Here is a 56969-nt window from a genome sequence, read left to right on the forward strand (position 1 = left end):
ATGTGAAGAATTTTAGAAAGCTGCCGACTGCAGAGAAGCGCGAAAAACATCAACTTCGATTGACGCGCCCTACCGCAGTACCGCCTTGCAGGCATTATAGCCTTCAGTTTCCAGCCTACATGGCTCTCCACCACGCGTTCGATGAGACCGCGCACAGTCTCCAGCGCCTCTGTGCGGACCTCTCTGTCTGCGAGGGTCGCGGAAAGCTCGGCGACCTTCTTAGGGTAAAGCTCTGAGAGATTGGGATTGAACCGAACCGGTTCCGGGGCAGGGGCGGCGAGCTCGGAATCGAGCTCTGAGAGGCGTGCCTTCAGTTCTTCCAGCCGGACCTGAAGACCGGGGGGCGGAGGCCTATCGCGTCATAAAGCCCGTCAAGCTTGCGATTGGCGGCAGCGCGTTCTGGACACTTGGCTGTGAAAGTCAGCGAAGGGCAGCAACGAGCCCAATGCCGCCGATTGCTGCGTGTTGCTTGAACTGGCGCCAAGCGCGAAACGGTGACATTGGCCATTGCAGGGCAGGCCCACAAGACACTCTTCCAGCCAACTTAGACACAAAGGGCAGGAAGCCAGCTTTCAGGATTTGTACGGGCAAACCAAAGTTGCGATCCAAGCTAGGCTGCTTGAACGCGGTACTTGTTTGAAATCGCGGATACAGCAGCTTTGGTTTCCGGCGGCAGTTCCGGCTGCTCCAGTTCTGCCAGCATAACCTTGAGGTCGCCCTCAATGCGCTTCAGCAGGTCCTGATCCGCAAGCCCGGTGTTGCTGAGCGGAATGTTCGGGCCGAAGTAGCGGGAATTCCAGACCTGCGTCCGGCAGTTGTCGACGGTGTGCTGATGTGCGAGGAAATTCCCTGTGGGGCCAACCTCGCGGATCAGGTCGACGGCCATCTGATCGGCCGAGATTTCCAGACCTTGCCACATCTTGCGCAGCAACCCCGCAAGGTCGTCGCAGAGCAGCAGGGCATGCAGCGAATAAGTGAGGCCCTGGTCGAGCGAACCCATGTAATCGATCGTGGCGGGGCGGTTGTAGAACATCTGGGTCATGTTCGAGGATATCTCCCAGACTGCATCTTGATTAAAGCGGCGGGCAACGGAACAGCCGCCGATGCCGGTCAGCGAGGGGAAACCCAGCGCGCGGCGCACCTGGCACATCGCCATGTCGCCGACGGATGTCTGGGAAAAACTGCCGATGGCGCCGGTGGCCGGCTCCATGAAATTCACGTCGGAGCTGCCCACGCAGAAACTGCCCTCGGCAGCCAACTGTCCAAGGACGATGGCAGCAAAGTCCGTCATCAGCGCATGGGTGATGCAGCCGGCCAGGGTGATGGGCGACGACGCACCGCCAATCGGCAGGGTGCCGACGCTCACCGGGATACCCGCCCGGGCGGCGGTAATGATCTGGTCCGAATGGATCCGTGCAAGGTTCACCGGTAGAGGTGTGATCAGATGCAGGAAATATGGCTTCTGCCGAAGCGCCTGGTGCGATCCGCGCAGCGCGGCCGCCATCTCGATCACCGCATCCAGAGAGGAAGGGTGTTCGCAAAGGTATTCCAGCGGCTTGGTGGTGTTTTCCATAAGGCAGGCGAATTCATCGATCTCGCCGAACTGGTTCGACTCCTCGACATTCTTCACGGCGATGCAGACGCCGTCGACATTCGGCAGCTTGTCCGCGATCCGGGTGATCAGGGCGAGGTCTTCCCGCGTCGAGGGGCGCGGCTCTCCGGTGTCCTCGTCGTAGACGGCGATGCAGGTCATACCGGGCATGAACCAGGTGTGGTTGCAGTCGATCGTGATGGGGTTTTCGCCGTTCCGGTCCCAGAGTTCGGTCTTGCGGGCCGCGGTTTCCAGCGCGCGGCGGGTCACGGTTTCCGGGATTGTCACAATGCCATCGTCCGACTGGCTGCAGCCGGCGTTGCGCAGCAGGCTGTCGGCCTCGCCGCCCGGCTCGAACACCACGCCGGAGGTGGCCAGCAATTCAACCGCGGTGTCCACGATCTTGTCCACCTGTGCCTGGGTCAACGGCGTGTAGGCTGGCGTGGCCAGAGAGTGCGGGCCCTTGCTGGCAGGAGTGTCAGCGGAAAGGGGAGATCTTCTGCGGCTTCTGGCGCGGCGCATTATGTCCATCCTTTGAGTTTGAGCGGTCGCTCAAACTTGACGCGCATTTCCGGGTTTGTCCAGCCGCCAAAGTGTTCTCGACCGAATTATTTTATTTGAGCGCTTAAATAAACAATGCTACTGATTCTGGTCAGAGGGAAGGAGACCCACATGAAGGACGACGTGCTGTTTCAGGCTGATCCCAGGGCGGGCCGGACCGGATTGCCTGCGTGGAGCTACACCAATCCGGAGCTTCTGGAGGAGGAAAAGGAGCTTCTTTTCCGCCGCCACTGGCAATTGGTTTGCCATGTGAACGATGTGCCGGAGCCCGGCGATTTCATGGCCGCGGATTTCACCGGCGAACGGGCCCTGGTGGTTCGGGGCGCGGACGGCCAGGTGCGCGCCTTTCACAATCTGTGCCGCCATCGCGGCAGCCGGGTCGTGGCCGAGAACAAGGGCCATTGCAAAAACGCCATCATCTGCCCGTTCCACGGCTGGGCCTTCAATCTTGACGGCACTCTGCGCGGGGCGGCGCGGCCTGAAACCCTGCCGGATCTTGACCCGGTGGAATGGGGGCTGAAGCCGGTGGAGATGGACATCTGGCACGGTTTTGTCTTTGTCCGCTTCAAACCGGGTCCGCAGCCCGCGGTGTCCGAGGTGTTGGCGCAGTTCGAAGACGAGGTCGGCCCTTACGGCCTCACGGAGCTTCTGCCGGATGGCAACGGGATCAGCATCACCGAGATTGCAGCCAACTGGAAATGCGTCCGCGACGTGGACAACGAGGGCTACCACGTGCCGCTGGCGCACCCCGGCCTGCATGACCTGTTCGGCGGCAACTATGACGATCAGCCGTTCAGCATGGGTGCGGCGCGGTCCTTTGGCGGCTTCCGCCCCGGCGGCGGGCGGCTGTGGAGCGTGCGCAACTACAAGAAACTGCTGCCCAAGGCCGAGGCGCTGGACGACGAGCATCAGGCAGCCTGGCTTTACCTTGGGGTCTTTCCCAATCTTGTATTCGGGATTTACCCGGATTCGGTGATCTTCTACCATGAATTCCCGGTGGAAAACGGCCGCACCATTCAGCGCGCCGCCTGCTACAAACGCCCGGCAGAAGACCGGCAGATGCGTGTTGCGCGCTACCTCAGCGGCCGGATCGACCGGATCACCTCGAAAGAGGACGAGCAGCTGATCGAATGGTGCTGGGAGGCGGCCTTCTCCAGCGGTTACGATGGCGTGATCCTGTCGGACCTGGAACACGGCGTACGCAGCTACCACGACGAGCTGCGCAAGCTGTTTCCGGTTCTGGAACAGGATGAGCCGGAACCCGGGCAGCTGAAGACCAGGAACGCAGAACTGCTTGCCCAGCGCGGCAAGACATGAATGAAGGGCGCCGCCAAAGCACTGGCGGCGCCCTATTAACGGGGCAGGAGGACCCAGGAATGTTAACAGGAGAGAGGCGCCAAGGCCTCGCTTTGATCAGCCCGACATTGCTCTATTCGCTGCTGATGCTGGCCGCACCCCTGATAATGGTGCTGACGTTCAGCTTCTGGACCCAGAACTATCTGGAGCTCGATACCACTCTCACGCTGGATAACTACCGGGAGGCCTGGAGCAAGCCGATCTACAGCACCTTGATCTTCCGCTCGCTGAAGATCTCGCTGATTGTCACGCTTGTAACCGTGGTTCTGGCCTTTCCGATTGCCTATTACCTGTCCTTCCACGTCAAGCAGCGCAAAGCGCTGTGGCTGTTCCTGATCACGGTTCCGTTCTGGACCAGCTATCTGCTGCGCGTGTTTCTGTGGAAGGTGATCCTGGGCTACAACGGCGTGCTCAACACCGCTCTGAAGGGGTTGGGCATCATTGAAGAGCCGCTGACCTTCCTTCTGTATAACGCCAACGCGGTGGTGCTGACGCTGGCCCATGCCTGGGCGCCGTTTGCGATCCTGCCGATCTTCGTGGCGCTGGAGAAAATCGACCGCTCGCTGCTGGAGGCAGCCGAGGACCTGGGCGACGGGCCGGTGCGGCGGTTCTTCCGGATCACCCTGCCGCTGGCGATGCCGGGCGTGGTCGCCTCCACCCTGATCGTCCTGATCCCGACCGTTGGCGATTTCATTACGCCGAAGCTGGTCGGCGGCACTGACGGGCTGATGATTGCGAACATGATCCAGATCCAGTTCGGCAAGGCGAACAACGCGCCGCTGGGCGCTGCGCTGGCGCTGTCGTCGATGCTGATCGTGGCAAGCATCAGCGCGGTCATCTTTCTGCTTGGCAAACGGTTTGGAGGCAAGGTCCAATGAAATCCGCATTGAAGGCTTTTCCGTCCAAATGGCTGGCGGTATACGCCGTTGCCTACATGGTGTTTCTCTATGCGCCGGTGATCCTGCTGCCGATGTTCGCGTTCAACGATGCCACGGTCATCTCGTTTCCGCTGACCGGGTTCACGGCGAAGTGGTTCGGCGTGCTGTGGCAGACCGAAGCGCTGCATGGCGCGGTGCGGAATTCGCTGGTGGTGGGCCTCTCCTCGGCGGTGCTGAGCACCGTGCTGGGCGCCTGCGCCGCGAGGGCAGCGGCCCGCTACCGGTTTCCGCTCAAGCGCGGCATCATGAGCTTCATTTTGCTGCCGCTGGTGCTGCCGGAGATTATCGTTGCCGTGGCGCTGCTGGTTCTCTTGATGCAGCTGGGCATGCCGCTGTCGCTGGTGACTGTGGTCCTGGGCCATGTGCTGATCTGCACACCCTTTGCGATTGCGATCCTGAGCTCGGCCTTCCAGGGGCTTGATCAAAGCCTTGAGGAAGCCTCCTTTGATCTGGGCGAAACTCGCTGGGGCACCTTCCGGCGCGTGATCCTGCCGTTAGTGATGCCAGGGGTGGTGTCCAGCCTGCTGATCACCTTCACCATCTCGCTGGATGAGTTCATCATCGCCTTCTTCCTGACCGGCACCGAGGTCACCCTGCCGGTCTACATCTGGAGCCAGCTGCGCTTCCCTGGCAAGCTGCCGTCGGTGATGGCGCTGGGGACGATCCTTCTGGTCCTGTCCGTCCTGCTCCTGATCCTGGCCGAGTGGTTCCGCCGCCGGTCGGCCAGGAAACAGGGTATCGAAGCTTCAGCCACCGGAGGATTTGCCTGAAATGACGACCCCGCTCCCCAAGCCTATCATCGATCTGACAGGCATCACCAAGTCATTCGGGACCTTTCAGGCCCTGAAGGGCATCAATGCAACCATCAACGAAGGTGAGTTCTTTTCCCTGCTGGGACCCTCGGGATGCGGCAAGACCACCCTGCTGCGGATGATCGCCGGGTTCGAGTCGCCAACGGACGGCACCATCGTGATCGCAGGCCAGGACATGGCAGGCGTGCCAGCCAACCGCCGCCCCACCAATATGGTGTTCCAGTCCTACGCGATCTTTCCGCACCTCAGCGTCGCCGACAACGTCGGTTACGGCCTGAAGACCCGCAAATTGCCCAAGGCCGAGATCGCCCGCGAGGTGGATCAGGCGCTGCAAATGGTGGATCTCGGCGGCCTGGGGTCCCGCGCCGCGCATGAGCTGTCGGGCGGCCAGAGGCAGCGGGTGGCGCTGGCGCGGGCCCTGGTGATGAAACCCAAGGTGGTGCTGCTGGATGAGCCGCTGTCGGCGCTCGACAAGAAGCTGCGCGACCAGATGCAGGTGGAGCTGCGCCAGCTGCAGCAGCGGCTCGGCATCACCTTCATCCTGGTGACCCACGACCAGGAGGAGGCGCTGACCATGTCGGACCGCATCGCAGTGATGTTCGACGGCCGCATCGCCCAGCTAGCCACGCCGGAGGAGCTGTACAGGCGTCCTGTGGACCGGCGGGTGGCGTCCTTCATCGGGGTGATGAACTTCCTCGACGCCCGCGCCACCGGCAGGATGAACGGCCATCTGGCGCTCGACATTCCGGCGCTAGGCAGCATCGAACTGCCGTCGGCGCAGGTCCCCGAAGGGCTGGAGTTGCGGAACCTGGAGACCATCGGTATCCGCCCGGAGATGCTGACCATCCTGTTCGAAGGCAGCGAGCAGACCGAACACGTTGCCAGGGGCGAGGTAACGGGCACCGCCTACTATGGCGACATGACCTATTACAGCGTGCGCCTGCCCGGCCACAGCGAGGACGTGACCATTTCGATGCGCAATACGGCCGGCCGCTCCATCGTGCCGCCCGGCAGCGAGGTGCCGGTGGGCTGGGGTGCGGACTCCATCGTGCTGTTCCAGTAAGGCCGGCGCTTCGGCCCTTGCCCTATCAACACAGGTGCAAACAACATGAAATCGCCCCGCCAAACGGCGGGGCGTCTTCATGTTGGCAATGAGCGGATTGGCGAGGCTCAGAAACCGGCTTTGATCAGCTCGAACTCGGCGATCATCTTCTCGCGCAGCGCGGAGGGCACCGGGGCCTGCCACAGGGTTTTCGTCTTCAGGTCTTCGCTGACCTCAAGCCCCATTGCGGCCAGCTCCCCTGCGTTCATTTCCGCCATCGCCTTGGCATTGCCGTGGCCATAACCCCAGCTGGATACCAGATAAATGGCAGTCTTCGGCTCCAGCCAGGCGTTGATGAAGTCATAGAACTTGTCTTCGGACCCTGGTGCATCGGCAAGCTTGGCATAGCCGCAGACCCAGCTGGACGCGCCCTCATCGGTGTCGCGCTTGATTGCGATCGGGTGGCCTTCATAGCTCATCGTCGAATAGGTCTCGTTCCAGGCCCAGGCCAGGTAGACCTCTCCGCTTTGCATCAGCTGCGCCAGCGAGGCGCCGTCGGACCAGTAGGTGCGCACGTTCTGATGAACCGCGCGCAGGAAGTCCGAGGCCGCCTGGAACTGCTCTTCCGTGGCATTGGTCCAATCCTTGACACCGGTGGCCAGGAAGCCCAGCGCATAAGCATCGTCCACATTGTCCCCGATCGAGATCCGTCCCTGATGCTTGGGATCCGCGAAGGCCTGCAAAGAGGCGACATCCGCGTCGCTCAGATGATCGGTGTGATAGGTGACCGCCGTGTTGCCCCAGTCTGCCGGAATGAAGTAATTCTGCCCGTCCTTGGTGTAGGCCCTGATATCGCGGAAACTGGGCTCCAGCTCGTCCCAGCGTTCAATCCGTGCGGTGTCGAGCGGCGCCAGCAGCCCTGCCTCGATCCACTTCGGCACCGATTGAGAGCAGGGATGCGCAACATCGGCGCGGAACCCGGAGCGCAGTTTCTGGAAAGCCTCCTCCTCGTCGCCGAAGAAGGCGAAGGTGGGCCCGTCCCCGTGCTCTTCTATATAGGCAGCGAAGAAACCCGGGTCCTCGTATCCGGCCCAGTCGAAAACCGTCAATTCCGCATCAGCGGCCTGGCCTGCCCCTGCTAGAAGCGGCAGAACCATGCCAAGCGCAGTGGCTGTTTTCAAAATTTTCATGAAAGTCTCCCTGTTGCCGCGGCCCTGTTTTCCCGCCTTTCGCCCTCTCCGGCACGGTCCCGGCCGTGGTAGGAAAAGGTTAGGAGGGAAACCGGCTTGACACAAGAAATATTTGAGCGCTCAATCAAATTACAAAGTGAAACCTGCCTATCGAAGGGTAATGACTGATGCGCGACCCCCGCCATGACATCCTGTTCCAGCCGCTGAAAATCGGCCCGGTGGAGACAAAGAACCGGTTCTACCAGGTGCCGCACTGCGCGGGCATGGGCTGGCGGCGGCCGCGGACCGTGGCGGCGATGCGCGGGATGAAGGCAGAAGGCGGCTGGGGTGTCGTGAACACCGAGTTCTGCTCAATCCACCCGACCTCGGACAACGACTATTACCCCTATGCCGCGCTGTGGGATCAGGATGACATCCGCGCCAACCGGCTGATGACGGACGCCGTGCATGAGCATGGCGCGCTGGCCGGGGTGGAGCTGTGGATCGGCGGCGGCATGGTGACCAATTTCGGCACCCGGCTGGCGCCATTGGGCCTGCGCAACCGGCCGCAGACGGATGCCACCGTGCTGCATCCTGGCCAAGCGCGAAAGATCGACCGCGAGGACATCCGCAACATCCGCAAATGGCACCGCGATGCGGCGCTGCGGGCGGTCGAGGCCGGGTTTGACATCGTCTATGTCTACGCCACCCACGGCTACCTGCTGTCGGAATTCCTTGACCCGGTGAACAACACCCGCAGCGATGAATACGGCGGCAGCCTGGAAAACCGGGTGCGGCTGGTGCGCGAGCTGATCGAGGAAACCAAAGAGGCGGTCGGCCACAAATGCGCCGTCGCCACCCGCTTCAGCGTCGGACTGGGGGATGCGGAAAGCTACGACGCCTTTGCGATGCTGGCGGATCTGCCGGACCTTTGGGATCTGGTGGTGCCCGACTATGGCGTCGAGATGGGGGCCAGCCGGTTTGTGAAGGAAGCCTCATTCGCCGACAGCATTGCGCAGGCGAAATCGCTGACCTCAAAGCCCGTTGTTGCGGTGGGCCGCTATACCTCGCCCGACACCATGGCGCAGGTGATCCGCCAGGGCGGACAGGACCTGATCGGCGCGGCGCGGCCGTCCATTGCCGATCCGTTCCTGCCCAAGAAGATCGAAGAGGGGCGCAGCGAGGACATCCGCGAATGCATCGGCTGCAACATCTGCTATGCGCATGACTCGCTGGGGGTGCCGCTGCGCTGCACCCAGAACCCGACCATGGGCGAGGAATGGCGCCAAGGCTGGCACCCCGAGAAAGCCGGGCGCAGCGAAAAGCCGGAAAAGGTGCTGGTCGTCGGCGCCGGCCCCGCCGGGCTGGAGGCTGCCCGGGTGCTGGGCGAACGCGGCCATTCGGTGATGCTGGCAGAGGCCAGCCGGACCCTGGGCGGGCGTGTCACCCGCGAATCCCGCCTGCCGGGGATGAGCGAATGGGCCCGCGTGCGCGACTGGCGCGTCGGGCAGATTGAAAAGCTGCCAAATGTGGAGGTCTACCCGGAAAGCCCGCTGGACGCGGCGGATGTGCTGGATCTCGGCGTTGCCCATGTGATTGCAGCAACCGGGGCGGTCTGGGCATCCGACACCGTCGGCCGCCACTCCGACACCGGGCTGGAGGAGGAAGTGCCCGGCATGATCGTCTCCGCGGAAACTGTGCTTAACAGCGAGCCGCTCGATGCCGATCATGTGGTGATCTATGACGACGACCATTACTACCTTGGTTCGGTGCTGGCGCTGCAACTGCGCAAGGAAGGGCACCGGGTCACCCTGGTGACGCCCGCAGGCCGCCCCTGCGACTGGGGACAGTGGACCACGGAGGTCTACCAGTCGAACGCCGCCCTGATCGAGGCAGGGGTCGCAGTGGTGCCCAACCGGATGCTGATTGCCGCGCAGAAGGGCGAAGCTGTGCTGTCCTGCATGTTCTCGGGCACCCGCAGCACCTTTGCCTGCGATGCCATCATCCCCCTCACTCGCCGCCTGCCGGTTCTGGGGCTATACGACGGGCTGAAGGAGATGGGAGACGGGCTGCAGGAGGCCGGCATCAAATCGATGGCCCGGATCGGCGATGCCGAAGCCCCGCATATCATCGCCGCCGCCGTGCAAAGCGGCTACCGCGCGGCGATGGACCTGGGCCAGAATATCGATATCGCCAAGAAATACGGGCGGCGCGAGCATACCGTGTAAGGGGGAAGCCCTCAAAAGATACCGGTTTCGCGGCAGTGTCCGCGGCACCGCACACTCTCCAAAACTGACAGTGAGAGGATCGGCGCACCGCTTGTTCAGTGGTGTGCGATAGCGGCCGCATGCCCGGAGGCATGATAGTGCAGGCGCAAAAAGGGCGGGCACCGGAACCCCTTGGCGCCCGCCAGTTCGGGAAGGGTGACGGGAGCCTGTGCCACCCCCTCCAGCCTCACGCTGCCAGCTGTGCCTCCACCTGCTGGATGGCACGCTCCAAGATGCCGAACATCTCGTCGATCTGGTCCAAAGTGATGATGAGCGGCGGCGAAAACACCGCCATGTTGATCAGCGGGCGCACGATCAGGCCCATCTCCTCGCAGGCGGCATCGATCATCGAACCGAGCCTGCGCTCGGCCTCCAGATCCCCGGCCTGGCACTCGATGCAGCCCAAAAGCCCTTCGCCACGGGCGTCGCCGACGATATCGAACCTCATCAGATCGCGCAGGCGCGCCTGGAAATGCGGAGTGACGGCGCGGACATGCTCTAGAATGCCTTCGCGCTCGATGATCTCGATGTTTTTCAGCGCCGCGACGCAGGACACCGGATGGCCCGAATAGGTATAGCCGTTGGTGTAGGAGGAGGGCGTCCCCAGATGGCTCATCTGCTCCATCACCCGGTCGGAGATGATGCAGGCGCCAAGCGGCAGATAGCCGGAGGTCAGCCCCTTGGCGCAGGTGATCATGTCGGGCTGGATGCCAAAGACCTCCTCGGAGGCGAACCAGTGGCCGAGGCGGCCGAAGCCGGTCACCACCTCGTCGGAGATATAGAGAATGTCATTGGCGCGGCACAGCTCCCAGGTGCGCTTGTGGTAGCCGGGCGCGGGCACGATAACCCCGCCAGAGGACAGGATCGGCTCAGCGATGAAGGCACCGATATTCTCCGCGCCGATCTCTGCAATAGCGTGTTCCAGATCCGCGACCTTGGCATCGCACCAGTCCGCGACGCTCATGCCTGCGGGGCGGCGGTAGGGGTTCACGTCGGGCAGGAAATGCACCAGCCGGGTCTCGAAATCGAAATGGCTCTTGTCGCGTTCCTTGCCGGTCACCGAATGCGCCAGATAGGTGGAGCCGTGATAGCCCTTCTCGCGGGCAATGATCTTCTTCTTCTGCGGCTGGCCGCGGCGGTTGTTCATGTACTGCATGGTGCGCAGCGCGGTATCCACCGCGGTAGAGCCGCCGGTGGTGAAAAAGACATTGTTCAGGTCCCCCGGCGCCACTTCGGCGATCTTCTTGGCCAGCACTGCCGAGGGCTCGGTGGTGTTGGTAAAGGGGGAGGTATAGGGCAGCTTCATCACCTGCGCGGCGATGGCATCGGCCATTTCCCGGCGGCCATATCCGATCTGGGTGCACCACATGCCGCCCGGCCCGTCGATGTAGCGCTTGCCGGCAGCGTCCCGCAGATGGATGCCGTCGGCGCTCTCCATCAGCATGTTGTCGTAGCCGCGCCAGTCGTCCATTGCCATCCAGGGGTGCAGCTGATGGGTGCGGTCCCATTCATGCAGGGTGTCAGGGCTTGGCTCGTTGGCAAAACTGTTCGGTTTCATCTTGGTCATGGGGCACCTGTTAGGGCTCAGAACGGGCGCGGCGGGGTCGCCCGCGCGCGGCTGTTGATAAAGAAGGGTTTGTCTTCAACGGTGACCGGCACCAGCCGCTTGTTCCATTGGCCTTCCTCGTTGACGTAGATTTCGGCCCACAGGTCATCGGTGATGCCGTCGCCGAAGGGCGCCTTGAACTCGGCCAATGCGATGTTGCGCTTGGTGGTGGGGGACCAGACGCCAGAGGTCACATGCCCCACTTCCCTCTTTTTCTTGTGATAAATCAGCGCGCCGTCCGCCGGTTTGAAGCCGCCGATCTCGATTTTGCGCAGGTGGTAGCGCAGGCCGTTCTTTTGCTGGTCCAGCAGCGCCCGGCGGCCGTTGAAATGGCCCTTGGTGAAATCGACCATCTTGCCGAACCCTAGTTCCAGCGGGCTACGGCCGCGGCCCAGCCGCATGGCGGTGTGCACCGGCTGGAAGTCGAAGCCCGCGGCGATGAACCCGGCCTCGATCCGGCAGATGTTGAGTGCGTCAAACCCGATCGCCTTCAGCCCCCAGGGGCCGCCTGCCGCCCAAAGCCGATCCCACAGCTCCAGCGCCTTGCCGTTCGGCACCCACAGCTCATAACCCAGATCGCCGGTGAAGCCAGTGCGTGAAACCCACAGATCCGGCTCGATCTCGCGCCAGTCAAAGGGCTTCATCTCCGCGACAGCCTCCAGGCCCGCGTCCTGCAGCAATGAGAACGACGTGGGGCCTTGCAGCGACAGCGCCGCGATCTCATCGCTCTCGTCTGTGATTTCCGCGTCAAAGCCCCAGGCGGTGTCCAGCAGCCAAGTGTACATCGGTTCCTGGCAGCACAGGCGGAAATCCGTCTCCGAGAAGCGGAACAGGGTGCCGTCGTCGATCACCATACCCTCTTCGTCGCACCACAGGGCATAGCCGACCCGCCCGTCACGCAGCTTGGCGGCGTCGCGGGTCACCAGCCGGTTCACCACCCGCAGCGCGTCCGGCCCGGTGAGGCGGTATTTGTGCATCGGCGAAATGTCGAACAGGGTGGCCTGATTGCGGATCGCGAAATACTCGAACTCCACCGTGTCCAGCATCCCGGGCGATACATAACCGGCCCAATTGGTCCAGCTCTTGGCAGTGCTGAGCGCTTGCAGCCGCGGCTGGAACGGGGTTTCGATCAGGCCGATGGGTACATGTTTGGTCATCAGAGAACCCCGTCTTTCAGCAGTTGCAGCGCGCTGTTGCGGCCGGCCAGCCCGGTCACGTCGCCACCCGGATGGGCCCCTGCGCCGCAGAGGTAATAGCCCTCTGGGCCAAAGCGGTAATGCGCCATGCCGTTGGCAGGCCGCACTGTCAGGATCTGGTCGACACCTATCTCCGCATGGTGCCAGTGGCCGCCCGGCGCACCGGTCCGCGCCTCGATGCAGGCGGGGCTGAGCACTTGGCGTTCCGTGACCAGCGCACTGATGCCCGGCGCATATTTCTCCAGCGTTGCAAGTGTGGCAGCTGCCAGCCGTTCACGGGCGGCCGCATCCCAGCCGCCCTCCAGCCCGTAGGGAACGGAGCCGACCACAGCCGACAGCACGTGCCGCCCGCCGCCCGCCACTTCTGGATCTGTCAGGCTTGGTATGACGGCCTCGATCACCGGGTTTGCGGGCATTTCCCCGTATTTCGTCGGGTTGAAGGCGCGCTCCACATAGGAGGTGCTGGGCGCGATCAGTAACCGGCCGGCCATCAATTCGGGGCTAAGGCCAGGGAACACGGGCGCGGCGTTCAGAACCAGGTTCACCTTGGCGGCTGTGCCCTTGCAGCGCTGGTTGCGCATCCGGCGCACCGCTTCAACGTCGTAATGCTCTGCACCCGCCAGCATCATCGCGGCCATCGGACCGGTGTTGCTCAGAACCGCCTTGCCAGAGATCTCGGTGCCGTCCTCCAGCACCACGCCTGCAGCGCGATCGTTCTCGGTCAAGACCCGGGCCACGCTGGCACCAGTGCGGATTTCCGCCCCGGCGGCGCGGGCCGCTGCCTCAAACGCTGCCGCAACCGCGCCCATGCCGCCCATCGGCAGCTGCGCGCCGCCGCCCTGCCCCAGCCGGTACATCAGCGTGAAAACGGTCCCGGGCGAGCGCGGCCCGGCAAAGGCGCCGCGCACCGCATCCGCCGCCAGCGCGCCCGCCAGCGGGCCGTCCTCGAGGTCGTCCAGGATCAGGTCATAGGCGTTGGACAGCAGCACGCGGAGAAACTCGCGCATGTCCTTCTTGCCCATCCGCTTCAGATCCAGCCCCAGCTTGGCCAGCCCGGCAAGCTCCGTCAGCGTGCCCAGGCTGGCCAGACCGCCCTCAAGCGAGGGCGGGGATTTGGTTGAAAGCTGCCCCAGCAGCCCGGCAAACAGCGTCAGGCGGCGCATCATTTCGTCAAAGGCTGCGGCCTCCGGGTGCGGCCGGCCGTCTGCCAGCTCCGCCCTGCCGCTGCGAATCACAGCGTGGTAGCCGTCCTCCGACAGCGAGACCGCTGGCAGTTCGCGCACCTCCAGCGGCGCGCGGGGAGAGCCAAGGCCCAGTTCCTTCTTCACCTTGGGGTGCAGGTTATACAGCAGATGCGCGATTTCCGGCGCCTTGATGCCGCCGGCCAGCGTGGTGTTGCGGGCCATGCCGCCGGCGGTTGCGTTCCTTTCGATCACGCAGACCGACTTGCCTTTGCGCGCCAAGGTTGCTGCCGCGGCCAGCCCGTTGTGGCCCGCGCCGATGACAATTGCGTCGTAGGTGGGTGTGGTCATCTTCCGCTCCTCAGGCCGCGTAGCCGGTCATGTTGCCGCTGCGGCCGATGTTGCGCAGGATTTCGCGGGCCGCATTGGCCCCCGGCGCCGCCATCACCCCGCCGCCCGGATGCGCGGAGGAGCCGACGATATACATGCCGTCAATCGGGGTGTCGTATTGCGCATATCCCGGCACCGGGCGGTTGAAGAGCAGCTGGTCGAAAGTCAGCTCGCCCTGGAAGATGTTGCCCTCGGTCAGGCCCACCTCCTGCTCGATGTCCCAGGGAGTGCGGATCTCTGCGTGCACGGTCTTGCTGCGGATGTCGGGGCAGGCTTGCTCCAGCTTGTCAAAGACGCAATCGGCAAAGGCGCCGCGGGTCTGGCCGTTCCAGTTGGTGCCCGCGCGCACGCCGCCCACCTCCAGGTCATAAGGCGCATACTGTACGAAGACGGTCATCATGTGCTTGCCCGGCGGTGCCATGGTCGGATCGATCTGGCTGGGGATCAGCATGTCGAAGTACGGGTTCTGCGACCAGCGCCCCTCCTTCCAGTCGTCGTAGGCGCGTTCCAGCTCGTTCAGGCTTTCGGCGCAATGCAGATCGCCGCGCAGGAAGGGCGCGCCCTTGGGGGCGGCGGGGAACTCGGGCAGGGCATCCAGTGCGATGTTCAGCTTGCCCGAGGAGCCGCGGATCTTGAACCGCTTGACTGCCTTCACGAAATCGCCGGGCAGATGCTGCTGGCCGGTATGCTGCAGGAAGGTGCGTTTCACATCCATGTTGGAGGCGACGATGGGCGCGTGGTATTCGTCGCCGTTGTCCAGTGCCACGCCGGTCACTTTGCCATTGTCCACCAGGAAGCGGTCGACGCCGGAGCCGGTGACGATGGTGCCGCCTGCCTCCTCGAAACAGGCCCCCAGCGCGTTGGAAATCGCGCCCATGCCGCCGCGGGCAAAGCCCCAGGCCCCGATCGCGCCGTCCACGTCGCCCATGTAGTGATGCAGCAGCACATAGGCCGTGCCCGGTGAATAGACCCCCAGCCCGGTGCCGATGATCCCGGCCCCGGCAATATGCGCCTTGATCAGGTCATTTTCGAAATGCTCGTCCAGGAAATCGCCGATCGACATCGACCAGAACCGCAGCGTTTCACCCAGCTCCTTCTTGCCCAGCCCGTGCGCCTGTCTGATCAGGAACAACAACTCACCGATGTCGCGCGGCTTCAGCGAGGTCGGATCCGGCGCATTGCGCAGCAGGAACGGCCGGATGAAGCGGCACTGGCGGATCACTGTCTGGCTGAACCGGTCGTAGGCATCCGCATCATGGGCGCTGTGGCGGGAGATTTCCCGGCGCAGCGCGTCATGGTCGGACATATAGGCAAAGTAATCGCCGTCGCGGCTGAAGCTGGCGCCGCCTTCGTAGGGGATCACCTGCAGCCCGTATTTCGGCAGCTCCAGATCGCGCACGATCTCGCGGCGCAGCAGCGAACAGACATAGGAGCAGTTGGAGTAGGTCCAGCCCTCATGCAGCGACCGGCTGACTGCGGCGCCGCCGATCCAATCGTTCTTTTCCACCACAAGCACCTTCAGCCCGGCTTTGGCCAGGTAACAGGCGGCTGTCAGGCCGTTATGCCCTGCCCCCGCCACGATGGCGTCATATCTGTCGTGCTGCCCCATGAATCTCTCCTGGTCCGGCTGTTGCTGACGGGAGCCTAGTGGAGATGATTTTTGCGGTAAAGTTTTTTTGAGCGCTCAAATAAAAATAATCGGGCTGACAGGCGCAGCGAATTGTGGAACAAGGAAGAAAATTGAATTCTGGATTTCTCATGGTGGCATCGCAGGGCAGCGGCAGGAAGCCGCGCAAGGAACGCAAGGAAAACGCCGACATGCGGCGGCGGCAGATTCTGGATGCAACGCTGAAATCCATTGTTGCCAACGGCTTGGCCAAGACGACGCTGGCCACCGTGGCCAATGAGGCCGGGCTGTCCCAGGGCGTTGCGGTTTTCTACTTCAAGTCCAAGACCGGCATTCTGACCGAGGCGCTGCGGGATCAGTACCAGACCTACGAGGCCCACTGGCAGGCGGCGCTGGACAAGGCACCCGAGGATCCCGCAGCCCGGCTTCGCACGATCATCGAGGCAGATTTCAGCCCCAAGGTCTGCAACCCCAGCGCCCTTGCTATCTGGTTCGCCTTCTTCGGAGAGCAGAATTTCGTCCCGCAATATGCCGAGATCACCGGTGAGTTTGAGGAGAAGAGGTCTCAGATGCTTGCCGAGATCTGCCACAAGCTAATACTGGAGGATCCCGTGAAGGCGGACAGGGCCGGCGGGTGGATCGACTCTCTGACTGACGGATATTGGCAGAAGCTGCATTTGTTCCCGCACATATACAGCCGGGAAGGAGCGCTGGAGCAGACGCTGAACTTCCTTCAAACACTGTTCCCCAGCCATGCGGAGGCTTTCCAGGCAAAGGCTGGCAGTTAAGCCAATCAGCAGCCTGACAGGCGTTCTCCACCACAACGAATTCCCGCAAATATGCATGGAGTTCAGCAAAATGCCTGCGTTGGACCGCTCGAGTTTCTCCCTCTCGAGGTGCATTTGCCCCGGTGCTGGTTCTGAACACCTGATTTTGGCATGCCTCAAGGCCTGCATGAGGCTGTTGCAAACTTCTGTTTCCGTGTTCATCGGGATCCCCGCACACAAAATACGCAGTGTGCCACTATTGCGGCAGCATGCAGGGAAGGGGCGCATTGTCCGCTTAGCGTCAGTTCGTGCCTGGCGCAGCGCAAGGCGAGTTCGTCGCGAATCGCGCTCGTAGTGCGCCACTAGGGGAAAGTAGTGGGGAACGGTATCGCACAGGTTGCCTTGTCTAGAAATTCTGTCCAGATTGGTCGCGTGAGGCCAATTCTTGAGTAAGAAAGCGATGTCCGAATCCGAAAATGCGCCGGTTCGCAAGATCGGGTACGCCCGTGTCTCGACAGCAGACCAAGACCCGGGCATGCAGACCCAAGCGCTCAAGGACTACGGCGAGACGTTCTCGGCATATTGGTTCGGACCATCCAACTAGGGTCAGGACCCATTGATTTCAGGCTTTCAGCATGATTCACAGGCCGAAAATCGAGCGGTGACATGTCTAATCTCTTCTGGCTGACCGACGCGCAGATGGCCCGTTTGGAACCCTTTTTCCCGAAATCCCACGGCAAGCCGCGCGTTGATGGCCGGCGCGTCCTGAGTGGAATTATCTTTATCAATCGCAACGGCTTGCGGTGGCGGGATGCGCCCAAAGAGTACGGCCCGCACAAGACCCTGTACAATCGCTGGAAGCGGTGGAGCGATAAAGGGGTCTTTGCGCGGATCATGGCAGCCAGCGCGCTGACCACGGACCGAAGCATGTACCCGAAAGACCTCAACCGAAAGCCGCAGCAAAAAGCAGGAAGGGCTAGAATAGAACCGGCGGAACCGCTTTGGCGGATCAATTTGCCTGCCTAAAACCGCTTGACTGGGACGGCCTCGTTACCGAAGTCCTGACCCTAGGGAAGCGCGATCTGTCCGCTTGGTCGCTAACAGTGTCAATGAGATTGAGAAGGTTGACCTAAGAGGTGCGGGTTTCTTTCCATATGTTTACGCATCAGCGCGTTTCGATCATGTGTTCTCCAAACTCGACGAGATGAATTGCCGGTAGTGCCACCGAGCCTTATAGGCGCGGGCGCGTGGGAAGCGGCTAACTAGAGTCTGAAAAGGGAGCGCTCGCCGACGCATCGCAAGCGCAATGAGGAGCGAGTTTTTCCCACACCTAGTCACCTATTTAATAAGGCACTTGTTCGGTAAAGGCCAAATCCTGCTCCCGCAACCAACGTTTCCGGCCAAGCCCTCGCCACCAGCGGGGGATTTTTCGATTCAGGCTGGCCGTGGGAGAACGGATACGGCGAAAGCCTCAACGCCCGGTTCTGCCCCTCTCGGCAGCATGCTTTGCATGCGCCTGCCGGGCAATGGATGAACTGCTCAACGGTGAATTCTTCTACAGCCTGCACGAGGCTCAGATCCTGATCGAACAATGGATGAAGCACTGCAACACAAAGAGATAACGCAGCGCCTTGCGCTATCGCCCGCCAGCTCCGGAAACAGTCGTCCTGAAGGACCAGAGGCCGGTCATACTCTGCCAATCAAACCGGACCACTCAGGTGGGGCTGATCACATGGTTTATTGAGAAACAAAGTGGAGTAATGTCCTCAATCATGCTACACTCTTTATAGTGTGATTTTATGAGTGAGGGGACCCATGACAATTGATCGTGAAGGCAGAGCCTCAGAAGTCGAAGAGAGCCTCGATGATGCGGAACGCAGAGAAGTGCTTGCTTCTCTTGCCAAGTACACTGCGACCGTAGCCGGGGCATCCACTGTTGTTCTGTCGGCATCTGCATCGGTTTCTCAAGCCAGTGTGAGCGGCTCAGGCGGCAGGCCAAGACCGCCACGGCCGCCAAGACCTCCGAGGCCCCAGAGGCCGCCGAGACCGCCGAGGCCCAGGAGACCATAGAGGTGGCTATGGTGATGATTGGCAAAGCCCGCCACGCGCAGAGGGCTTAGCAATTTTTTTCAGAGCATGTGACGCAGTTGATCGATACCCGCGACGTCAAGAGTGTGCAAAATCTTGACCGAGACCTGAAGATGCTGCGAAGTCCGGCGCGCTTGGTTGAGAGCGCCGGATTGGGGCGCAGGTTCGTATTATTCGCACCTGCGTCCGGGGCAATTGTCCTTACAGACCGGTTGGGGATCGAGCTCCTATCTGGGGTTGTGGCTTGCGAGGATGCGAAGACAATAGCATCCCGGCTTTCAAACATGTCTGCGGCGTCAGAGCCATTCGGTAGCCAGGAGGCATCTGAAATCGCATCAGCAATCTTGGCCAGCTGGAGAGATGCCGGGCTGTTTGCGAAAGAACAATTGCCCTTTCCTGACGCCGTGACCGACCATGGCGGCGAGGCGCTCAATAAACGGGGGTATGTCTCGGAATTCGGACGGCTCCTGATTGAGAGCGACGATCTGAGGCTCGCCGAACAGTTGGATGAAATACTTGGGCAGTACGCATGTGAAGATATTGGTGCCGGGCAGGAATGGGCTAAGGCCGGGCGGGAATGGGTTAAGGCACGGTGCGTGTACTGCGAAGGCGGCGGACGGGGTGTTTTTCTGGGAGATACGCCGCTCTGGGGACGATCAACACGGGATGAGGCGCGGTATTTTCTGATCCGGGAAGCTGCTGAGACGTTATGCGGAGACGGTCAGGTGGGCGCTGTCCTGCATGGGGCGGCGGTGCTTGGCAGCTCCGGTGCATTGCTTATTGTTGGGGACAGCGGCCGCGGCAAGTCGACACTCGCACAAGGGCTGGTCGAAGCCGGGTGCGGTTTCCTTGCCGACGATCACTTGCCTTTGCATTTGGATGGCCGCCACTTGCTTGCCTTTCCTGCCGGCAGTGCCGTCAAGCATGGCGCGCGCGAGTTGAGCGAGGTCAGAAGGCTGGCCGTCCGCCACGGCAAGCTCGCGAGTTCTCGAAACAGAGTGAACTATCTTACTCTTCCCCCCGCTGCAGCTGTTGGAGCACGCGTTCCCATAAAAGCGATTGTGCTGCCCGAGTTCAGAGCGGGAAGCGATCTCGCAGTCGAAAAGATAGACCCGGAACAGGCCTTCACTGACTGCGTTGTCACTGGCGCCAGGCCATCGCGGAGAAACACGCAAATCACCCCCTTGGCCGTAATGTGTGATACCTTTCCCGCATACCGGCTCATCTTTGGAGAGTCTCAGCAGTCCGTTTCGGCCTGCTTGGACTTGCTGAGCTCTTGCAACTCTTAGAAGAATGCCCATCGGCGCCGATGCGCGCGCTGCTTGGGCTTGTGGCAACGGCAATCTCTGCAGAGCCCCCGCGTGGGTTGGCGGAAATGCTTGCGGAAACCAGTCCGGAAGACCTCGCTCGGGTGGCCCAGCTGAACCAGGTCCACACTATGATCGCTCCGGTGCTGAAGGCGCATCCGGAAGCTGCCGGCGCCTTGCCGCGGGACCTGTTAATTTTCTTTGAGACGATGCATCGGGCGAATAACGCGCGTCTGGCATCTGGCATCGCCCAATTGACTGAAATTGGCCTTGCGTTAAGAGAAATTGAGGTTCCTGCTGTCGTCCTTAAGGGCGGGGCTGACATGCTGGATGCATTGCACGAAGATCAGTCAATCCGCTTTGTAGGTGATCTGGATATTCTTGTGCCCATCAGCCGCGCTTTGGAGGTCGAAAAGTGCCTATACGACATTGGGGCGACGGCACCTTTTGAGCGTCTGGGTACGAAACCAGAGCTTAACTGGAGAGGGCGGCGGATCCCGGAGCATCACCTGCCAAAACTCACACGTTCGGACTGGCACTTTCCGGTCGAGCTGCACACAAGAACCGGCCCCGGCCTGACAGATCGCATGCTGGCCGCCGAGAGCGTGATTTCCCGGCGAGTTCCTGCCAGGGTTCCCGGGCTCTCTTATCCAAACTGGGAGGATCGTGCCTGCCACCTTGTGGTCCATGCAGGCCGTCACTCAGGGCAGGTCTCTTTGCGTGCATGGGTTGATTGGGTGGCTATGCGGAAGCACTGCGCCTTGTCTGAGGTGCGGTCGCGTTTAGAAGCCCATGACCTTCATGAAGCCTATGCCGAGTTTGAGCATCTGGCTGACTTCTTGGAGAATGCTTTGGTGATCTCAAATAACTCCTCTGAGAAATATTCCTTCGTAAGCTCTGCGTTGAAAGTCCTGTGCGCAGAAAGCAGACCCAGCTATTTCGATTTGCTGCGGCAGGTTTTCCGCCGGGCAAGAATGCTTGCCGAGTCGAAAGATTACCGCAGATACATTGCAAGAAATTTGCTCGATCCAAGGTGGTGGGCTCGCGTTTGGTCTTCGCATATTGGGTCAAGATGGCGTTCCCACTAACCGCGCCGGGTTGATGCGCGGCCGGGATCAGAGTTTGATTTTGTTCCAATGGCGTTTGAAGGCGCCCAATTGGCGCCCTAGGTGCCACATTCCTGGCGCTCTGTGCTCCGGTGCCTAGGCCGGATGGAGGAAGATTCTTCCGCAGGCCTCATAACCCGATTTGAAGCAGCCTCCAGCGGCGGTCGAGATCACGCTTTTCCTCACCGCTGCGGGGGTTGACGAAATAGAGCCTGCTGCGGAGTTCCTGCGGCATGGCAATCGCGGGGAGATCATATTTGGAACCGCTGATCGTTTGGTGTGATGACGGAACACTGTTTGTGGCGTTGGTGTAGACGGTCGCCTGGGCCATCATGTCAGGCCGCAGCACGTAATCGATAAGCCGGTTAGCAGCGGCGGTATCTCCGGCATCGCTGGGGATGACAAACAGGTCGGCCCAAAGATTGGCGCCTTCTTTGGGGATGACGTAGTGGTACCTGTCGCTATCCTCTTCCAACAGCGGCGCCAGCCCGTCAGTGCTCCAGGTAATTGCAAGGCAGATTTCTTCGTCCAGCAGCGCATCATACTGATCAGAATCGAATGAGCGGACATAGGGTGCGATCGAAGACAGGACGCCGAACGCGGCCTCCAGATCCTGCGCTGAGTGTGATTGCGGGTCCAGCCCAAGGTAGGCAAGCGCTGCCGCCACAACTTCCTCTACCGAATTTACAATCGTGATGCCGCAATCTGCGAGCTCGCGGGCATTGGCGGGATCAAACACCAGCGCCCAGCTGTCAAGCGGTGCATCCGGCAGGCGTTCCAGAACCGCGCTCCGGTCGAACACGATCCCCGTCGTGCCCCAGAGGTAAGGCACGGCGTACCCCTTGGCTTGCGGAGCGGATGCCAGAAACATCTCCATAAGCTCGTCGTCAATAGCGGCGGCGTTCGGAATACTGGCCAGGCTGATTTCCTGGAGCGCTCCGGCCTCAACCAAACGGCCGACAGTTTCCGAGGCTGCCACCGCCAGGTCGTAACCGGTGCCGCGGGCAATCAGGCGCGCCTCTGCCTCGTCGGCTTCGCCATAAGTGTCCAGAATGATCCTGGTGCCTGTGGCTTCCTGAAAACTCTCGACGGTCTCAGGGGCGATGTAGCCGCTCCAGTTGTAGAGCCAGACGTCCTCTGGGTCTGCTGCGGCCGGGGCTGTCATTGCGGCGGCGGCCAAAGCCGCGGCAAAGCGAGTCATCAGGCGCATTTTGTGTCCTCTTGATTGGCGGTTCCAGCTGCTTCTGGCCAGAGCCGAGTCAGAGCGGCGGCGAGCGCCGCTTTGTTGACAGGTTTTGCAAGGTAGTCGTTCATGCCCGCGGACAGGCCCTCGGAGCGTTGTTCGCTCATCGCGTTGGCGGACAGGCCAATGACCGGAACCGGCGGCAGGCTTTGCGCCTTCTCCCACTCCCTGATTGCCCGGGTGGCTCCCAAGCCGTCCAATTCAGGCATCCGGACATCCATGAGCACCACATCAGGTGCCCAGTTTTGCGTCAGCTCCACCGCTTCAAATCCGTTGCCTGCGGTGATGACGGTGCACCCCAGCTTTTCCAGCATTTTGCCCGCGACCATCTGGTTCACCCTGTTGTCGTCAACGACCAGCACTTTCTTGTTGAACGAAGCGCTGACAAGAGCCTGCGCTGGAGCCTCCGCGGGAGGCGGGACATCCTCCACTGGAAATTGCAAAGTGAATTCCGCGCCTTCGCCCTCCGCGCTATGCAACGAGATCGTGCCGCCGATCGCCTTGGCGAGGTTCTTCACGATGGCAAGGCCGAGCCCGGTTCCGCCAAACCGCGTGGTGGTGGTGGCATCGGCCTGTGCGAATTGCTCGAATATCCGCTCCTGCGCTTCTGCAGGTATCCCGATTCCACTGTCCTTCACGGCAATCTGGATCAGCCGCGTCCCGTCCGGACCGGGCGCCAATTCCTGCAGCTTCACATCGACGGACCCGTTCTCGGTGAATTTCAACGCGTTGCTGATCAGGTTGACAACGATCTGACGGATCGCAGTGCTGTATCCCAGCACATGCCAGCTGCCTACCTGCGGGTCCGCGGTCAGTTTCAGGGCGATCCTGGCGCTTTGGGCGCGCGCGGAAAACAGGTCTATGACCTCCAGGCATGTCGCGCGGACGTTGAACGCCTCAGCCTCCATTTCCAGCTTGCCTGCTTCAGCTTTGGACAAGTCCAGCACATCATTGATAATGCTCAGCAGGGAATTTCCGCTCACGATCATCATGCGGATCATGTGCCGCTGCTTGTCATCAAGCTGGGTGTCGTTCAGCAGTTCCGCCAGGCCCAGAACACCGTTCAGCGGGGTCCGGATTTCGTGGCTCATCGTCGCCAGGAAAACCGACTTGGCCTCGGATGCGGCCTCGGCTTTGCGTCGGCTTGCTTCAATCTCTGCCTGTGCACTGATGATGAACCGTTCCATCGGCAGATGCACAAACCGGGCGGCGACGTAGACGCCAATAGCGCCGATGGCGACAGCCACCAGCGCATAGAGCAGCTGGACTTTTGCTGCGATCCGGGCGGTCTGGGCCTCAGCCTCCTTGACCTTCATGAAGACTGGCAGCAACCGCCTGGACAGGTCCGAGGCCAATGCGGCGGCCTTAGTATCGGAGGCAGCTTCCCGGTCTTCCCCCGGATCAGTGAGAACCCCGGAAAGAAACAGGATGTCTTGCAGTTCGGACACGGGATTGAGCGTTGGCTGGGACAGGATTTCCTGCGCTTGCGGCGAAAACGCTGCGAGCGCATCGGCACCGGAAAGCTCTGCCAGCGAGTCGGCTGCAGGCCTGGCGCTGCGGCGGATGCGCCCCCGCGCAATCAGCGCTCTCTGGCTGCCCGGGTCGTCTTTCAATTCATCAAAGGCCAGCGACAGTTCAGCAAGCGAAACCAGAAGCTGGTCCAGCACCCTGGTGTTTTCCACCCGCCGGGCCACGCTTCTCTGCCCGGACAGGGTGACGCAAAATGCGGCCACTGCGGCGGCCAGCAGGATCGCCAAGGCGATACCGCTGCGCAGCCGGAGGTATCGCCGGGTAATGCGCTGCTGTGTCATTTACACTCCGGTGCGTTAGGGGGCATGGCAGGGAAAGGCAGCCGTATTCCGCAAAGTAGAACCGGGTTTCCATTCTGAAAAGCAAGCGTTGAAAATCAATTAAAATGAAATTGATGGTTTGCCTGTCCCCGCTGCGGCCGTTTGCAGGCCCCTGTCAGAAAGTCGCGATTTGGATTGCAGCAAGCGATCCGAAGCTGAAACAAACAAATTGAAGCGTTGAGCAGATTCCGCTTTCCTGAAAAGCACTGATCCAAAAATCAGGGGATCAGACCCGGATTCTGGTAGCGAAGGTTTTTTGTGCACCGGTATCCTTGCTTCAGGAGGAGCCAAAATGAAGAATTTTCTGCACTCTCTCTCAGCCGGCCTGACAGCGCTATGCATCGCATTTGGCCCTGCGTCCGCCGAGGAATGGCGTTTCAATAACTTTTTGCCGGAAGCCCGGCCGGAAACTGCGGAGCTGGAGCAGTTCGTAGCCGATGTAAACGGTGCACTGGGCGGGAACCCCGAATTTGTTCTCTACAGCGGCGGATCGCTAGGCCTGCCGAACACCGACACGCTCCGATTCCTGCCCAAGGGGGCTGTTGAAATGAGCCTGATGTGGGCCAACTACCTGGGGCGTGATGCTCCGGCGCTGAGTTCTGTTGTGGTTCAGGGGACCATCGGGTCGATCGAAGAGTTTGAGAAAGCCATCCCGGAGGTCCGGAAAATCTATGAAGAGGAGTTCGCGGACTGGGGGGTTGCATCCGTCGGCTATGTCGCAATTCCTATGCTGTCGGTTTCCGTGTTCTGCCGGGACGAACCGGTGAACTCGATCGAAGCGCTCAAATCGAAGAAGCTGCGCGTCTGGGCGCGAGATCAGGTTGAAACTTTCACCCGCCTGGGTGTGGCCGCGCAAATCATTCCGCAGGAAGAAATGTATGTGGCGCTCAAGACAGGTGTGGTCGATTGCGCGCTTTATCCGGCGCTTTATGCCCATACCGTTTCGCTGCAGGAGGTCGCAAAATATGCGTCCTTCCTCTATCCGATGGCCTCCGGCCCCTATGTGATCGGCGTGGCCGCTGACCGATGGGCCGAGACCGGGAGCGACGTCAAAGACGCCGTCGCAAAGGCAGCTGAAGACCTTTGGAACCGCACCAACCAGTACGAGGACGACTTTGAGCGTGAGCTGAAAGCGCGGGAAGATCTGGTGGCTGCGGGTGTGACCTGGGGCGAGGACTTTCCGCAGGAGGACCGCGAACTGTTCGTCTCCTCTGTGACCGAGACCTGGGAAATGCTGGCGGAAGAGGCGGGAGGCAATGCTCCGTCCTACCGCGAGCGGGTTCTGAAAGCGATTGGCCGCTGAGCGGCATCATGGCCTGGCTGTTGAAAAAGCGAATTGCGCGGGGGCTGGAAATACTGGCCCTTGCCTGTGCCGCTGCCGCAGCGCTGGGCATGACCGCGATTGTGGGCATCATCGTCACCAGCGTTTTGATGCGCAAGTTCGCGAATGCGCCGCTGCATATCACCGAGGAGGTGGTTGGCCTGCTGCTGAGCGTGTCACTGTTTCTGGGGCTTCCAATGGTTACCCTGAAGGCAAACCATGTCCGTGTCGCTCTGCTGGCCGACTTCCTGAAAGGGAGATGGCACACGGTGATGCAGTTTGCTGCCTTGCTGGTGGGGGCCGCCTTTTTCACATGGCTGATCATTGAAACCGTGCCCTGGTTCGAGTTTGCGTTCAAACGCAACCTCCGAACGGAGACAGCACGTATCCTCCTCTATCCCTGGATGGCGCTCATGCCGCTGTCTCTGGCGCTGACCGGGCTGATCTATCTTGCCCGCCTGACCGGCATTATCGCCCGGGCTGACGAATCCGATATCGAGACGCCGGAAACACTCGCTGGCGGGAAATCCTGATGTCGTTCTGGCTTACTCTGATCGGCGGGTTGGCGGCTACTGCCGGAACAGGCGTGGCCCTTGGGGCGGCGCTGGGCCTGACTGGGCTAATCATCCTGCAATTCTTCTCAAACGGTGCCACCTCGCTTGCCATTGATGCAATCTGGAGTGTTTTCAACTCCTTCACCCTGAGCGCTGTTCCCATGTTCATCCTTCTGGGTGAGGTGCTGCTGCGCAGCGGCATCAGCGAAAAGGCTTATGCTGCTTTTTCACCGCTCTTCCGCAGAATTCCCGGGGGCCTGCTGCACACCAATATCGCCGTTTGCACATTGTTCGGCGCGGTTAGCGGTTCCAGCCTGTCCACTGCGGCCGCAGTGGGATCGGTGGCGTACCCGGAAATGACAAGGCGCGGCTATGACAAGGATACGGTTGTGGGCAGTCTTGCCGGCGGCGGCACGCTGGGCCTGCTGATCCCGCCGAGCCTTTCCTTCCTGATTTACGGCGCTTTGACAGAAACCTCGATTGGGCGCCTGTTTGCGGCGGGCATCATTCCGGGGTTGCTGGTTGGGAGCCTGTTCATGCTCTATCTGCTGGTCAAATGCACCCTCAGCCCGGGTATCGCGCCCCGTGATACGGCGAAGCCGTCCGGGGCGCAAACGCTTGCGGGTTTCAAGCAGATCTGGCCGTTGCTGGCGCTGATCCTTGCGGTCATTGGCAGCATCGTCGCCGGCCTGGCAACCCCAACCGAAGCGGCGGGCGTCGGCGTAGTGCTGGCAGTGCTGGTTTCCTGGGTTTGGGGCGACCTTACCTGGGCACGGCTGATTGACGCGATCTACCGCTCAGCTCTGCTGTTTTCTGCAGTTGGCTTTCTGGTCCTGGGGGCAACAATCCTGGCGCAATCGGTCAGTATCCTTGGAGTGCCGCAAAAGATCCTGGCGGGTGTCGCGCAAAGCGGGCTGGGCACATACAGCGTTCTGCTGATTGTCGTGCTGATCTATCTCATTCTGGGGTGTTTTTTCGACGGCTTGTCGCTGATGATCATGACGCTGCCGGTGGTGTTTCCGCTGCTGACCGGGCTGGGCTTCGACCCGGTCTGGATTGGCGTGGTGATCACCATCGTCATCGAAATCGGGCAAGTCACACCGCCGGTTGGGCTCAACCTGTCGGTGCTGACTGCACTGACCGGAAACGAGGTCAGCCTGGGCCGTGTCGCCATTGCGACCGTCCCCTATTGGGTTATTCACCTATTCACAATCCTGATCCTGACCCTGTTCCCCGTACTTGCCCTGTACCTGCCGGATCTGCTTTTCTGAAAGGAACACTGAATGACACTGAAAGTCCGGCCAAAAGCGTTCGGCCCGGTTTATGCCCAGTTCGATGGCACGGACGGCATTCGCTATTCCCTGGCCAGTCTGGAACACACGTCGCAGCACCCGCCGTCAGATACCCCGGTTGACACTCTTCTTGCTTCTCTGGCGGCATGTATCATCAAGTCGGTGCAATGGTCCGCAGGGCAGCAAAAGGCGCCTCTCAATCCATTCTCTGTCAAGGTTTCCGCGGTAAAAACGCCCGAACTGCCAGGGCGGATCGAGAGTATGGAAATTGCCGTTTTGGGGCAGCCCGTTGATGACCCCGTGCTGGTTCCCGCGATTGTGGCACAGGCAAAATCAGCGTGCACAATCAGCAACAGTTTGAATTGCAAAGTGAGTGTCGTCATCTGCGAACCGGATTAAATCTGGGCGGGCTGGCATGTTGGAAACGCCTCCGAGGAGGGGTCGCAGTTTCTGCAGCCGTGTTTGCTGCCAATGTTTTTGCGAATTATTAATGCAATCTTAGATTGTTATTTAATAATTTTAACCTGTGACTGGTTTTAAAATTTTGGTCGGGAATTGCATTCTTCGACTCCCGGTCAGGACAATTCTAGTGGAGGCGCGAATGGGAGCGGACACGCCGGGCGGCAGCAGCCTAGCAAAAGAACGCGCAGCTTTGGCGAAAATGTCCCACCTACATTGGGTACATTGGCTGATTGTTCTGCTGTCGCTGCTTCTGACGGTGACGGCCTGGCACGTCACCCGGACAGAGATCCAGACCCGGACCCAGGAACGTTTTCAGCGCGCGGCGGCCCAGCTGACCAGCCTGGTCCGGGAGGGGATGGAGAAGTATGAGGATGCGCTGCGAAGCGGTGTCGCGCTGATCCATGCATCAGGCGAAGAAGTCTCGCTGGCGCAATGGGCGCGGTTTTCGAGCAGCCTGGAGATCGAGCGGCGCCATCCGGGCATCAACGGCATCGGTGTTATCTACCCTGTCGCGCAAAGCGGCCTGGATGATTTTGTCGCCCGCCAGCAGGCGGAACGGCCGGGCTTCAATGTCCACCCGCAGCACTCAGCCAGCCTGCGCCTGCCAATCACTTTTATCGAGCCGGCGGATATGAATGCAGCTGCAATCGGCTTGGATATCGCCCATGAAACAAACCGGCTGACCGCAGCTCTGAAGGCGCGGGATACCGGAACGGCGCAGATTACCGGGCCGATCATCTTGGTGCAGGACGAAAACAGATCGCCTGGCTTTCTGTTTTACATGCCCTATTACAGCTCCGAAAACCTGGCCAGCGTGGAGCAGCGGCAGCGGCATTTCAGTGGACTGGTCTATGCCCCGTTTGTGTTCAGCAAGCTGATTGATGGCGTGCTGGAAAAGGAGAACCGGATGGTCCGGTTTTCCGTGCGCGATGGCCAGGAAGCCCTGTATGACGAAGCCGATGGCAACGGTCTGCGCGAAGAGTCAGAGTTCCGCCAGCAGGTCAGCCTTGGCATGTATGGGCGGCGCTGGGAGTTTGAGATCTGGGAAAGCCCGGAATTCAGGGTGCTGAATGGCAGCAGCGAGCCGCTGCTGATCCTGATTGGCGGCCTGACCATCGATTCATTGCTTCTCGGGTTGTTTGTTATGCTGACCCGGTCGAACCGGCGAGCGATTGCTTTTGCCAGCCGGATGTCTGCCGAAGCCAACCGCAAGGCGGAGGCCCTGCAGAAATCAAACGAGGATCTGGAACGCTTTGCCTATGTAGCCTCCCATGATCTCAAGACACCGCTGCGCGGCATCGCTTATCTGGCCGGTTACCTGCGCGAGGATCTGGAGCCGGTTCTGCAGGCCGCGGGCGGCGCGGCGGAGGTTGAGAACCATTTGGACCGGTTGGAGCAGCAGGTTCAGCGGATGGAGGCGCTGATCTCCGGGATTCTCTCGTATTCTGCCCTGCAGCTGGAGGACCGGCCGGTCAAGCCCGTCGACACCCGTGAACTGGTCATCAAGCTGGTGCAGCAACTGGGATTGCGCGGCGATCAGACCCGGGTGACTGGCAGTTTCCCTAAAATTGAAACCGATGAAACCGGTCTGGAGCAAGTGCTTTCCAACCTGCTTTTCAATGCGGTGAAGTATCATCATCAGCCCGAGATCGCATTGATCACGGTTTCAGCCCAGGTCCAGGATGGCTGGCTGACGATCGATGTGTCGGACAATGGCCCGGGCATTGCGCCCAGGTACCACAGGAAAATCTTTGAGATGTTCCAGACACTGCAAGCCAAGGATGAAAGCGGCAGCACCGGTATCGGATTGGCGATCGTTCAAAAAACGGTCGAACGCTATGGCGGCGTTGTTCGGCTGGCCTCTGAGGAGGGGCTGGGCGCAACCTTCACGATTGTCTGGCCGCTCCGCCACCAGAACCAAACCGACATCCAAAAGGCTGCTTAGATGACGGTACAAGAGATTTTGCAAATCCTGCATGTCGAAGACCACGACCTGGATGCAGAGGCCGTGCTTCGGACATTCCGCAAGCTTGGCGTGGACATCCCGGTGGCGCGTGCGCCGGACGGCGCCGAAGCACTCGAAATGCTGCGCGGGATGGATTCCGATGCAATCCGCAGAACCGTCATGCTGCTTGATCTTAACCTGCCGAGGATGAGCGGGTTAGAACTGCTTGAACAGATGCGTGGCGACGGTGAACTGGGTGCAATGCGCGTGTTCACCTTCACGACTTCGGAAAGCAAGGAAGACCGGGCAGCGGCGCAGAGCTTCGGGATTGAAGGGTACATTGTGAAACCCGCAATCAGCAGGGAGCTTCCGGCTGCCCTGACACCTTTCCGCGACTTCCTGCGCTCTGCCTGATCGCCGCTGAACGGACCGTGGCCTGGGTGCAGGCCCCGGCCAAGAGGAGAGCAGTATGTCTGAAGACCGCCAGCCCGACCTGCAAATCCTGCTTGTCGAAGACGACAGTTTCGACGCGCGGCATTTCAAACGCCTGCTGTCCAGGTCTGGTGTGCCTGCACGCTGCGAAGTCTATGCAACCCCACATGATGCGCTGGCACATCTGGCCGCCGCCCCTCCACCCCGGGTCGACATCCTGTTCCTTGACATGAATTTGCCAGGAATGAGCGGGATCGAATTTCTGGAAGCCTGTGTGACACAGTTTGGAGTGCCCTTATCCTGCCGAGTCATTCCAATGCTGTCGGTTCCGCTGATGGCATCAGACGAAGCGCGGCTCAAGACGCTGCTTGGAGATTTCCAGACGCTGGCTAAGCCGTTTGACCAGCAGGAGCTGCTTCAAATCCTGCGATGATGGCTTTGGGCCGATTTCCGTCCTCGTGGCGCTGGCGCTCAGCGAAGAGGGGGCTGCACGCCGCCTGAACCGGGTTTCCGATCAAATTCCAGGACGAGCTTGCCCGGAATTCCGGCATCACCCCGGCTGCGCGCGAAATCCTTGTCGCAGCGGTTCTACAGGGCCAATCTGGCGGCTGGTTGCGGCCGCCGCTAGTGCACTGGAGCGGATCGCGGAATTTAGCGACGCAGATGAGGCTGAGTGCGCCAATCCGTTCCGCAACCCGGGCATTCAGGTGATGCTTGAGGATGTGATATTTGACCTGCAGCCTCTCGGCACCAACGGCAACTTCAAAGGCAAATACTACCTGACTGGTATGGGGCACATGTCCGGAATACAGGCCTGCGCGTTAATACGGCCGGCACGGCAGAGCTGAATGCGGCCGGCACCATTCTTCGGAACCCTCCGCAAGAGTTGCCGCACGTTCATCAGGGTTGCCGGCTGGTGCTGCAAGCTGACGCCATCATGTTGGCTATCACCCCGTTTCCGACAACCAAACCTCTAGCAAGGGCACAAGCTGCAACCCCGGCGATCACTTCTTGGCGATCCAGCCGCCTGCAAGATGACTGGGACGCAACTTTGTATCAGCATGGGAGGGCCTGATGCGTCTTTCGATTAGAAAGGAAACAGCATGGCCGACCAAAACGTCAATGTCCTGCTCGTCGAGGACAACCCGCTCCACATGAAGCTTGTCGAACGGCTGATCGCAAGCGAGCCTCAATTGCAGTGTACTGTCGATCTTGCCGCCAATCTTGCCGATGGCCTTGCCCGTCTGGCTGCCGGCGGCATCGACCTGGTGCTGCTGGATCTGGTTCTGCCCGACAGTCAGGAGCTTGAAACACTGTTCCGGGTCCGCGCGGCAGCGCCGGATACGCCGGTGGTTATTCTCACCGCCATGGACGACCTGAAACTCGCCGCAAACGCGGTGGAGGCCGGTGCCAGCGATTTCCTGGTCAAATCCAACCTTAACGCAGTCGCGCTGGGCCGCGCGATCCGCTACTCGCTGGCCCGCGCCCGGGCGCGCACGGCGGAGTGGGACTCTCCTATGTTCCGTCTTGCCCAGCAGCAGTTCCTGAAGGCAGCGCAGATCATGGAGCTGGATGACAACATCCGCCAGCGGCTGCTGTTCCCGCAGCGCACCCAAGTGGTGTCCTTCCCGTTTTTCCGCGATGACCGCAGCCAGGTGGAAACCGTGTTCGGCTACCGCGTTCAGCATGTGCTGACGATGGGGCCGACCAAGGGCGGGGTGCGCTACCACGAAGATGTGGACCTGGGCGAGGTCGCGGCCCTGGCCACCTGGATGACCTGGAAGTGCGCACTGATGAACCTGCCCTATGGCGGCGCCAAGGGCGGCGTGCGGGTCGATCCTACTGGGCTGTCGCGGCATGAGCTGCAGCGGCTGACGCGCCGCTATACCACCGAGATCATTGATATCATCGGTCCTGACAAGGACATACCAGCCCCTGATATGGGCACCAACGAGCAGGTGATGGCATGGATGATGGACACTTACAGCCAGCAGGTGGGCTACTCCGTGCCGACGGTGGTCACCGGTAAGCCGGTTGTGCTGGGCGGGTCGCTCGGCCGCCGCGAGGCCACAGGGCGCGGATTGGTTTATATGATCGAAGCTGCTGCACGCCATTCCGGGCTCGACCTGAACGGCGCACCTGCCGTGGTGCAGGGCTTCGGCAATGTCGGCAGCTTTACGGCGAAATTCCTGGAGGAGGCCGGAGCGAAGATCGTCGCTGTCAGCGATGTTTCGACCGGGCTTTACAATCCCAACGGGCTGCCGGTTCAGGCGCTGATGGATTACGTGGCAGAACACCGGGTGCTCAAGGATTACCCGGAGGCCGATCACCTCAGCAATGCCGAGCTGCTGGAAACCAAATGCGATGTGCTGGCACTGGCGGCATTGCAAAACCAGGTCACTGCCGAGAACGCGGACAGGATCGACTGCAAGATCCTGGCTGAGGGGGCCAATGGACCGACGACGCTGGAGGCCGATGAAATCCTCAACGAGAAAGGTGTCATGATCGTGCCGGACGTGCTGGGCAACGCAGGCGGCGTCACAGTGTCCTACTTCGAGTGGGTGCAGGGCACCCAGAACCTGACCTGGAAACTGGACGAGATTAACGGCCGGCTCCAGGAAATCATGCTCAACGCTTTTGAGCGCACGGTGGTGCGTGCCGCGCGTGATGGGCTCGATATGCGCACGGCAGCGCTGGTTGAGGGTGTGCAGCGGGTGACTGATGCCAAGCTACTGCGTGGATTGTTCCCATAGCCGGGCAGCAAGATAGCGGCGTGATCACTCGAACCGGTTGTTGGAGGCTGGCCAGATGAGCGACAAAGCAACCCACTCCGGTCCCGCAGCTGGCGATCGGGTGTCGCTCGCAAGCCGCATTTTCGTCCGCGGCCGGGCCTGGGTAACCGGCACCGTCGGGGTGCTCAGCCTGGCGCTGACACTGGTTGTCTGGCAGGCGCTGCTGAAGGAGGAGCGCGAAACCGCGGCGGCCGAGTTCGACCGTGCCGCCGCGCGACGGGTGGAGGCCGTCAAACGGCAGATGCTGCAAGGGGCATCGGTGATTGATGCGCTGCACGGGCTCTTTGCCAGTTCACGCTCAGTGGAGCGCCGGGAGTTCCAGATATTCGTGCGGCCTTTCCTGAACGATCAGCCCAACATTGAACTCGTGCTGTTTGCGCCCCGGGTTGAGAATAATCTGCTGCCTTTCTGGGAGAACCTAGGCGCCGCACAGCTGAAAACTCCCTATGGCATCTACCAGAGCGCTCCGGACGGGTCGCGCATACCCCCGCAGCCGCGGGACGTGCATTTCCCGGTGTTCTTCGTCGAGTCGCGCCGCAGCGCGGCTCTTGGCACCCTTGGATATGATCTGGCGTCCGACCCGGTGTTCCTAAAGGTGATCGAGCAGGCCCGTGACGGCGGCGGCGCCGTGGCCAGCCCGCATATCACTATGCCGGGCCTGACCGCCGGGCAGTCTCGTATTGCTATTGCCGCCCCGTATTTCACCCGCTCCGGCCCCGCGCTGCGCCGCGAAGAGCTGCAGGGTGTAGTGGCCGTGATTCTGCGGGTGAGCGATGTCCTGAAGGATGCGCTGGACAGTTTTCCCGGAGACGGAGTTGAGGTCTATCTGGCCGACGGTGCAACTGGTGAAAGCTTCCATTTGCCGGACAGACAGGCAGACGGCAATGCAGAGCAAGGGCGCATTGCTGATCCGGCCGCCTTGGCTGCCGCGGCTGGTCTAAGCCATACAGCCGAATTTGAACTGCGTGGGCGGAGCTGGACATTTCTGGCAGTCCCGGGGGAGGGTTTCCGGCCCAAGGCATGGCCGTCCGATGCGAGCATTGCATTGGCAGGCGGCTTGGCGGTGACAGCCATCCTGGTTGCCTTCCTGATATCCCTCAGCCGCCAGATCGCCGAACGCAGCCGCGCCGAGGCCTCGCTGCGGGAAAGCTCGGCGCTGCTGAAGTGCAACCAGACAATCACCCGGGCTGCCAATGAAGCGGAGAGCATCAGCGATGCCTTCCGGGTTGCGCTGGATGAGATCTGCACGCACACCGGCTGGCCGGTCGGGCATGTCTACCTTTACGACGAAGAGGCAGGCGACCTGGCGCCGTCGGATATCTGGCATCTGGCGGATCCCGATGCCTTTCAAACTTTCCGCAAGGTGACCTGTGCAACCCGTTTTGCACCCGGCTCCGGCCTGCCTGGGCGGGTGTTCAGCAGCGGTGAAGTGGCCTGGATTCCGGATGTGAACCGCGATCCCAATTTTCCGCGCGCCAAACTGGCCAAGGAAATCGGGGTGAAAACCGGAGCCGGCTTCCCCGTGACGCATGGCGGGCGTGTCGTTGCGGTGCTGGAGTTTTTCTCGAGCCGCGTGGAAGAGAAGAACCCTGCTTTGCAGGATGTAATGGCACAGGTGGGAACGCAGCTGGGCATTGTGGTTGCGCGGCAGCGTGCCGAAGCCGAGGTGCAAGAAGCGCGCGCACGGGCCGAATATGCCAGAACGCAGCTGGAGGATGCGATCGAGTCGGTCGAAGAGGGGTTTGTCCTTTACGATGCCGAGGACAGGCTGGTCCTGTTCAACTCGGTTTTCCGGGAGAAATTCTTTCCGCAGGTGGAAAAGCTGGAACCGGGGATGACGTTCGAGGATGTGCTGCACGCGGTATTCAGAGCGGGGCTGGTTTCGACTGGGGATGTCGGTGAGGAGGAATGGATTGAAAACCGTCTGGCCGTCCACCGAAACCCGGGCAAGCCCATTGCCGTGCATCACACCACAGGGCGCTGGCTCTGGATCAGCGAGCACAAGACCCGCGATGGCGGCACCGTCAGCGCCTACACAGATATTACCGAATTGCAAAAGCACCGCAGCCGGCTGGAAGAGCTGGTTGCCGCCCGCACGGCCGAACTAGAACAGCGCACCGGGGAACTGCGGCGCTCTCATGCTGAGCTGGAAACGGCGCGCGATGCGGCTCTGCAGGCAAGCGTCGCCAAGAGCCAGTTCCTGGCAAACATGAGCCATGAAATCCGCACACCTCTCAATGGGGTGATCGGTATGGCAGAGCTGCTTTGCGGAACTGACCTCACGCCGCAGCAGAGCGAGTATGCCCGGATCATCATGCGGTCAGGCGACACCTTGCTGAATCTCATCAATGACATTCTGGATTTCTCCAAGATCGAAGCCGGCCGGCTGGAGCTGGAGGCCACCCCCTTCCGGCTGCGCGATCTCTTGGGCGATACCCTGCAGACACTGGCCGTGCGGGCGGGTGAAAAAGGGCTGGAACTGGCCCATCACATCCCTCCAGAGGTTCCCGACCGGCTGGTCGGCGATCCGACACGCCTGCGCCAGATTATCGTCAACCTTGTCGGCAACGCCATCAAGTTCACCGAGGCAGGCGAGGTGGTGGTCGATACCCGGCTGGCAGGCCTCAGCGAAACTGGAGTGACGGTGCAAATCGAAGTGCGCGATACTGGCATCGGCATTCCAAAGGAACAGCAGGACAAAATCTTCGAAGCTTTCGGCCAAGCCGACACTTCAACCACCCGGCAATATGGCGGAACCGGTCTAGGCCTCGCGATCTCGGCCCAGCTGGCCCGCAAGATGGGCGGGGAAATGACGCTGGAGAGCGTGCCAGGCAAGGGCAGCACGTTTTCGTTTGCCGTGAAGATGGGGCTGGCCAGCGAGGACGACCTGCCGCGGGCGGCAGTGCCCAAGGAATTGCATGGCATGCCGGTGCTTGTCACCGATGACAACGCGACCAACCGCAAGATACAGGCGGAGGTTCTGGAGAATTGGGGCATGACGCCGGTGCTGGCAGACTGCGGGGCGGATGCGCTAGCACGTCTGGATGCAATGATCTCCCGCGGCACCCAGCCGCGGCTGGCACTGCTTGACCTGATGATGCCGGAAATGGACGGCATGGCGCTGGCCGCGAAAATCCGCGAACGCCCGGCGCTGGATGCAATGCGCATTCTGATCATGTCTTCCGCTGGTTACTCAGGCGGCGAAGCGCGCCTGCGAGAGTTGAAAATTCACCGGATGCTGGTCAAGCCTGTGAAGCAGTCCGACCTGCTGAACGCCATCCTTGCGGCAATTGGCACCCAGGTGCGCGAAGCTGCACCTCAGGCCGCCGCAACTGAGGCGGGCGTTACACCGTTGAAAATCCTGCTGGCCGAGGATGGCGCGGTCAATCAGAAGGTCGCAATCGATCTTTTAACCCGGCGCGGGCACAGCGTGGACCTGGCCGAAAACGGTCAGGAGGCGGTCGACGCCACGGCGCGCAAGACATACGATTTGGTGCTGATGGATATGCACATGCCGGTAATGGACGGTGTGGCTGCCGCGAAAGCGATCCGTGCCCGTGAGCAGGCAGAGGGCGGCCGCTTGCCGATTATCGCCTGCACCGCCAGCGTGACGCCCGCGGACCGCGAGCGCTGCGCCAATGCCGGGATGGACGATTTTGTTGGCAAACCGTTCCGCGCTGAGGGCCTGCTGGGGGCCGTTGAACAGGCAACCCGCGGCGCGGTTCCCCGGCAGTCCCCGCCAGCAACGGAGCTGCCGGAGGCAGAACCAGCCGGCGCGGTTGCTGATGCCCCCGCTGATGTGCAACCGGTTGACTGGCAGGCCGCCCTTGGGAGGCTGGGCGACGAAGGGCTGCTACGGGAGATGGCGGAACTGTTTCTGTCGCAAGCCCCGCAGCTGGCAGCCGACATTGAAACCGCTCGCCGCAACGGAAATGCCGAAGACCTGCGGCGTGCGGCGCATACGCTCAAAGGGTCAGCAGCCGTTGTGGGTGCTACCCAGGTTGCCGAAGCCGCGCGGCGGCTGGAGAATGTGGGGCGTGACGGGCAGCTTGACGAAGCGCCGCCGGTGCAGCGTGATCTTGAGGCGGAACTGGAACGCTGCCGGACCGCACTCAGAGACATCCTTGCCAATAATGGGTAGCTCACGACGCTCCCCGAGGCAGCCATGGGACGAGGGCCGCGCCGGCGCTGCAGATGAGCAGGTTGGCCCTTGCCTGTCAGTTAATGCGCCCCGGCACGGATGATGCCGGCTATCTCCGCGAAGCCGCGGGCTTCGGCATGCTGGAGCGGGGTGACACCGTCAAAGTCGGCAATCCCGGCATCGGCTCCGGCCTCGACCAGCGCTTGCACGGTTGCGATATGATCCGGCCCGCCGTCACCCAGCACCACCGCCTCCATCAGCGCGGTCCAGCCCAGGTTGTTGACGTGATCCAGCGGTGCGCCGCCGGCGATCAGGCGCCGAACGACCTCGTGGTGCCCCAGGTGGGCCGCAGCGATCAAGGCGGTGCCGTCATAAATGCTGGTGGTCAGGCCAGGATCATTGCCCAGCTCCAGCGCCAGCGAGACCATTTCGGGGTCATCCGCAACCGCGGCAATGGTCAGGACGTCATAGACCCGGCCTTCCAGCGCATTCATGTCGGCTCCGGCTTCGGCCAGGGACCGCAGCGCCGCATCGTTGGACGCGAAGGCGGCAACATGCGCCGGAGTCCGTCCGGCCCGGTCGCGGGCATTGGGATCAGCCCCCGCAGCGGCAAGGTCGCGGATGGCAGCGGCGTTGCCTTCGTGCGCTGCCCGGTGCAGGCCTTCGTAGTCTGCGATATCGGCGGGTGAGGGCGGCGTCTGTGCCTCTGCGGCGGTGCCGGCAGCCAGCAGGAGCAGACCCAGGAGTGTGCGCAGCATTGTCTTGAACCTCCTTGATATGCGGCCGCCCCGAACGGGCCGGCCGCAGGCTTTTGCAAATCCTTTACTCGGCGCCGATGGCGTCCAGGCCGGCGCGGACGCAGGTTGCATCGATGTCACCCGAGGGTGCTCCGCCTGCACCGATGCCGCCGACCAGTGCACCGCCGATGCGGATCGGCATGCCGCCGGCCTGGATCACCAGCCGACTGTCCATATCGCGCAGCCCGTCATTTTGCGGGTTGCTGCCAATGAAGCCGGCCAGCCCGGCGGTATCGCGGCCCATGCTGGCCGAGGTGAAGGCCTTGCCGGTGCTGCTGCCGACGGTGTGCGGGCCTGCGTTGTCGGCGCGCAGGATCACTTTGGTCACGCCGCTGCGGGCGACGACGGCGACGCTGACATTGTGGCCTTCGGCGGCGCAGGCTTCAACCGCGGCCTGCGCGGCAGTCTGGGCCATGTCCAGCGGCAGGTAGGGGGCGGTGGGCAGCTCCTGCGCGGCACCGGAAACGGGGGCCAGCAGGGCAGCGGCGAGGGTCAGTTTGCGGATCATTGCGGTCTTCCTTCAGTTCTGATGGAAGAACCCTAGCGGCGCGGGCAATGCCCGGGAATTGGTAGAGCTTGCAGCGGTCTCGGTAGTTCTACGGAGTGCCGTGCCCCTCCAGCCAGAGCCGGGTCAGCTCAGCGGCGGAGGTCGTTCCGGCCTTGGTGCCGATGGCGGCGCGGTGGCTGTCGACGGTGCGGGGCGACAAGTCCAGCACCTCTGCAATCTGCCGTGTGGTCAGCCCCTTGGAGATCATCTCGAGAACTTCTGTTTCACGGCCCGTAAGCCGGGCCAGCAGGCGCTGGGCCTCGCTGGCTTCAGAGACTTGGCGGCGGCTGCGCTCCAGTTCCGCCTGGCCGCGCTGGATAGCGTCGATCAGGTCCTGCTCGTCCACCGGCTTGCAGAGAAAATCAATGGCGCCGCCGCGGAAGGCGCGGCGGCAGGCCTCGATATCGCCATGGCCGCTGATGACAACAGCCGGCCAGTCCACGCCGGTCGCGCGCAGCTGCTCCTGCAGCTTGAGCCCGGAAATCACCGGCATCCGGATGTCGAGGATCAGACATCCCGGCGGCAGCGTGCCCAAAGCGCTGAGAAACGCCTCCGGTGCGGCAAAGCTGCGGACCTCGATGCCGACGGTCAGCAGCAGCAGCGACAGCGCTTCGCGCACCGCGTCGTCGTCATCCACCAGGTACACCGGGCAGCTCATTCCGCGGCCTCCGCTGTCAAGGCCTGTGCCTCCGGCAGGCGCAAGCGGAAAACGGTCTCAGCCGTATCCAGTGCGAGCGACAGGTCGCCGCCCATGCGTTCGGACAGCCTTTGGCACAACGCAAGCCCGAGGCCGGTGCCGCCCGGCTTGCCGGTCACGAAGGGTTCAAACAGCCGCGGGCGAATGTCTGCGGGCACCCCCGGGCCGCTGTCTGCCACTTCGATCAGAACGTCGCTGCCGCTGCGCTGAGCTGTGAGAGAGACGCGCTTTTCACCGCCCTGCGAGGCGGCCTCGATGGCGTTGCGCACGAGGTTGAACAGGACCTGCTCCAGTTCGACCGGATCGGCGCGGACCATCAGCGAAGGCGGGACCGGGCCGGCTTTCAGCTGGATTCCCGCGCGCTCCGCCTCCGGGCGCAGCAGCAGTTCGACGCTCCTTACCGCCTCTTGCACCTGGACCGGTGCGGCGCGGCCTTGGCGCGGCCGGGTCCAATTGCGCAGGCGGCCGAGAATGGCCGAAGCGCGCTTTGCCTGTCCTGCGATGCCATCGAACACCTGGGCAAGCTGATCGGGGTCGCCGCGCGCTGCCAAATGCCGCCCGGCCTGGGCCTGGCTGAGGATCGCTGTGAGCGGCTGGGTCAGTTCATGCGCCATGCCGCTGGCCATCTCGCCCAGGGTGTTGACCCGCGAGGCATGGGCGAGGCGGGCGTCCTGGGCGCTCAGCCGGGCCTGGGTTTCCGCCTGCCGCGCCCGAAACAGCTGGCGAAGGCCGAGAACAGAGAGCAGGTACAGGACGGTGGCGAGCACTGCTGCGGCCAGCAGGCGGCCCGGTGGCAGCAGGTCAGCCAGACTGGGCGATATTCCAGCCGCAAAGACCAGCGGCTGCGAGGCACTGCCGAGGGTTTTTTCGAATTGCACGCCTGCGGCTGGGCCGCCGCCCATCAAGGCGGTTCCATCGGGCAAGTGCAGGTTTCGCAACACCGACGGGCGTGACCAGAAGCTGCTGTCGGAGGCCAGCAGCGCCTGTGCATCGATCTGCAGTGCAAGCCCGAAACGCGCGTTGTCGGTGTTCGGACTCCGCTTCACAAGCAGGTAACCTCCGGGCGCGCCGGGGGCGGGTGCCAGCATCAGCTGCCCGTTTGTCTCCCGGGCGGACCGCTGGATCAGCGCGATGGTTTCTTCAGGCAGGCCGGTGCGGCTGGTCAGGTAGCTGCTGCCGTCCAAGGGCACCAGATCAATAGCGCTGATCCGCGGGTAGAACCGCAAGATGCTGGCGCCGACGTCTAGAAACAGATCCCGCCGCGCGTCCTCTCCGGCGGTGGCCAACGCGGAAAGAGACGTCAGATGCGCATCGTGCTGATCGGCCCGCTGCGAGGCGAGGCGGTGGAGAATATGCGCTTCGGTTTGCAGCTCGGACAGCAGCTTCTGGCGCTCCAGCAGGGCTGAAAGCCCGAGCGCAACGATCAACAACAGCACCCAGCCGCCCAGCAAGCGCAGGGCGGCAGCGGATGGGAATGTCGTCGGGCGGGGTGCTTTCATGTTCCGGTTCGCGCAGCTTAGCCAGGACAGACCGTATGTGACGGTGTGTTCCGCTGCAAGCGGCGGCGGTTTGCCAGGGTTGAAGGGGAAAAAGGCCGGGGCGTCAGGGATGCCTGCCTTGCCGTCGTCTTGACCCAAGGCGGTTGCGGTATCGCATTGCCGGCAGCAGCAGCTGTCCGCCGAAAAAAGAAACCTGATGCGCTGCTCAAAACGCACCAGGTTTACACTGCGCCTGCGGGTGCAAGCGCAGGGGAGGAGACTTATTTCCTGTTGTGGAAGATGAAGCCGATGAAGTTCAGCAGAAGCTGCGCGGCCAGGATCTGGGTGCTTTCCGCCGGATCATAGGCCGGGGCGACCTCGACCAGGTCGATGCCAACGACATCACCGCGTTTGCTCAGCCCTTGCAGGATTTCCAGCACGTCGTAGTACTGGAAACCTCCGTGGCTCGGGGTGCCGGTGCCAGGCGCGATTGACGGGCAGAAGGCGTCGATGTCGATGGTCACGTAGTAACGCGCGCCTTGGGGGATGCGCTCAAGCACCGCCTCTGTGCCCAGCTTGCGCACCTGGCGCACCGACAGGATATCTGAGCCGCGCTCGCGGGCGTCGATATAGCCTTCCTTGGCGGTCGAGGACACGTTGCGGATGCCCAGCTGGGTCATGCCGCTGACGTAGTCCTTCTCAATCGCGCGGCGCATCGGGTTGCCGTGGCCGTCGGTGACGCCCTTGCGCTCGTCTACGAAGTCCAAATGCGCGTCGATCTGGATCACATGGATCGGGCCGTTCTTGGCACAGTCCTCGGCATAGGCGTTGATACAGGGGATGTTGATCGAATGATCGCCGCCGATGGTGACGGGCAGGGCGCCTGCATCGAGGATCTTCTTCACACCGTATTCGATATTGGCGTGGCTCTCCTCGGTCTTGGTGTGGATGATGTCGGCATCGCCCAGATCGACGATCCGCACGTCCGCGCCCAGATAGGTGGCGTCATCCTCGTGATCATAGGCGCCGGCATGGCCGAAGCTGAACAGTGTCGAGGCCTCGCGCACCGCCCTTGGGCCGAACCGCGCGCCGGAGCGGAACTGGCAGCCGAAGTCAAACGGGGCGCCCAGGATCGCAACGTCGGCGTCGATGCTGTCCCAATCCTCCACATAGGGTTTCTTGCCGAAGGTGGCGATGCCGACAAATGGCAGGTTCAGGCGGCCGGATTCGTAACCGTGTCCAGACATGTTGATTCTCCGTTTTTCTTAACGATAGGCCAGTTCCGGCAGGAACAGGGCGATTTGCGGGAAGGCGACCAGCAGGCCGGTCACGATCAAGAGGATGACGAGGAAGGGCGGCACGCCCCGCACCACCTCGACAAAGGGGCGGCGGAACACAGCGATGGCGGTGAACAGGTTGCAGCCAAACGGCGGGGTTGCGGCACCGATGGCGACCTGCAGGGTGATCAGCACGCCGACAAGAACCGGGTCGAGGCCGGCGGCTTTGATCATCGGCGCAAAGATCGGCACCAGGATCAGGATCACCACAATCGAGTCGACGAACATGCAGCCTAGGAAAAAGGCAAGGTTCACGGCCACAAGCACCATCAGCGGCCCGGCCTCATCTAGTCCCAGCGAGGCGATGATCTGCTGCGGCACTTGGGCAAAGCTCAGCGTCCAGCTGAAGGCCGCGCCCGCCGCGATCAGGATGAACACAACCGAGGTGATCGCGCCGGTTGACAGCGCAATGTCCCAGAGGTCGCGCAAGCGGACCGAGCGGAAGATCAGCACCTCCAGCACCGCAGCGTAAAGCACGCAGATCGCGGCAGCCTCGGTCGGCGAGAACACCCCGCCGTAGATGCCGCCCACGATGATCGCCGGAAAGCCCATCGGCCACAGCGCCCGGCGCATGGCGGTAAAGCGCTGGCCCCAGCCCTCGCGCGGCAGCACGGGAATGTCATGGCGGTAGGCGTAGACCATGCAATAGGCCGAGAACAGCACCACGATCAGCAATCCCGGCACGATGCCCGCGATGAACAGCTGAGAGATCGAGGTGCCCGAGACCACGCCATAGATGATCATCCCGATCGACGGCGGGATCAGATAGGCCAGGTCAGCGGCATTCACAATCAGTCCGATGGCAAAGCTGTCCTTGTAGCCGGATTTCAGCATCCGGGGCCGCATTGCGCCGCCGATTGCCACCACAGTGGCCTGGGTGGAGCCGCAAACCGCGCCGAACAGCGCGCAGGCCGAGGTGACCGAGATCGCTAGCCCGCCCTTGATATGGCCCATGAAGCTCATCACCACGTCGATCAGCCGGTTGGCGGAATGGCCGCGGGTGATGATATCGGCGGCCAGGATGAACATCGGCACTGCAATCAGCGCCGCAGGTTTCACGCCGCCGATCATCTGCTGCACCAGGATCTGCAGGCTCATGTCCGGGAAGTAGACGAGGAAGCCCAGAACAGCAGCCGAGATCAGCGGCATCTTCATCGGGAACCCTGCAAGCAGCAGCAGGATCATCACGGCAAGCATCAGTTCGGTCATGACTTTTCCCCTTTCCCGGTGTTTGTGGTGCCGGCCTCTTCATAGCGCTGGATGGCCGCGGCGGTTTCCGGGTCTTCGTAGCTGTCCACCTCCAGGTAGGAGACATAGATTTCGGCTTCCGTAAAATTCAGGTTGCGCAGCGCGGTCAGCAGGTACTGCAGCGCGGTCAGCGCCAGCCCGGCCACCACCCAAACGTAGGTGAGATACAGGGGCAGCTGCAGCGCCGGCGTGATGCGGCCTCGGCTGGCGACCTTCTGCACGTATTCCAACGCGTACCAGGCCAGCAGTCCCATCATCACCGCCGTGGTTGCAGCGATCACCACCATCAGCCCTTTGCGCATCTTCGCTGGCAGCGCGTCATAAATCGCCGACATGCGGATATGGATGCCCTTTCGGGTGGCATAGCCGAGCCCCATGAAGGTGACGATGATGATCAGGAACTCGTTCAGCTCCTCGGAGAAATAGATCGACTGGTTGAACACGTAGCGGCCGAAGACATTGGCGATGGTGTTGCCAGCCATCAGGATGATCCCCCAGCCCAGGATCCAGACTTCGGCACGGCCAATGGCACCGTCAATCTTGCCCAGAAGGCCGAAGGGAGCGGGTTTGGCATGTGGCATGATATCCTCCCTTGGATTGGCCCCGCACAGATCCGCGCGGGGCCGGAAGCGGGATCAGTTGCCCGCCAGCTCAGCCTGCAGCGCGTCCAGCAGCTCTTGGCCGCGGGCGCCTGCGGTCTCGACATAGGCCGCGGCAGTATCGCCTGAGCGGGCACGGAAGGCATCACGCTCTTCCTCGGTCAGCACCACCAGGCCAATGTCCGGCTTGGCGTCCTTGATCACGTCCAGGCGCTGCTGGTTGAAGTCTGCGACCACGCCGTCGATGTAGCTGGTCATACCCGCCATCGTGTCGCGCACCAGCTGCTGGCGGTCCGGGCTCAGGGTGGCAAACCAGTCGGAGCCTGCGACCACGGTGGTCACCAATTCCTGCTCGCCGGCCCAGATCAGATGGCTGGTGACCTCGTAGAACTTCATCTCCTCGATGGTCGGGATCGGGTTCACCTGGCCGTCCACCGCGCCCAATTGCAGCGCGCCGAACACTTCTCCGAACGGCAGCGGGGTCGGGCTCGCGCCCATGTTTTTGTAGGTCTCCAGCAGGATCGGCGACACCATCACACGCATCTTGAAGTTCTCGAAGTCCTCCGGCGTGCGGATCTCGCGGTTGGTGGTCCAGACCTGCGGACCTTCGGAGTACATGGTCATGATCTCCAGGCCGCGCTTCTGGAAGTCCTCATTCAGCGGGCCATAGATGGTCTCAGAACCGCTGAGAACCTTTGACACCGCCTCCGCACCGGACGGCAACAGATAGGGCAGCAGGAACACCTGGCTCTCCGGCACGATGGTGCCCAGGTTGCCGATCGAGACATTGGTCAGCTGGATGATGCCATCCGCTGCCTGTTCAACTGTCTCCGTCGGAGTGCCCAGTGTGCCCATCGGATAGATGGTCACGGTCACATCGCCACCGGTGGCCGTCTCAATGCGCTTTTTGAACTCCTGTGCATAGGCGTCCATGATCGATCCCGGAATCTCCTCGATGGCGAATTTCCAGTCCTCCGCAAAGACGGCTGCGGGCGCCAGGCTCAGCAGCGCGGCGGCGGCGGTGGTTTTCAGGTTCTTCAAGCTAAGGGCCATGCGGGTCTCCTCCCAGTTGGCATGGTTAATGGGGCTGGGAGGCACCACAGCATGAAGCCAAGCGTTGAAAAATATTACATTGATTATCTTTGCATAAGAGAATTTCATGTAATTCCGCACCAACCACATAAGAGCCGTGTCATGAAACTGCTGCGCAACACGCTGTTGGAGACATTTGTCACCGTGGTTGAATGCGGTGGGTTTTCTGATGCGCAATACGCGCTCGGCGTCACTCAATCTGCCATCAGCATCCGTATCCGCGACCTGGAAACCTCGCTTGGCTACCGGATCTGTGAACGCGGGCGCAGCGGCTTCCGTCTGACGGAGCGCGGCGAGATCGCCTATCAGAAGGCCCGCGACATTCTGCGAAGCGCCCGGGACTTCGACGCCGAACTGCTGGAGCTGCGGAATACGATAGCCGGGGATCTGCGGATTGGCATCGTGGATGCAATCGACAGTCTCCCTAGCCTGAAACTGGTGAATGCCCTGCAGCGGTTCCTGGCCCGCCCGAATGAGGTCAGGATCGAAATCGTGGTTGCTTCTCCCATGGACCTGACTCAGCAGCTGATCAGCGGTGAATTGAACGCTGCCGTGGCACCATTCCGCAGCCAGGTGCCCGAGCTGGAATACTCCGAACTGTGCAGTGAGGAACACAGGCTCTACTGTGCGCAAGGGCACCCGTTGTTCAAAGAGCCGGACAGTGAAATCAGCCTCGAAGCTATCGGGCAGTATCAGTTATGCCAGCGGTCCTACGACATGTTGGTGTCGCCTGATCTTGGATCGCCTGAGCCCAAAGCAGTCGTGGCCAACATGGAAGCCATGGCGATGCTCATCGAAACGGGGCATTTTCTGGGGCCATTGCCGACGCATTTTGCGCGCAGGCGCGTCGAGGAAGGCAAGTTCCGGGAAATCAGGAACAGTCAAATGCGATGGTATTCGGCGTTCTATCTCGCAACCCGACGTGTTCATGTCCTCCGGCACGCTGTGGAGCTTTTTGCTCAAGATCTGCAGCATGCTTGCGACAGCCAAGACGAACCACAGCCGTGAAGCTCGCATGAGGAAGAAATGCTGAAAAGGAGGCTTCGTTGTGAAGTCTTGCTTCATTGCAATTAGAAACCAGGCACATGCTGTCGTCGAAGTGTGGATTTCAGGCCAGAAGCAAGCTGCTGGTTAGCTGCAAGCGAAGCGGGGGTAAGTGAGCTACTGCCCAATGTTTGGACAGGATCTGGTGTAGTTTAAGCTACTTTCTGCTCCTGCTGATTGGTTTGGGGTTCATTTTTTCTCAGCCAATAGACCATGGCGGGAGGCTTGCCGCCAAGGGCGGAATGTGGGCGTTTTCGGTTGTAGAACTCGATCCATCTGCCGACACCCGACTTGGCTTCCGATCCGGTCTCCCAAGCATGCAAGGAGACGCACTCGTATTTCAGGCTCCGCCACAGGCGTTCCACGAAGATGTTGATCCACTGCCCGGCAGGGCATTGCGAAGCAATGTCCCGAGAGGGGAGGAACCGGCCTTTGCCATCCATCGAGATGCGCACACCGGATCGCCGCAGCCTGCCCGTCCAGGCGAAGGACGTGAACTGGCTGACCTGATCTGTATTCATGATCTCGGGCGGGCCGAACTTGTGGATGGCCTCGTTCAGCGCCTCGACACAGAAGTCCGCTTCCAGCGTGTTCGAGATGCGCCAAGCCAGCACCTTGGGCGTGTGCCAGTCAATGATCGCCACCAGATACAGGAACCCCTTGCGCATCGGCAGATAGGTGATGCCTGCCGCCCAGACCTAGTTCGGGCGCCCCACCCGCAGACCACGTAGCAAATACGGGTAGGTCTTGTGTCCCTTCGCCGCCTTGCTGGTGTTTGGCTTCTGGTAGATCGGCATGAGCCCCATCACCCTCATCAGCCGCCTGATCCGCTTTTCGTTCACCAAATGACCCTCATTGCGCAGATGCTAAGTCATTTGCCGCACACCGAAGAACGGCGTTTCCAGGAACTGTTCGTCGATCCGACGCATCAAAATCAGGTTCAGAGCTGTCTTGCCTTTGGGTTGAAAATAGAACGACGACCGCGAGATCGACAGCAGCTTGCACTGCTTGCCAATGGGCAGATTGGCATTGGCAGGCTCGATCATTTTCCGTCTCACCTGCCGATCCACAGTTTGAGCTTTCGTGACAAAAAATCGTTGGAACGGCCAGCTCCCCAATCTTAGCGTGCAGCTCTTTGACCTGTTCTTCGTCAATCTCTTGGGGCTTCCTGCCGCCGCGCTCGAACACGCCAGACGCGCCCTCCAGAAGAGCCCGCTTCCAGCTATGGATCATCGCCGGGTGTACGCCAAACTGGCTTGCCAGCTCTGCGACCGTCCGCTCGCCCTTCAAAGCTTCAAGCGCAACCTTGGCCTTGAATTCAGGCGAATGGTTCTTCTGTTTCGACATCTCTGATCTCCTCTTCGTCGAAGATCAGCAGACAGCAAATCGTAGCTTACGTCAGTGTCCAAATTTCAGGGGGGTAGCTCAGTATTTCCCTGCCAGGGGTCTCTGAAGCGGATGTAGTAGTAGGGGCTGCGAGGGATCTTGTAGATCGCCAGCCCCTTCCGGAGGTGTTTGATCGTTGTAGTTCGATTTTCGGAATCTTTGGCCCAACCGAGCCCATATGAGAAGTGTATACCAACCCAACCCGTTCGAGGCGTAGGCAAAGCGTGATCCGAGACGTTCGGCGTAGTCCTTGGCTTGGCCAATGCCCTCGCGGTGGCTGATGCCCGCCCGCTTGAAGTAGAAAACGCCATCCTTCACGAAGGTGAACGCAGGCGAAATGGTCTCCGACATGGTCTACGGCTCCTTGCACGTGCAAAAAGCTGGAGCAAAACTAATGTGTTATCTGAAGTAATGGTGCCCGGGGGCGGAATCGAACCACCGACACGAGGATTTTCAATCCACTGCTCTACCCCTGAGCTACCCGGGCACGGGAAGGCTGTTTGCCTTGGGTGTGGGCCTTCTATGCTGTGGGCGCGGCGGTGTCCAGAGGGTTTTTGAAAGAAAATATCTAATGTCGGGTTTGGTGCGGTTTCCCGTCTTGAGCGCGGATGCGTTCCGCTACTTCCAAAGCATTTTCAATGTCTTCCGGCTCCTGGCTCGGCACCGAATATGCACCGTTCAGCCATTTGCCGAGATCGATATCCGCGCAGCGTTTGGAGCAGAACGGCCGGTAGCTCTTTTGCGATTCCCCGCCGCAGATAGGACAGCTCATTTCAGCACCTCCTGCAGCAAGGGCCGGCCGCGTTTGCGCTGCAATTCGTAATGGCCAAGATTGGTCCAGCCGGCCAGAACGGTTTCCTCAGAATCCGCCCGGAAGGCAGCCCGCATGGCGGTTTCAAATCCGCGGCGGTCCTTCTTTGGCATCGGGGCCAGGTCCAGCACGATCTGGCCGCCAAGGCCGCGCACCCGCAACGCGCGGGGGAGGGCTTTGGCAGCCGCTATATTGGCCTTCACACCCGCCGCGAGCGATGTGTCAGAGCCGGTGTTCACATCCACTGCCACCAGGGCGCGGGTCGGTTCGATGAACAGGAAGCCGCCGCCCGGCAGCGGCTCGCGGATACCCTGTGCAACGTCCAGCGCATCCAGCACGCCCAGGCGTTCAAACCCGCCGGGATCACGCTCCACATCCGCAGGATCGGCCCAGTCCCGCCAGGCCAGCAGATGCGGGGTGTCGCCTTCGGCCAGAACCTCCGGCTCGGAGCCTTCATCCTGCATCACCTGCGCCGCCAAGGCCGCCATGGCGGCAACGTCTTCGGCGATCTCTTCGCCGTCTGCCCCGGCGCAGGCAGAGCGCAGGATAAGGCCATAGCCCGACTCGCCCATTTCCTCATGGGCAATCTCCAGCAGCCGGTCGCGCTCCTCCTCATCGCGGATGCTGCGCGAGATGTTCAGGCCGGGTGCCTCCGGCGTGACAATAGCATAGCGGCTCTTGAACAAAAGCTTCTGGGTCACCGGAATGGCCTTGCCCGGCTCGGCGTAACCGGACACCTGCACCAGGATCATCTGGCCCGGTGCCAGCCCTTTGACCTGACGCAGGAAGGCTGGGCCGTCCGGGGTTGTCAGGAACATGCCGCCCTGGCCCTTGACCGGCCGGTCAGCGCGGGCGCGGTAGATGGTGCCGGGGGCAGGGGCGTCGCTTTCGACCAGGAAGTCCTCCAGCTTGCCGTCCACCATCAGCGCAGCGGCTTCGCGGTCCTGGATGTGGTCGAGAATGATGGTGCGGCCCTTCATGCGGCGGCCTCCTGATAGAGCGGCAGACCGGCTGCGCGCAACAAGTTTGCGGTCTCGGACAGCGGCAGACCGACGATGCCGGTAAAGGAGCCGCTGATCCAGGGAATGAAAGCGCCTGCGGGTCCCTGGATGGCGTAGGCGCCGGCCTTGCCCTCCCAGTCGCCGGTGGCGAGATAGGCGTTCAGCTCCTCGTCGGAGAGGTTTTTCATCTTCACCTGGCTGACCACGTCTTTCTCCCAGACGCGGTCTCCGCGGCGGACGGCAACGGCGGTGATCACCCGGTGGCGGCGGCCGGAGAGGGCCAGCAGGAACTCTGCCGCCTCGCCGGCATCGCGCGGCTTGCCCAGGATACGGCGCCCAAGGGCAATGGTTGTGTCAGCGCAGAGAACAACATCGTCCGCCCCCGCAGGGACAGCTTTGGTTTTTTCCCGCGTGACCCGGGCGCAATAGGCCCGCGGCAGTTCGCCTTTCAGCGGCGTTTCGTCAATTTCCGGCGGGCGCACCGCGTCAGGATGCACCCCAAGCTGCGCCAGCAATTGCAGCCGCCGCGGACTGCCAGATCCCAGGATAAATGCCATGCCTTGGCCCTCTTACCGGTTTGCGCCTGTAATACGGCGAAAACTGGCAGCGTGAAAAGAGCGGCCCGCTCTTTCATCTTTCCAGAAATACTCCCGCCGGAGGCAGCGGCCGCCAGGCCGCTTCAAAACAAAAGCCCGGCAGAGTGCCGGGCCTTGATATTTTTTCCAGATCAACGGCTTACTTGAAGCGGTAGTTGATCCGTCCCTTGGTCAGGTCATAGGGGGTCATTTCCACCTGGACCTTGTCGCCAGCCAGAACACGGATGCGGTTTTTGCGCATCTTGCCTGCCGTATGTGCGATGATCTCATGGCCGTTCTCAAGCTCGACCCGAAACGTCGCGTTAGGCAGGAGTTCCTTCACGACACCGGGAAATTCGAGCGTATCTTCCTTGGCCATGTTGTCTCCATCATTGGGTTAACCCGCAAACTGCGGGACGTGCGCTTAAATGGGGTCATTTTTCCAATATTTCAAGGGCTCAATCAGCAAAGAGCGGCCTTTGTGACCGATTTTACCCGCGGCATTTGCTCCTCCCAGTGCAGCCGGTTCAGCACCCCGCCATCGGCCCGGACATTGGCAATCGCGTCCAAGTCGGCCTCGGCATAGGTCCAGCCTGGCTGGTTCAGCGTGCCCTCTGCCAGAACACCGGTTCCGGGGAAGCCCTTGTCCGGCGGGCCGAAAATGCCGCCGGTGCCGGTGTTCATGTCCACAGCTTCGGACCATTCATTGGCTCCAACGATAGAGGCCATGGCAGTCACACACTGGTTTTCCAGCGCCCGCGACATGGCGCCGATACGCACCCGCCAGTAGCCGGCCAGCGCCTCGGTGCAGGAGGGAACGAGAATCACATCCGCTTCCGCCAGCGCGCGGCCCAGCAATGGGAATTCGCTGTCATAGCAGATCAGCACCCCGATTCTTCCCAAAGAGGTGTCGAAGATCTTGAGAGGCCCGCCGCCCATGATGCCCCAGTCCTCGCGCTCAAACCGGGTCATGATCTGCTTGTCCTGATGATCCCGCCTGCCTGCGGGCGTGTAGAGCTCCGCCCGGTTCACCGGCCGGGCCAGCCCGCTGTTGACTGGGGCGGAGGCGCCCAGGATATGCACACTGTATTCAGCGGCCAGTTTCATGTGCAGCGCAGCGGCATCTTCCATTTTCTCGGAGACGGAATGAATGGATTGTTCCAGGTCTCTCGCAACCGCGGCGCCGTCCAGCGTCGACAACTCCATGGCGCCGTACTCCGGAAACACCAGCAGTTCTGCGCCATTGCCGGCGGCTTCCGCCACCCAGGCGGCGAGCTTGTCTTCATACTGCGCCCAGCTGTCGAGCCAGCCGAGCGGGTAGGCGGCGGTAGCGATTTTCATGTTCTGGCTGCCTTTCGAGCGCAAGTTTCAAACAATGGCTAGCGCGGCCTTCGCCCGGGGCCAAGCCCTGCGGCGCAATTTCCGGCAGCGTACGCAGGACAAAGGCTGGACACGCGGCTCCGGCTGCCGCCGGTCAACCGGTGCAAACTCGACAGCAACGGAGGAAAATGCCTAAATTGCCGGAGCGGGCAAAAAAATACAAGCAGGAGAACAGGGCGTGTCCACGACATTGAACGACAAGAACATTAGCTCAGTCATTAAAGATATTCCGAAAAAAGGCTTCACCGTGAAATTCTGGCAGGACCACCGCTCTGCGTTTGTTCAGGGCAGCGGTGTGGCCAAATGCTTGAAAGCTCTCAAGGACAGAGGTGTTCCCCCGTCCGGCGACCCGTCCGGTGTGCCGCCGAAAGAGATGGAACACGTCATTGACTGGTTCTACAAGCTGGACAGCGCTTTGGCCAAGGCCAAGAAAAAATGCGGCAAACCGCAGAGCCACACGGAGAAATTCTGCGCTGCCTTCATCAAGGTTGTTCTGAAACGGTTGGAAGAAGCTCAGGGGCTTCTGAAAAATGCGTCCAGGGCTGAGGCAGCACAGGAAAAACAGCGCCAGGACACCGACAAAGAGCTTCAGAAATTCAAGAAGCAGCAGGAAAAACAGCAGGAACTGGTGCTGGATGAACTGGCCGATCTGGATAAGCGGGCCAAGAACATGGCCAAGGCCTGCGAAGAGATGACCAAAGACATCAAGCTGGCCACGGCGGATGTGAACAAACTGATCAAAGGTTTGGAGACCCAGCGGAATGGCGACGGGAAGATCGCTCCGGACTTGGGCAAGCGGTTCGAAAACGGGCTGACAGCGATCCAGAAGAAGTACAAGCTTCCTCTGCATGGGCAAAACCTGAAATCCAGCTTGCCCAAGGTGCTGAAAGAATTGACCAGCCTTTTTCAGCAGTATCTCAAACTGGATTATGCAAAGCGGGAACGTATCTCTGCCGGCGCCTCGCTGAAAGAGGCTCAGGACGGGTTAAAGGCCGCCAATGCCAGCTTCAAAATCTATGCCGAGTCCCATAAAAAGCTGGCGCTTGCGTTTAAGGAAACCGCGTAACCACGCGTGCGCGGCAACAGAGGCAAAGCCAAAGAAAGAACAGGCGCCCTGAGTGGCGCCTGATACACTTACAGATCCCGGATCCAGAACTGCAGCGGTTTGCGGGTCTCCTCCGCCTGGTCCACATCCTTCCAGGAGAAATGCGCAATGGCGCCCTCCAGCGGCGCATAACCGCGCTTGCGCCAGAACGGATCCAGCGGCGCATAACCCGCAGGCCGCAACGGGTGATCCGCCGGGCGCTGCACCCCGCAAAACGCGGTTTTGCTGAACCCGTGCTTGCGGGCGTGCGCTTCGCGCGCGTCAAAGAACCCGTGGCCGACGCCATGGCCTCGGTATTCCGGCAGCAGCACGGATTCGGCGCAGTAAAAGACGTCGTTCAGGTCAATCCCAGTGCCTTCGAAGGCCGCCGCGAAATCATCCGCGTGGTCCGCCAGCGGCGCACCGGTGGACGCGCCGACCAGGGTGTCTCCGTCAAAGGCCCCGACCACCACGGCCCGTTCACTGTCGCGGTAGCTTTGCAGGTACTCGCGCTCATACGCCAGATCGCCGTCATAGAGATACGGCCAGGCGCGGAACACCTTGATCCGCAGGCGCGCCACATCGTCCAGCGCGGCATCCAGCGCCGCGCCGGTCATAGCTTCGACCAGGATCGTCATCCTGCCGAAACCTGGGCGATCCAGTCCGCCAGGTTGTAATAGGTGGTGACGCGGGAGATCTTGCCGTCCTTCAGTTCAAAGAACGATCCGCCCGGCAGGCGGTAGGTCTGGCCGTTGGCCTCCGGAAGGCCCTCGTCGGTTACCAGGTAGGTGCCGTTGACGATGAACTCCGCCGCCGCGCGGGTGCCGTCGTCGTTGGAAAAGATCACCATATCGGTCAGCTCTTCCTTGTAGCAGCGGCTCATATGGGCGCAGAATTCCGCGAATTTCTCCTTGCCGACGCGGATTTTGCCCTCGTTGACGTGGTGGGCGATCTGCTCGTCCAGGCAGTCCAGCATGGTGTCCGTGTCGCCGGCGTTGAAGGCTGCGAAATAGCGCGCGATGGTGTCGGTCATGTTCTCTCCGTCGGTTCACCCCAGCGGTTTTTCAGGTGCTGGATGATTTGATCCCGTGTTTGACGGTAGATATCTAGCTTGGCCTGACGCGTCTCGCCGAGCCCGGTAGGGTCCATAATCGGCCAATATTCGACATCGAGGTGAAAAAAACGGGTGAGCTCCAGCGCCCGGCGCTGGCTGGCGGGCGACAGCGCCACCACCAGGTCAAAAGACGACAGGTCATCGCCCCAGCGCTCCATCTCGTCAAAGGAGCGTGACCGGTGCCGCGACAGTTCGACATCGATCTCCTGGCAGACCGCGATGGAGAAGCCGTCGATCTCCATGTCGTTCTTGACACCGGCGGACTGCACGTAGGTGCCGGTGCCGTAGAATTTCTTCATGATGCCCTCCGCCATCGGAGAGCGGACCGAATTGTGGTCGCAACAGAACAGAACGGACTGCGGCAGCTCCTCCACGCGTCAGCCTCCGAAGTGCAGGACGCAGATCAGGGTGAACAGGCGCCGGGCGGTGTCGGTATCAACCTCGGCCTTGCCCTCCAGCCGTTCCTGCAGAACCCGGCTGCCTTCGTTGTGAATGCCGCGCCGCGCCATGTCGATGGTTTCGATCTGGCTCGGCGGAAGGGTTTTTACCGCGGTGAAGTAGCTCTCGCAGATCTGGTAGTAGTCCTTGACCACCTGCCGGAAGGGCGACAGCGACAGGTGGAATTCCGCGGCCTTCTCACCGGATTCGGTGTTGATATCAAAGACCAGCCGCTTGTCGCGGATCGCCAGCCCCAGATGATAGGGGCCGGCCGGAATATCACGGTCTTCCCTCTGCGGCAGCGCAAAGCTGTTATCCTCGATCAGGTCATATATCGCCACCTTGCGCTCCTGCTCGATCTCGGGAGTCGGGGGCGGCAGGTTGCGGTCGTCCAGTTCGATATGGCTGATGCGGCTCATGGGTCTTTTGTCTCTGAAATGCGCGGAGGCGTCCGGCCATGAGTATCGCACCGCCGTGCCCGGGGCAATGCAGCAGCGGGCGTCAATATGCTGGCCGTTTGCGGCAGTGCTTGACAGGCCACGCCCCCGCGCCCAGCCTGCCGCCAGCAGGAGGCCGCAAAGATGACAGCGCTTGAACAGTTTTCTCTCAAAGGCCGGCGTGCGCTGGTGACAGGCTCCACCGATGGTCTCGGCTTTGCCGCCGCCAGGCTGCTGGCCGAGGCCGGGGCCGAGGTCTGGATCAACGGCCGCGGCACGGACCGGGTAGAGGCCGCGCTTGCCCGGATGCCCGGAACCGCCCGCCCGCTGGTGCTGGATATCGCCGATGAAAGCGCTGTCACTTTGGCAATGGCAGCGATTGCGCACGAAGGCGGCCTGGACATTCTGGTCAACAACGTCGGCCAGCGCGACCGCCGCAACCTGCCGGAGTTCACCCGTGCCGACCTGCAATCGCTATGGGAGGTCGATCTGGTCTCGCCGTTCCGCCTTGCGCAAATGGCCGCCGCACAGATGGCCCCCAAGGGCTGGGGTCGCATCATCAATATCTCCTCGATTGCGGGCCTCATCGCACAACCGGGCGACGCGGCCTATACCACTGCCAAGGCTGGCATCAACGGCATGACAAAGGCGCTGGCAGCTGAACTCGGCCCTCAAGGGATAACTGTAAACGCCGTTGCTCCTGGGTTCTTCAAGACCGCCCCCAACATGGCCGCAGCAGCAGACCCGGCAATTGCAGAGAAGCTCAGAAACGCCACCGCGATAGGCCGGTGGGGGGAGCCGGAAGAGCTGGCGCCCGCCATATTGTTCCTGGCTTCGCCCGCAGCCTCCTACATCACCGGGCAGGTGCTGGCCGTGGACGGCGGCTATACCTCGCATTACTGAGATCTGCGTCATTTTTCGGGAAAAATGACTTGATGCCTCCGGCGGGGAGTGAGCGCCGGTCAAGAAACGCTCCAGGGGAGCGTTTCAGGTGCGAACGGGCGGAGCCCCAGGGCCAGATGAAGAAACGGATCATTAACCAAGCTTGGCAACCCTGGTCCAGCGGTACAGGCGGGGACGCCGATGACCGCGCCAGGTGAAGCGCCCCGGCGGGCTCCGGGGCGCGGATCCCTTTTCATCTGGCCCCAAATATCCCGGGGTGAATGCGCGGCACGCGCAGAGGGGCAGCGCCCCCCACTCCCTTAGCCGTTCAGAGCATCCAGACGTGCAGTTACGGACAGCCCGTGCGCTTCCAGGCTTTCGCTTTTTGCCAGCACCTCGGCTGCCGGGCCGATGGCGCGCAGCGAGTCCGGGGTCATCTGGCTCAGCGTGGTGCGCTTGAGGAAATCCATCACCGACAGGCCGGAGGAGAACCGGGCAGAGCGCGCGGTTGGCAGCACATGGTTCGGCCCGCCGACGTAGTCGCCGATTGCTTCGGGGGTGTACTGGCCGAGGAAGATGGCCCCGGCATGGACGGTCTTTTCACTCAGAGCAACCGGGTCGGCGACGCACAGCTCCAGGTGTTCCGGCGCGATGCGGTTCGACAGCGCTGCCGCTTCATCCAGGTCCCGCACGGTGATCACAGCACCGAAGTCATTCCAGGACCTACCGGCAATGGCGCGGCGCTCAAGCGTTTCCAGACGCTTTTCCACCGCCTCAGCCACCGCACGGCCAAAGGCTTCGTCATCTGTGATCAGGATCGACTGGGCGCTTTCGTCGTGTTCGGCCTGGCTCATCAGGTCCAGCGCAATCCAGTCCGGATTGTTGTCCTTGTCTGCGATCACCAGGATTTCCGAAGGGCCCGCAATCATGTCGATGCCGACCTTGCCGAATACCCGCCGCTTGGCAGCGGCGACAAAGGCGTTGCCGGGGCCGGTGATCTTGTCCACCGGCGCGATGCTTTCGGTGCCGTAGGCCAGCGCCGCGACTGCCTGCGCACCGCCCACGCGGTAAATCTCGTCTACGCCCGAGACCCTGGCTGCCAGCAGCACCAGCGGGTTGATCTGCCCGTCAGGGGTCGGCACCGTAATGGCCAGCCGCTGCACACCCGCAACCTTGGCGGGGATCGCGTTCATCAGCACCGAGGACGGGTAGGAGGCCAGCCCGCCCGGCACATAAAGACCGGCGGCTGAGACCGCCGACCAGCGCCAGCCCAGCGTTGCGCCGCTCTCATCCGTCCACTGCGCGTCCTCGGGCATCTGGCGCGCATGGTAGGCGCGGATGCGTTCCGCTGCCAGTTCCAGCGCCCTGCGTTCCTCGTCGGAGACGCCCGCGATAGCCGCATCCACTTCCGCCTCGGAAAAGCGCAGCTGCGCCGGTTCCAGTTCCAGCCGGTCGAATTTTGCCGTCAGCTCCACCAGCGCCGCATCGCCGCGGGCGCGGACATCAGCAATGATCCCGGCCACGATGGCGTCCACATCCGGGCTGTCCTCGCGCTTGGCGCCCAGCAGTGCGGTGAAGGACTGTTCAAAACCGGCATCAGCGGTGTTCAGAAACTGCGGCATCGGAATCTCCTTTGGCCCCCGCATATCCGCAAGGGGGCAGAGCCTCAAGATTTATGCACGGGGCCGGTGCAATTGGACGCAAGCAAAAGGTCGGCGCATACAGGTCAAAAGCCGCTGAGACCTTAGCCCAAGGCTTTGCGCATCGGAATACAGGGGGTGCCGCAGCATCCGCCGGCCTCGTTCGCCTTCTGCCAGCCGTGCTTTCGGTAGAAGTCCAGCGCGGTGCGGGTAGCGTTAAGCCGGGCCTCAACATGGCCATCGCGCAGCAGTTCCGCCTCCAGATGCGCCAGCAGGGCGCCGCCTGTACCCTGGCCGGCCGCGGCAGGCGCCACATAAAGCAGGGAGATAACCCCATTCGGATCCA

Annotated in this window: 49 protein-coding genes, 1 tRNA gene and 3 pseudogenes (1 of these 53 running past the window's edge); 23 read left to right on the forward strand and 30 right to left on the reverse strand. The window is 61.6% G+C overall.

All coding sequences use genetic code 11. The features are described 5' to 3' along the window. Positions 1–610: 610 nt before the first annotated feature. A complete protein-coding gene (locus tag KUW17_RS17930) occupies positions 611–2122 on the reverse strand; it encodes a trimethylamine methyltransferase family protein (protein WP_315899408.1) in 1512 nt (503 codons plus the stop codon). 141 nt (positions 2123–2263) lie between these two features. Here KUW17_RS17930 and KUW17_RS17935 point away from each other — a divergent pair, with 141 nt between their 5' ends. The 4 genes from KUW17_RS17935 to KUW17_RS17950 are packed head-to-tail and all read left to right on the forward strand — an operon-like array spanning position 2264 to position 6321. Then, entirely contained in the window at positions 2264–3469 is a 1206-nt protein-coding gene (locus tag KUW17_RS17935; RefSeq protein WP_222481646.1) for an aromatic ring-hydroxylating oxygenase subunit alpha, read from the forward strand. A 59-nt stretch (positions 3470–3528) separates the two neighbouring features. Then, positions 3529–4386, forward strand: coding sequence for an ABC transporter permease (locus tag KUW17_RS17940; protein WP_222481648.1), 858 nt, complete (start codon positions 3529–3531; stop codon positions 4384–4386). Continuing rightward, entirely contained in the window at positions 4383–5216 is an 834-nt protein-coding gene (locus KUW17_RS17945) for an ABC transporter permease (RefSeq protein WP_222481650.1), read from the forward strand. Before KUW17_RS17940 ends, KUW17_RS17945 begins: the two co-directional genes overlap by 4 nt. A gap of 1 nt (position 5217) precedes the next feature. After that, positions 5218–6321, forward strand: a complete 1104-nt coding sequence (locus KUW17_RS17950; RefSeq protein WP_222481652.1) for an ABC transporter ATP-binding protein — start codon at positions 5218–5220, stop codon at positions 6319–6321. A 107-nt stretch (positions 6322–6428) separates the two neighbouring features. Here the strand turns inward: KUW17_RS17950 and KUW17_RS17955 are convergent, their stop codons facing one another. Next, positions 6429–7490 carry an extracellular solute-binding protein gene (locus tag KUW17_RS17955; RefSeq protein WP_222481654.1) on the reverse strand — a complete coding sequence of 354 codons (1062 nt, stop codon included), beginning with the start codon at positions 7488–7490 and terminating at the stop codon, positions 6429–6431. A 167-nt stretch (positions 7491–7657) separates the two neighbouring features. Between KUW17_RS17955 and KUW17_RS17960 the strand changes: the two genes are divergently transcribed. Continuing rightward, positions 7658–9697: an NAD(P)-binding protein gene (locus tag KUW17_RS17960; protein ID WP_261397276.1), complete on the forward strand. Its 2040-nt coding sequence runs from the start codon at positions 7658–7660 to the stop codon at positions 9695–9697. A 226-nt stretch (positions 9698–9923) separates the two neighbouring features. On the opposite strand, the gene KUW17_RS17965 is transcribed toward KUW17_RS17960, so the two are convergent. The 4 genes from KUW17_RS17965 to KUW17_RS17980 are packed head-to-tail and all read right to left on the reverse strand — an operon-like array spanning position 9924 to position 15718. Continuing rightward, on the reverse strand, positions 9924–11294 hold the full coding sequence (locus KUW17_RS17965) for an aminotransferase (RefSeq protein WP_409996783.1): 1371 nt from the start codon (positions 11292–11294) through the stop codon (positions 9924–9926). 26 nt (positions 11295–11320) lie between these two features. Beyond that, a complete protein-coding gene (locus tag KUW17_RS17970; protein ID WP_222481658.1) occupies positions 11321–12499 on the reverse strand; it encodes an aminomethyltransferase family protein in 1179 nt (392 codons plus the stop codon). Continuing rightward, on the reverse strand, positions 12499–14070 hold the full coding sequence (locus KUW17_RS17975; RefSeq protein WP_222481660.1) for a phytoene desaturase family protein: 1572 nt from the start codon (positions 14068–14070) through the stop codon (positions 12499–12501). Before KUW17_RS17975 ends, KUW17_RS17970 begins: the two co-directional genes overlap by 1 nt. A gap of 10 nt (positions 14071–14080) precedes the next feature. Next, positions 14081–15718 carry a phytoene desaturase family protein gene (locus KUW17_RS17980; RefSeq protein WP_222481662.1) on the reverse strand — a complete coding sequence of 546 codons (1638 nt, stop codon included), beginning with the start codon at positions 15716–15718 and terminating at the stop codon, positions 14081–14083. A gap of 149 nt (positions 15719–15867) precedes the next feature. Between KUW17_RS17980 and KUW17_RS17985 the strand changes: the two genes are divergently transcribed. From KUW17_RS17985 to KUW17_RS18000, 5 genes and pseudogenes are all read left to right on the forward strand, one after another. Then, positions 15868–16524, forward strand: a complete 657-nt coding sequence (locus KUW17_RS17985) for a TetR/AcrR family transcriptional regulator (protein ID WP_222481664.1) — start codon at positions 15868–15870, stop codon at positions 16522–16524. A gap of 645 nt (positions 16525–17169) precedes the next feature. Further along, positions 17170–17412 (forward strand): annotated as a pseudogene (locus KUW17_RS17990) (transposase); the annotation flags it as partial. A 528-nt stretch (positions 17413–17940) separates the two neighbouring features. Beyond that, a pseudogene (locus KUW17_RS23540) lies at positions 17941–18122 on the forward strand (hypothetical protein); the annotation flags it as partial. Positions 18123–18650: 528 nt separating this feature from the next. Further along, positions 18651–19880, forward strand: a complete 1230-nt coding sequence (locus tag KUW17_RS17995) for a hypothetical protein (protein WP_222481666.1) — start codon at positions 18651–18653, stop codon at positions 19878–19880. A gap of 20 nt (positions 19881–19900) precedes the next feature. Further along, complete coding sequence (locus KUW17_RS18000; RefSeq protein WP_222481668.1) at positions 19901–20986, forward strand: nucleotidyltransferase family protein; 1086 nt, start codon at positions 19901–19903, stop codon at positions 20984–20986. A 148-nt stretch (positions 20987–21134) separates the two neighbouring features. Here the strand turns inward: KUW17_RS18000 and KUW17_RS18005 are convergent, their stop codons facing one another. Next, on the reverse strand, positions 21135–22205 hold the full coding sequence (locus KUW17_RS18005; RefSeq protein WP_222481670.1) for an extracellular solute-binding protein: 1071 nt from the start codon (positions 22203–22205) through the stop codon (positions 21135–21137). Further along, positions 22205–24058, reverse strand: a complete 1854-nt coding sequence (locus KUW17_RS18010) for an ATP-binding protein (protein ID WP_222481672.1) — start codon at positions 24056–24058, stop codon at positions 22205–22207. Before KUW17_RS18010 ends, KUW17_RS18005 begins: the two co-directional genes overlap by 1 nt. Positions 24059–24389: 331 nt before the next feature. Between KUW17_RS18010 and dctP (KUW17_RS18015) the strand changes: the two genes are divergently transcribed. From dctP (KUW17_RS18015) to KUW17_RS18060, 10 genes are all read left to right on the forward strand, one after another. Continuing rightward, on the forward strand, positions 24390–25400 hold the full coding sequence (gene dctP, locus KUW17_RS18015; RefSeq protein ID WP_222481674.1) for a TRAP transporter substrate-binding protein DctP: 1011 nt from the start codon (positions 24390–24392) through the stop codon (positions 25398–25400). An 8-nt stretch (positions 25401–25408) separates the two neighbouring features. Beyond that, entirely contained in the window at positions 25409–25951 is a 543-nt protein-coding gene (locus KUW17_RS18020; protein ID WP_222481676.1) for a TRAP transporter small permease, read from the forward strand. Continuing rightward, the gene (locus KUW17_RS18025) at positions 25951–27243 is read left to right on the forward strand and encodes a TRAP transporter large permease (protein ID WP_222481678.1); all 1293 of its coding nucleotides are present in this window, start codon (positions 25951–25953) and stop codon (positions 27241–27243) included. Before KUW17_RS18020 ends, KUW17_RS18025 begins: the two co-directional genes overlap by 1 nt. 12 nt (positions 27244–27255) lie before the next feature. Continuing rightward, on the forward strand, positions 27256–27663 hold the full coding sequence (locus KUW17_RS18030; protein WP_222481680.1) for an OsmC family protein: 408 nt from the start codon (positions 27256–27258) through the stop codon (positions 27661–27663). 262 nt (positions 27664–27925) lie between these two features. Then, a complete protein-coding gene (locus tag KUW17_RS18035; protein WP_222481682.1) occupies positions 27926–29671 on the forward strand; it encodes a CHASE domain-containing protein in 1746 nt (581 codons plus the stop codon). Continuing rightward, positions 29672–30085, forward strand: coding sequence for a response regulator (locus KUW17_RS18040; protein ID WP_222481684.1), 414 nt, complete (start codon positions 29672–29674; stop codon positions 30083–30085). A gap of 55 nt (positions 30086–30140) precedes the next feature. Further along, complete coding sequence (locus tag KUW17_RS18045; RefSeq protein ID WP_222481686.1) at positions 30141–30536, forward strand: response regulator; 396 nt, start codon at positions 30141–30143, stop codon at positions 30534–30536. Positions 30537–30561: 25 nt separating this feature from the next. After that, on the forward strand, positions 30562–30951 hold the full coding sequence (locus KUW17_RS18050) for a hypothetical protein (protein ID WP_222481688.1): 390 nt from the start codon (positions 30562–30564) through the stop codon (positions 30949–30951). Between the two features lie 255 nt (positions 30952–31206). After that, positions 31207–32856, forward strand: coding sequence for a Glu/Leu/Phe/Val dehydrogenase dimerization domain-containing protein (locus KUW17_RS18055; RefSeq protein WP_222481690.1), 1650 nt, complete (start codon positions 31207–31209; stop codon positions 32854–32856). A gap of 55 nt (positions 32857–32911) precedes the next feature. After that, entirely contained in the window at positions 32912–37036 is a 4125-nt protein-coding gene (locus KUW17_RS18060; protein WP_222481692.1) for a response regulator, read from the forward strand. Positions 37037–37116: 80 nt separating this feature from the next. Here KUW17_RS18060 and KUW17_RS18065 read toward each other — a convergent pair whose 3' ends face one another. From KUW17_RS18065 to dctP (KUW17_RS18100), 8 genes are all read right to left on the reverse strand, one after another. Beyond that, positions 37117–37794 carry an ankyrin repeat domain-containing protein gene (locus KUW17_RS18065; RefSeq protein ID WP_222481694.1) on the reverse strand — a complete coding sequence of 226 codons (678 nt, stop codon included), beginning with the start codon at positions 37792–37794 and terminating at the stop codon, positions 37117–37119. Positions 37795–37858: 64 nt separating this feature from the next. Further along, entirely contained in the window at positions 37859–38341 is a 483-nt protein-coding gene (locus KUW17_RS18070; RefSeq protein WP_222481696.1) for a GlcG/HbpS family heme-binding protein, read from the reverse strand. 88 nt (positions 38342–38429) lie between these two features. Then, positions 38430–39038 carry a response regulator transcription factor gene (locus KUW17_RS18075; protein WP_222481698.1) on the reverse strand — a complete coding sequence of 203 codons (609 nt, stop codon included), beginning with the start codon at positions 39036–39038 and terminating at the stop codon, positions 38430–38432. After that, positions 39035–40576, reverse strand: coding sequence for a sensor histidine kinase (locus KUW17_RS18080; RefSeq protein ID WP_222481700.1), 1542 nt, complete (start codon positions 40574–40576; stop codon positions 39035–39037). The genes KUW17_RS18075 and KUW17_RS18080 overlap by 4 nt, the downstream gene beginning before the upstream one ends. Before the next feature lie 260 nt (positions 40577–40836). Beyond that, a complete protein-coding gene (speB, locus tag KUW17_RS18085; RefSeq protein ID WP_222481702.1) occupies positions 40837–41802 on the reverse strand; it encodes an agmatinase in 966 nt (321 codons plus the stop codon). An 18-nt stretch (positions 41803–41820) separates the two neighbouring features. After that, positions 41821–43101 carry a TRAP transporter large permease gene (locus KUW17_RS18090; RefSeq protein WP_222481704.1) on the reverse strand — a complete coding sequence of 427 codons (1281 nt, stop codon included), beginning with the start codon at positions 43099–43101 and terminating at the stop codon, positions 41821–41823. After that, positions 43098–43721, reverse strand: coding sequence for a TRAP transporter small permease (locus KUW17_RS18095; RefSeq protein ID WP_222481706.1), 624 nt, complete (start codon positions 43719–43721; stop codon positions 43098–43100). The genes KUW17_RS18090 and KUW17_RS18095 overlap by 4 nt, the downstream gene beginning before the upstream one ends. 54 nt (positions 43722–43775) lie before the next feature. After that, on the reverse strand, positions 43776–44792 hold the full coding sequence (gene dctP, locus KUW17_RS18100) for a TRAP transporter substrate-binding protein DctP (RefSeq protein WP_261397277.1): 1017 nt from the start codon (positions 44790–44792) through the stop codon (positions 43776–43778). 141 nt (positions 44793–44933) lie between these two features. On the opposite strand from dctP (KUW17_RS18100), the gene KUW17_RS18105 reads away from it, so the two are divergent. Beyond that, a complete protein-coding gene (locus KUW17_RS18105; RefSeq protein WP_222481708.1) occupies positions 44934–45839 on the forward strand; it encodes a LysR family transcriptional regulator in 906 nt (301 codons plus the stop codon). A 188-nt stretch (positions 45840–46027) separates the two neighbouring features. On the opposite strand, the pseudogene KUW17_RS18110 reads toward KUW17_RS18105, so the two are convergent. The 8 genes and pseudogenes from KUW17_RS18110 to KUW17_RS18145 all read right to left on the reverse strand — a co-directional run bounded on the left by KUW17_RS18110 (position 46028) and on the right by KUW17_RS18145 (position 50989). Then, positions 46028–47222, reverse strand: a pseudogene (locus KUW17_RS18110) (IS3 family transposase). A 78-nt stretch (positions 47223–47300) separates the two neighbouring features. Continuing rightward, positions 47301–47612: a hypothetical protein gene (locus tag KUW17_RS18115; RefSeq protein ID WP_222481710.1), complete on the reverse strand. Its 312-nt coding sequence runs from the start codon at positions 47610–47612 to the stop codon at positions 47301–47303. A 61-nt stretch (positions 47613–47673) separates the two neighbouring features. Further along, positions 47674–47748 (reverse strand) — tRNA-Phe (locus KUW17_RS18120). Between the two features lie 81 nt (positions 47749–47829). After that, positions 47830–48033 (reverse strand): DNA gyrase inhibitor YacG, encoded by a 204-nt coding sequence (locus KUW17_RS18125; RefSeq protein ID WP_222481712.1) that lies wholly within the window; start codon positions 48031–48033, stop codon positions 47830–47832. Beyond that, the gene (locus KUW17_RS18130) at positions 48030–49052 is read right to left on the reverse strand and encodes a ribonuclease E/G (protein WP_222481713.1); all 1023 of its coding nucleotides are present in this window, start codon (positions 49050–49052) and stop codon (positions 48030–48032) included. Before KUW17_RS18130 ends, KUW17_RS18125 begins: the two co-directional genes overlap by 4 nt. Further along, complete coding sequence (locus KUW17_RS18135) at positions 49049–49630, reverse strand: Maf family protein (protein ID WP_222481714.1); 582 nt, start codon at positions 49628–49630, stop codon at positions 49049–49051. Before KUW17_RS18135 ends, KUW17_RS18130 begins: the two co-directional genes overlap by 4 nt. Positions 49631–49808: 178 nt before the next feature. Further along, entirely contained in the window at positions 49809–50027 is a 219-nt protein-coding gene (gene infA, locus KUW17_RS18140; RefSeq protein ID WP_005978431.1) for a translation initiation factor IF-1, read from the reverse strand. 83 nt (positions 50028–50110) lie between these two features. Continuing rightward, complete coding sequence (locus KUW17_RS18145; protein WP_222481715.1) at positions 50111–50989, reverse strand: carbon-nitrogen hydrolase family protein; 879 nt, start codon at positions 50987–50989, stop codon at positions 50111–50113. Positions 50990–51218: 229 nt separating this feature from the next. On the opposite strand from KUW17_RS18145, the gene KUW17_RS18150 reads away from it, so the two are divergent. Further along, positions 51219–52094, forward strand: a complete 876-nt coding sequence (locus KUW17_RS18150) for a hypothetical protein (protein WP_222481716.1) — start codon at positions 51219–51221, stop codon at positions 52092–52094. A 68-nt stretch (positions 52095–52162) separates the two neighbouring features. Here KUW17_RS18150 and KUW17_RS18155 read toward each other — a convergent pair whose 3' ends face one another. The 4 genes from KUW17_RS18155 to KUW17_RS18170 are packed head-to-tail and all read right to left on the reverse strand — an operon-like array spanning position 52163 to position 54083. Then, positions 52163–52750: a GNAT family N-acetyltransferase gene (locus KUW17_RS18155; RefSeq protein WP_222481717.1), complete on the reverse strand. Its 588-nt coding sequence runs from the start codon at positions 52748–52750 to the stop codon at positions 52163–52165. Further along, positions 52747–53145: a ketosteroid isomerase-related protein gene (locus tag KUW17_RS18160; protein WP_222481718.1), complete on the reverse strand. Its 399-nt coding sequence runs from the start codon at positions 53143–53145 to the stop codon at positions 52747–52749. Before KUW17_RS18160 ends, KUW17_RS18155 begins: the two co-directional genes overlap by 4 nt. After that, entirely contained in the window at positions 53142–53600 is a 459-nt protein-coding gene (locus KUW17_RS18165; protein WP_019295067.1) for a low molecular weight phosphatase family protein, read from the reverse strand. Before KUW17_RS18165 ends, KUW17_RS18160 begins: the two co-directional genes overlap by 4 nt. Positions 53601–53603: 3 nt before the next feature. Next, complete coding sequence (locus KUW17_RS18170) at positions 53604–54083, reverse strand: UPF0262 family protein (RefSeq protein ID WP_222481719.1); 480 nt, start codon at positions 54081–54083, stop codon at positions 53604–53606. A gap of 162 nt (positions 54084–54245) precedes the next feature. Between KUW17_RS18170 and KUW17_RS18175 the strand changes: the two genes are divergently transcribed. After that, positions 54246–55004: an SDR family oxidoreductase gene (locus KUW17_RS18175; RefSeq protein WP_222481720.1), complete on the forward strand. Its 759-nt coding sequence runs from the start codon at positions 54246–54248 to the stop codon at positions 55002–55004. A gap of 299 nt (positions 55005–55303) precedes the next feature. Here the strand turns inward: KUW17_RS18175 and hisD are convergent, their stop codons facing one another. Together hisD and KUW17_RS18185 are read right to left on the reverse strand one after the other, a co-directional pair. Continuing rightward, a complete protein-coding gene (gene hisD, locus KUW17_RS18180; RefSeq protein WP_222481721.1) occupies positions 55304–56605 on the reverse strand; it encodes a histidinol dehydrogenase in 1302 nt (433 codons plus the stop codon). A gap of 122 nt (positions 56606–56727) precedes the next feature. Continuing rightward, on the reverse strand, positions 56728–56969 hold the 3' end of the coding sequence (locus KUW17_RS18185) for a GNAT family N-acetyltransferase (protein WP_222481722.1). The gene runs 271 nt beyond the window's last position; the window shows 242 of its 513 coding nt (coding positions 272–513); the start codon falls outside the window, past its right edge; it ends in the stop codon at positions 56728–56730.

Source organism: Leisingera aquaemixtae (assembly GCF_019801145.1).
In the GTDB taxonomy this organism is placed as follows: domain Bacteria; phylum Pseudomonadota; class Alphaproteobacteria; order Rhodobacterales; family Rhodobacteraceae; genus Leisingera; species Leisingera aquaemixtae_A.

Coding starts and splice junctions, on each gene's coding strand:
- KUW17_RS17930 (WP_315899408.1), bottom strand. CDS start 2,122: ATGGACATAATGCGCCGCGCCAGAAGCCGCAGAAGATCTCCCCTTTCC.
- KUW17_RS17935 (WP_222481646.1), top strand. CDS start 2,264: ATGAAGGACGACGTGCTGTTTCAGGCTGATCCCAGGGCGGGCCGGACC.
- KUW17_RS17940 (WP_222481648.1), top strand. CDS start 3,529: ATGTTAACAGGAGAGAGGCGCCAAGGCCTCGCTTTGATCAGCCCGACA.
- KUW17_RS17945 (WP_222481650.1), top strand. CDS start 4,383: ATGAAATCCGCATTGAAGGCTTTTCCGTCCAAATGGCTGGCGGTATAC.
- KUW17_RS17950 (WP_222481652.1), top strand. CDS start 5,218: ATGACGACCCCGCTCCCCAAGCCTATCATCGATCTGACAGGCATCACC.
- KUW17_RS17955 (WP_222481654.1), bottom strand. CDS start 7,490: ATGAAAATTTTGAAAACAGCCACTGCGCTTGGCATGGTTCTGCCGCTT.
- KUW17_RS17960 (WP_261397276.1), top strand. CDS start 7,658: ATGCGCGACCCCCGCCATGACATCCTGTTCCAGCCGCTGAAAATCGGC.
- KUW17_RS17965 (WP_409996783.1), bottom strand. CDS start 11,294: ATGAAACCGAACAGTTTTGCCAACGAGCCAAGCCCTGACACCCTGCAT.
- KUW17_RS17970 (WP_222481658.1), bottom strand. CDS start 12,499: ATGACCAAACATGTACCCATCGGCCTGATCGAAACCCCGTTCCAGCCG.
- KUW17_RS17975 (WP_222481660.1), bottom strand. CDS start 14,070: ATGACCACACCCACCTACGACGCAATTGTCATCGGCGCGGGCCACAAC.
- KUW17_RS17980 (WP_222481662.1), bottom strand. CDS start 15,718: ATGGGGCAGCACGACAGATATGACGCCATCGTGGCGGGGGCAGGGCAT.
- KUW17_RS17985 (WP_222481664.1), top strand. CDS start 15,868: ATGGTGGCATCGCAGGGCAGCGGCAGGAAGCCGCGCAAGGAACGCAAG.
- KUW17_RS18000 (WP_222481668.1), top strand. CDS start 19,901: ATGCGCGCGCTGCTTGGGCTTGTGGCAACGGCAATCTCTGCAGAGCCC.
- KUW17_RS18005 (WP_222481670.1), bottom strand. CDS start 22,205: ATGACTCGCTTTGCCGCGGCTTTGGCCGCCGCCGCAATGACAGCCCCG.
- KUW17_RS18010 (WP_222481672.1), bottom strand. CDS start 24,058: ATGACACAGCAGCGCATTACCCGGCGATACCTCCGGCTGCGCAGCGGT.
- dctP (WP_222481674.1), top strand. CDS start 24,390: ATGAAGAATTTTCTGCACTCTCTCTCAGCCGGCCTGACAGCGCTATGC.
- KUW17_RS18020 (WP_222481676.1), top strand. CDS start 25,409: ATGGCCTGGCTGTTGAAAAAGCGAATTGCGCGGGGGCTGGAAATACTG.
- KUW17_RS18025 (WP_222481678.1), top strand. CDS start 25,951: ATGTCGTTCTGGCTTACTCTGATCGGCGGGTTGGCGGCTACTGCCGGA.
- KUW17_RS18030 (WP_222481680.1), top strand. CDS start 27,256: ATGACACTGAAAGTCCGGCCAAAAGCGTTCGGCCCGGTTTATGCCCAG.
- KUW17_RS18035 (WP_222481682.1), top strand. CDS start 27,926: ATGTCCCACCTACATTGGGTACATTGGCTGATTGTTCTGCTGTCGCTG.
- KUW17_RS18040 (WP_222481684.1), top strand. CDS start 29,672: ATGACGGTACAAGAGATTTTGCAAATCCTGCATGTCGAAGACCACGAC.
- KUW17_RS18045 (WP_222481686.1), top strand. CDS start 30,141: ATGTCTGAAGACCGCCAGCCCGACCTGCAAATCCTGCTTGTCGAAGAC.
- KUW17_RS18055 (WP_222481690.1), top strand. CDS start 31,207: ATGGCCGACCAAAACGTCAATGTCCTGCTCGTCGAGGACAACCCGCTC.
- KUW17_RS18060 (WP_222481692.1), top strand. CDS start 32,912: ATGAGCGACAAAGCAACCCACTCCGGTCCCGCAGCTGGCGATCGGGTG.
- KUW17_RS18065 (WP_222481694.1), bottom strand. CDS start 37,794: ATGCTGCGCACACTCCTGGGTCTGCTCCTGCTGGCTGCCGGCACCGCC.
- KUW17_RS18070 (WP_222481696.1), bottom strand. CDS start 38,341: ATGATCCGCAAACTGACCCTCGCCGCTGCCCTGCTGGCCCCCGTTTCC.
- KUW17_RS18075 (WP_222481698.1), bottom strand. CDS start 39,038: ATGAGCTGCCCGGTGTACCTGGTGGATGACGACGACGCGGTGCGCGAA.
- KUW17_RS18080 (WP_222481700.1), bottom strand. CDS start 40,576: ATGAAAGCACCCCGCCCGACGACATTCCCATCCGCTGCCGCCCTGCGC.
- speB (WP_222481702.1), bottom strand. CDS start 41,802: ATGTCTGGACACGGTTACGAATCCGGCCGCCTGAACCTGCCATTTGTC.
- KUW17_RS18090 (WP_222481704.1), bottom strand. CDS start 43,101: ATGACCGAACTGATGCTTGCCGTGATGATCCTGCTGCTGCTTGCAGGG.
- KUW17_RS18095 (WP_222481706.1), bottom strand. CDS start 43,721: ATGCCACATGCCAAACCCGCTCCCTTCGGCCTTCTGGGCAAGATTGAC.
- dctP (WP_261397277.1), bottom strand. CDS start 44,792: ATGGCCCTTAGCTTGAAGAACCTGAAAACCACCGCCGCCGCCGCGCTG.
- KUW17_RS18105 (WP_222481708.1), top strand. CDS start 44,934: ATGAAACTGCTGCGCAACACGCTGTTGGAGACATTTGTCACCGTGGTT.
- KUW17_RS18115 (WP_222481710.1), bottom strand. CDS start 47,612: ATGTCGGAGACCATTTCGCCTGCGTTCACCTTCGTGAAGGATGGCGTT.
- KUW17_RS18125 (WP_222481712.1), bottom strand. CDS start 48,033: ATGAGCTGTCCTATCTGCGGCGGGGAATCGCAAAAGAGCTACCGGCCG.
- KUW17_RS18130 (WP_222481713.1), bottom strand. CDS start 49,052: ATGAAGGGCCGCACCATCATTCTCGACCACATCCAGGACCGCGAAGCC.
- KUW17_RS18135 (WP_222481714.1), bottom strand. CDS start 49,630: ATGGCATTTATCCTGGGATCTGGCAGTCCGCGGCGGCTGCAATTGCTG.
- infA (WP_005978431.1), bottom strand. CDS start 50,027: ATGGCCAAGGAAGATACGCTCGAATTTCCCGGTGTCGTGAAGGAACTC.
- KUW17_RS18145 (WP_222481715.1), bottom strand. CDS start 50,989: ATGAAAATCGCTACCGCCGCCTACCCGCTCGGCTGGCTCGACAGCTGG.
- KUW17_RS18155 (WP_222481717.1), bottom strand. CDS start 52,750: ATGACGATCCTGGTCGAAGCTATGACCGGCGCGGCGCTGGATGCCGCG.
- KUW17_RS18160 (WP_222481718.1), bottom strand. CDS start 53,145: ATGACCGACACCATCGCGCGCTATTTCGCAGCCTTCAACGCCGGCGAC.
- KUW17_RS18170 (WP_222481719.1), bottom strand. CDS start 54,083: ATGAGCCGCATCAGCCATATCGAACTGGACGACCGCAACCTGCCGCCC.
- KUW17_RS18175 (WP_222481720.1), top strand. CDS start 54,246: ATGACAGCGCTTGAACAGTTTTCTCTCAAAGGCCGGCGTGCGCTGGTG.
- hisD (WP_222481721.1), bottom strand. CDS start 56,605: ATGCCGCAGTTTCTGAACACCGCTGATGCCGGTTTTGAACAGTCCTTC.